This window comes from Nitrobacter winogradskyi (genome assembly GCF_006539545.1).
GTDB lineage: Bacteria > Pseudomonadota > Alphaproteobacteria > Rhizobiales > Xanthobacteraceae > Nitrobacter > Nitrobacter winogradskyi_A.
The window spans coordinates 1-40,639 of record NZ_BJNF01000087.1 but is presented as its reverse complement, the minus strand read 5'-3'; the positions used below and the strand labels follow the sequence as shown (position 1 = coordinate 40,639).

Here is a 40,639-nt window from a genome sequence, read left to right as displayed (position 1 = left end):
GGGAGCGTCGACGACGAGCTTTCCGGCGCGGGTGGCGCAGCAGCAGGCGTGGATTGATCCAGAGGCGCGGCCGCGGCCGCATCAGATGAAGGCGACCCCTCCCCGGACGACGCATCAGACGCCCCCTCGGGAGACGTCGACGCCGGCGGTTGCGATGCCGCAGCCCCAGCCGACCCGTCAGTGGCCGACGGAGTAGAGACCGACGGAGCAGAGGCAGACGGAGCAGAACTCGCCGGCACCGACGAGGCAGCCGCAGCCGACGCGCTCCCGGAAGGCGCAGCCGATCCCGCAGAAGACGGCGACGGTGACGCCGCCTGGTGCTGGGCGAGAACCGTTGTCGATGGAACGAGGACAGCCAATAACGCTGCAAACGTAAGATGGATCGTCGCCTTCGCAAGTCTCACAATCATGCTCTTTGTTCCGGATATCTGTTGGCTTGCCAGCGCTATCATTTTGCCCCTTAAACTGCTGCCCAAAGGTAAGCAGAAACCGCACGGCATTCCATGGCAGCGCAGCCGGGAGCTTTTTCAATAGCCGCTCAAGGACGAAGGCTTTCGAAGAAGAGTCACTCCATACGCCGCAAGATGAAAGCCTCGAAAGTGGCTTGTCAGAGTAAAACGATAGTCCCCGCTCAGATCGGCCGAAACAGCCTGCTCATAATCATGGCCGGCCGCACTCCATTGTTCCTGATCGTTCATAGCGGCAATCATCCGATCCAAGCCACGCTCGACACTGATGATCCTCGAACCACCAAACGGTTGCTTTCGATGAGAAGCAGGAGTCGAGAACAACAAGCCGAGAGCAACAAAAGGATAAGGCCGTGACGAATCTGTCGATCGTCCTCAGGAGGCAGAAATGATAAGGACACCTCTTACTGCTTTAGTCCCTCTCCAATATCGAATGCGGCGGCATTTCGCTACGTTGAGCAGTTAAGAATCCTTCTAGATTATTGCGTACCCTGGCCGACACGATCGTTATAGCGATCGGAACCAAGCGATTATCTCCAGATGATCCATCGGGGCGTGAAACGTCCGCTTGGAGGACTCGCTGAAAACGAAAGCCGAAATTTTGAACCGGCACCCTACGTACGCAGTCCCGCTTGCCGGATCGACGCCGGCGAAATCGCACTGATATCCCGGCAGCCGGTGAGCACCATGGTCGCTTCCAGCTCGGCATGCAGGATGCGCAGCACATGGGCAACGCCGACCGCGCCCGCCGCGGCCAGCCCGTGAACGAAGGCGCGGCCGATCAGCACCGCGCTGGCGCCGAGCGCCAGCGCCTTGAAGACATCGCTGCCGCGCCGGATGCCGCCGTCGAGCAGGATCGGCACGCGGCCGGATACGGCGCCCGCAATCTCCGACAGCACCTCGATGGTCGCGGGCTGACCGTCGAGCACCCGCCCGCCGTGGTTGGAGACGATGAGACCGTCGGCGCCGGCCACGAGAGCCCGCTCGGCGTCCTCCGCCGTCATGATGCCCTTGAGCACCAGCGGCAGCTTGGTCGCTTCGCGCAGATTCTCGATGTCGCGCCAGGTCGCGGCCCTGGTTATCAGCGGACTGTCGAACAGCGCCTCGCCGGTGGCTCGCGGCAACGGCATCAGGCCGCGCAGATTGACCGGCTCTACGCCACCCGGGAAAGCGAAGCCCATGCGCTGTTCGCGATTACGCAGGCCGCTAATCGGCGCATCGACGCTCACCACCAGCGCGCGAATGCCTGCGGCTTCCGCGCGGCGCACGAGACGAAGCGTGAAATCGCGGTCGTGCTGGATATAGAGCTGAAACCACAGCGGCGTCTGCGCCTCCTGTGCGATGTCCTCCAGAGCGACGCTCGCCTGCGTGCTGACCACCATCGCCATCCGCATCGCCGAAGCGCCGAGCACGGTGGCGAGTTCGCCATCCGGATATGCGAGCTTCTGGTAGGCGACAGGCGCAAGCAGGATCGGCGCGCGCAGCCGCGTGCCAAACAACTCGCAGGTCGTGTTTCCGTTTGTGAGATCGCGCAGCACCCGTGTGCGCAAGTGCAGACGAGCGAACGCCGCGCGATTCTCCCGCGCGGTCAACTCGTCGGCCGCGCCGCCGTCGAGATAGGCCCAAGCTCCGGGCGAAACGCGTTCACGCGCCAGCACCTCGTAGTCGGCAACCGCCGCGACCGTCGGCGGAATCTGCGTGAGCTTCGCAAGCGGCGTGGTCATCGTCGTGTTATAGCGTTTTCGAGCGAAGTGGATACCGGTTCGCGTGAACAAAACGCGTTAAATCAAAATCATAGAGCCCGCTTCTGACTTGACCGGAAGCGGAGAGGCTTTAGGTCTGGCTCCATTCGCGCAACAGGTTGTGATAGAGCCCCGTCAGGCGGGCGACCGCCGGCTGCTCGGGGCTGTCCTGCGCCAGCGCCTGAATGGTATTGTCGAGTTCGAACAGCAGCGCGCGGCGCGAGTGTTCGCGCACCAGGCTCTGCGTCCAGAAAAATGCCGCGAGCCGCGCGCCACGGGTGACCGGCGTTACCTGATGAAAGGTGCTGGCAGGATAGAGGATCATCTGTCCCGCCGGCAGCTTGAACTGGTGCCGGGCGAACTCGCCCTGGATAATCAGTTCACCGCCGTCATAATCGTCGGGGTCGCTGAGGAATAGCGTGGAGGAAAGGTCACCGCGGATTCGCGCACCCGCGCCAGGCACGGAGAAGATCGCGTTGTCGATGTGATCGCCGTAGCTGCCGCCGCCGGTGTAGCGGTTGAAACGTGGCGGCAACACCTTCAACGGCAGCGCCGCAGCGATAAAATGACTGATCTTGCCGAGGCGCTCCAACAGAAACTCGGACAACTGCTGCCCCAGCGGATCGTCGTGCGACAACTGCTCATTGGCCTTGGCGCGGACCGCGACATGGCCCGCGGTGGCGCGGCCGTCCTGCCATTGCGCCTGCCCGAGCAACTCGCGGAAACGCTTCAGCTCGTCCGGAGTCAGCACGTCCGAAATGACCTGGATCATCGTCTGTATCCTTTCCCGGCAGCCTCGCCCCCGCCTTACCCTTCTGGCTGAACCTTAAAAGCACTCGAGCGAGATGAGGAAAAAGTGTGTAGCGGCTTTCCGTCCGCATCCCGCTATAGTCCCGCGTTGCGGCCTCACCATAGCCCCAGCCAGGACCATGTAAGCTTAGAGCCTCTCGCAATCGGGTAGCACGATCTTTCGTCCGGCAAAGAAAAAACACCCCGGCGACGGCGCCGGGGCGTTCAAAGGATTTCTCAGAATCAGGTTCGAGGCATCAGAACCTGAAGCTGGTGCTCACGCGGTAGTTACGCGACGGGCCAAGCAGAGCACGGGGAGCGGCCCAGTTGGAAGACATCGCGTATCGGTTGTCAGCCACGTTATCGATGTTGAACCGGACGATGACATCCTTGTGAATCTCATAAGACGCCATCAAATCGACCACGGTATAAGCCGGCAACTGGCCATACTTGCCGTTAGGGATGATACGGATCGCGGTGTCCGGCCGGCCCAGATAGGATGTACCCACATACCGAATGCCGCCGCCAATCGTGAGGTTGGTCATCGGAACATGATAGGTGGTCCACAGATTGGCGGTGGCGCGCGGCGTGAACGCCAATGCGTCGCCGTTGGTCGAGGTCCACGGGCCGCCTACACCCGGACCCGCGGCGAAATCTGCAGGATTCGCGGTGCGGCGAACGAGGTCGAGATAAGCGCTGTGCTCGCGCCTGCTATCCATGAAAGCGGCGCCGCCGAACACGTTCCAGTTTTCGGTGAGAGCTCCGGTGATGCTCAGTTCGACACCCTGTACGATCTGCTTTCCGAAGCCCTTCAGGCTGTCGACGTCTCCGGGGATCGATGGGTCAATACCTGTGATGGGCGCGTTGACCTTCTCGGTGCGGAACAGGGCGGCGGCGACCATCAACCGCTTGTTGAAGAAATCCACCTTGCTGCCCAGTTCATAGTTATGGAAGCGCACCGGAGGGGCTCCTGGCACGAGACCGGGAAAGGCGTTACCGCCTTCGCGTGAAATATCCTCGTTGGAGAGATAGGAACCCGGCGGAAGATGCGAAACGCCGAACGAGCCATAGATGCTGGCGTTTCGCACCGGCTTATAGACCAGGCCGATCTTGCCGTTCAGCGTGGTACGGGTGTCGTTGAAATTTCCGAGGCCGGGCGCTGGCGCACCGGCGACGGTGCGACTGTCGATATCGACCTTGTAATGCTCAGCGCGCAACCCGCCCGTGAGCTGCCACTGCTCGGAGAGCTTGATGGTGTCGTAGAAGTAAGCGGCGGCGGTGGATACACTGGCGCGATTGGTTTGCGTGGGGTTAAACGGCAAAGCACCGGCCCGATCTGGATTCGGATCGAACACGTTGGTTGGCCCGGGGTTTGCGGTAGCAAACCGGTTAGCGTCGGACGTTTCGTGGTTGAACTCGATGCCTGTCGCGATCTTATGATTGAACGGACCGGTGTCGACGTCGATGGTCATGTTGGTGATGTTGCTGACCGTCTGGTTGCGCCGCCCGTAGAACCACGTGGCGGTCGGCACGGTAGCCGGCGCGGTGAAGCCGGTCGGCAAGGTGTAGCGCGTGGTGCGATCGACCTGCGCCCATACCGTCTGGTTGCTGATCGTGATGCGCCGGGTGATGTCGTATTCGAAACGGCCGAGCACGCGGTCGGCGTCCACGTTGTCGAAGTCCGAACGCAGGCCGTAGAATGCGTTGCGCCGAACGCCTATCGTTGCAGGATTAAAAGTCACGAGACCAGGAACGGTCGCCCCCGGCACGCCCCAATCCGGACGATCCCGCCTCGACAGGTGCTCGAGAGCGATGAACGCGCGGAAATCGGTGCCGAGACCCAGGGCGACCGACGGCGCAACGCCCCAGGCCTTGTTTTCAGCCAGGTCACGGCCGGGAATTCCGCTCTGTTCCAGCATGGCGTTGAAACGCACGGCCGTGTTGGGCGCGACGATGTAGTTGAGATCGACGGTGCCACGCTTTTGCGGCTGGTTTCCGTATTCGGAGAAACCGGAGAAGGTATCGAACTGAGTGAAGTTCTGCAGCGACGGCAGCTTGGTGACCATATTGATATAGCCGCCGGCATTACCGCGGCCGTTATCCGCCGCGGCACCCTTGAACACCTCGACGCGGTCCACATTGAATATGTCCCGCGTATAGCTGCCGTTCGAGCGCACATTGTCGATGAAGAGGCTGCCGCTGGCATCGAAGCCGCGCATCTGGAAGGTATTGCCCGAGGTGCCGAAACCGTTTTCGCCGCCTTCGAATGAGATGCCCGGCGTGGTGCGCAACACCTCAGTGAGATTGCGTGCGCCGGTCTGGCGGATAACCGCCTGCGGTACGACCGTCACGGATTGCGGTGTATCGAGCAAAGGTGCGGTCTGCCGCGGTGAAGAGGCCGTCGGAACATAGTATGCGCCTTCACCACCGGTCGGGGCCCCGCCTTCCCCTTCGACGTTGATGGTATCGAGGGCAATAGCGCTTGTTTGAGATGATTGCGCCGACGCGGGCTGAGCGATCGCGGTCAGCGACATCGCAAGCCCGGCTGTTAAAGCCAGATGAGAAATCGACGAATAAAGCTGCACCTCAAGCTTCTTGGTCATAACCCTAGAGCCCCCAAATCAATGTAGTCCCAATGTGTATGGGTGCTGTTTCTAGTGGAAACGAAAACCATGTATTGTAGAACGTATCTAAGATCAGGCGCGAACCTCAGCATTGATGCTGTTTTCTACATCGCCTCGCCACGGGAAAGCCTCAAAAAGTTCTATTTTTTCAACGCGACAGTTTCAAAACGATTTCCCTCCTGCTACCCATCGTCGCACATGCTGCTCTGCAGCGGATTCGCTTTGCAGATCGGGGACGCTTTTCGCCTCTCCATTGGAGCTTTCGAACGAATCCGATACCGATTCGCGCGAAGAAATCGCATTAAATCAATATCATAGAGCCTTGCTTCTAATTCTGTCAGAAGCGGAATAGCTCAAGCTATCCCATCGTCGTTGACCTGAAGGGGCGTCGTCCATCATCGGTGTCAAGTCCGCTCCGGCTCACGCAACCCTGCCCCGGCAACCCTTCGCATGAGAGGCTGACCCGCCTTTAGTCGCGCCGATTCCACCACATTGTCGCAGAAATCGAATTCATCCGACGCCAGCACAATGATCGTCGATCCGTGCTCGAACCAACCGAGTTCGTCGCCCTTGCGAACTCTCGCATCGCAGGAAAAAACCGTGGGCCCCCTGGTTTGAGCGTTGAGGGTGGCATCGATGAAGTGCAGCCGGATGCTCGCGACCAGGATCGCCGCCACCGGCACCAGGGTCAGCGCCTCGCCGGTTATCAGCCGCGCCTGAAGCACCGCCCGTTCGTTCTTGCAGAACAGCCGCTCGACCCGCTTCAATGCGATCGGGTTCACGTTCCATACGTCGCCGTGAATGAACGTGACCCGATCGATCCGGCAGTCGTGCGGCGCATGAAAGCGATGGTACATGCTCGACGTCAGCCGCAGGGTGATGAAGCGGCCATTCCGGTGAGCCTCGACCAGCGCCGGATCGCCAAGCAGGTCCAGGAGCGAATAAGGCGCGCCCTTGATCTGAAAAAGCTCCGTATCCGCCACCTTCCCGAACGCCCCGATGATGGCGTCGCAGGGGCTGACCACAATAGCGGGATCAGGGTCCGGCAGGCGCGATCCCGGAAGCAACTCCCGCGTAAAACAATCATGCAGGCTCTTGAAGCTGGCTTTGCGTGCTTCGCTCAGGTCGAGATCGGAGAACAGACGCCAGCACGCGATCGAGAGATCCCGGATCAGGGGCTGCTCGATCTTGCCAAACCATCCCATGAACCGGGTCAGCATGGCTCGCGGAATCCGGTTGGTCAGCAGGAAATTCAGATCCTCCTGCTCGGTCAGGGCCGCAATCAGCTTTCTCATTGTCATGAACCTGTCAGAGGGGTTGGATAGCGCTGGCGGCATGGACCTGCCTTTTCCGATTCTGGCCCTGTCCGCCGCCGCGATTGGCGGCGCAGCAGCGGCCCTTCCCAAACTGAACGCCCGGCTGGCGCTTTCGCGGGCCAAGCACCGCTCGCTGTCCGGTCATTCCAGATTGTCCAGAACGGTTGCCCGGCTGCTGCCGTTCTACGAATTCGATCACGACGACTTCTTCGGCTCCGACGGCGCGCCGCCGGAAATCGTCAAGCAACGAAGCGACGCTTTCTTCCGACTCGCCCGCCTGTATGAGGAACGCTACGCCAAGGGCCGACGGATGACCGCGGAGGTTTCGAGCCGGATCTCCGACCTGCAGTTCACCGAGACCTATCGGGTGCCCTTTCAGTACAGCCGGATGGTACGCGAGCATCTTTCGACCGGCGCCTTCATGCAGTCCTCGTGCGGCGTCACCGTCACCGACGTCGACGGCAATGTCTTCTACGACGTGGCCGGCTCCTACGGCGTCAACATCTTCGGCAACGATTTCTACAAGGACTGCATCGCGGCGGCGGAAAAGCGCGCGCATGATCTGGGTCCCGTGCTTGGACCCTATCACCCCGTGATTGCGGACAATGTTCGCCGGCTCTGCGAAATCTCCGGTCTTGACGAAGTCTCGTTTCACATGTCCGGCACCGAAGCCGTGATGCAGGCGGTTCGGCTCGCCCGCTATCATACGCGCCGATCGCATCTGGTCCGCTTCGCCGGGGCCTATCACGGCTGGTGGGGCGACGTGCAACCCGGCGTGGGCAACCCGATGCCACCGCACGAGACCTATACTCTTGCCGACATGTCGGAGCGGACGCTCCATGTCCTGAAGACGCGGCGCGACATCGCCTGCGTTCTGGTGAACCCCTTGCAGGCGCTTCATCCCAACGCCGGCGCGCCGGCTGATTCCGCGCTGGTCGACAGTTCCCGCAAAAGCCGGTTCGACCGCGCCGCCTACAGCGAATGGCTGAGACGGCTGCGCGAGATCTGCACCGAGCGGGGCATCGTGCTGATTTTCGACGAGGTTTTCGTCGGCTTCCGACTCGCCGCCGGCGGCGCACAGGAATATTTCGGCGTCCGCGCCGACATGGTGACCTATGGCAAGAGCCTCGCCGGCGGCCTTCCCGTCGGTGCGGTCTGCGGCCGCAAGGATCTGATGCGACGATTCCGCGACGATCGGCCCGCCGACGTCTGCTTCGCCCGTGGCACCTTCAATTCGCATCCTTACGTCATGGCGGCGATGGACGAATTCCTGAGCCGGCTCGCCGCTCCGGGCTTCCACGCAATCTATGACGGTCTCGATGAGACCTGGAACGGACGCGCGAAACAGCTGAACGACCTGCTGAGCGCACGCGACCTTCCGGTGCAGGTAGGCAACCTGTCGTCGATCTGGACGGTGCACTACACCGAGCCGTCCCGCTACAACTGGATGCTTCAATATTATCTGCGAGCCGAAGGGCTCGCCCTGAGTTGGGTCGGCACCGGCCGTCTGATCTTCAGCCTGAATTACAGCGACGCCGACTTTGCCGCGGTCGCTGAACGCTTCGTGACAGCGGCCGACAATATGAAAAGGGATGGCTGGTGGTGGCGCGATCCCTCGCTCACCAACAAAAGCGTGCGCCGGCAAATCCTGAAGGAGATGATCACGCGAAGACGGCCGCGGTGAGCCGGCGGCCGTCTTGCGGAGCATTTTCAGTTCGAGCGCGCTTTGCGCGTCTGAACCTGTCCAAGGCCCGGATCGATCAACTCGCCCTTCATCAGATACAGCGGCGCCTTGTAGTATAGTTTGAGATCGTGGAAAGGGTCGGTCAGGATCTTGGTCATCCAAACGAGGCCGGTCTCAACATCGCGAATGAAGAACAGATGAACCGTTCGGAACAGCACGCCGCCGATTCCGATCGCCAGCCACACCTTGGCGACCTGACGCATGAAATCAGCGGGAGAGGCCCATGGCGTAAAGACACCGAACAGTGTCGGATCGAGGAAGAGAACCAGCGGTGACAGCGCCCAGATGGCCATGAGCACAATCTTCCGATTCAGATTATAGCCGACCTTGATTTCTTCCTTGTGATCATGGGTCGCATGATTGCCATGGTCATAGCCTTTCGGCTCGAAGAAAAAATGACCAGCCTGCCTTGTGGTCATGGAGAACAACCAGCCGATCAGTGCGGCGGCAACCGGATCGACAAACAATAACGCATACGCAACGAGAAAGCTGAAGGCGCTGACAAAATGCAGGCTCTGGTTAATCCGGCTGTGATGATAGTAACGATGATCATCCCACCGTTGAGTGCGCAATTGCTCTCGAAAGCTCATCATTCATTCCCTGCCCAGAATAAGGTCCATTCGGTTTAAAAGGATTCGATGTACGCAAGATGACATTATGCAAATGTCACAAGGCGCGCCGCGACGGAGCGCTCGCGCGGACCTCGACCGCCTTGTCATGTTTTCGAGCGAAGCATGTCCTCGGGCTTGACCCGAGGATGGAATCCGGCTCGCGTCAGGAAAACGCGTCAGATCAAAGGTTCGAGCCTTTCATCACATCCGTGAGACGGGAAAGACTCGAAGTCAGGCGGCAGCCGCGATCGCGGCTTTCCGAATCCGGAGCAGAGAGAAGTGGCCGAGCGGCGGTATCGGCCGGTTCTCCACCAATTCCATTTCGCCTGTCGTTGCCAGCCATTGCGCATAACGCGACCAGGTAAACTCGGCTGTCCGAAAACCAAGCGGACGCACCACCGGCTGCAACCGGCGCTCGACAAAACGGCGCAGCCCGGCATCGGCGCTGATCCGGGTCAGGATGATCAGTTCACCGCCCGGCCGCAGGACGCGACTGAACTCGTCAAGGGCCGCTTCCGGATTCGGCACCGCTGTCACGACATACTGCGCCATCACCACATCGAACGAATTGTCCGGAAATTCGAGCTTCTCCGCGTCCATGACGGCGAGATCCTCGACGTTCTTCAGGCCGAGAGCCTTGACCCTGCGTTTCGCCTTCCGCAACATCGCTTCCGAAATGTCGGTACCGAAGATGCGAAGATGCGGTGCATATTGCGGCAACGAGATTCCCGTGCCGACGCCGACCTCGAGTACGCGCCCGCCAACCCTGCTGGTCGCCTGAATAGCCGCCTTGCGGCCCTTGCTGAACACGCCGCCAAACACGAAGTCGTAAACCGGAGCCCAGCGGTCATAGGCCTGCTCGACCGTCGCGCGGTCGAAGTCCAACTGCTCGCCATCATCCAGCTTGAGGATTTCCGTCATGGTAACTTCACTCTTCCTTTTTCGCGCCGGGTTAACCTTGCGCAACGCCTTGCGTCATCAGGCCACCGCGAAGCTGTAATGAACGGCTCGGCTGCAACGCGCTGAGGTTGCCGATGAACTGCCTTGCGCAATTCTCCCATGAGTATTGCAAGGCGAAACTCCTGCAGGCTTCACGTGATATGCTGAGTGCGCGGATGCAGGCGCTTCTCAGGTTCATATCCAGTGCACCGACCGGATGATCGGCGATCACATCGAGAGGACCGGTCACCGGGAACGCGGCGACGGGCGTGCCGCACGCCAACGCTTCGAGTTGCACGATACCGAACGTGTCCGTCAGGCTTGGAAAAACAAAAACGTCCGCCGCCGCCAGATGCGCGCTGAGTTCGCGGCCAGTCTTCTCGCCCAAAAAACTGGCTTTCGGATACCGGCTTTCCAGCTCCGCCTTTTGCGGTCCGTCGCCAATCACCACCTTGGACCCCGGCAGATTCAGCGAAAGGAACGCCTCCAGGTTCTTCTCGACCGCGACACGACCTACGGTCATGAAAACCGGTCTAGGCAGATCAAGCTCGAACGCATGATCGGGCGTGAACAGTTCGGTATCGACCCCTCGCGTCCAGGACCCGAGCCTTTTGAAGCCTCTCGCGCCGAGCTCCCGCCTGAGCGAGGATGTGGCGACCATCGTCATGGCGCTGGCCGCATGAAATCGCCGAAGCACCGCATAGCTCACCGACATCGGGATGATCGACCGTGTCGACATCGGGATGATCGAACGCGTCGACATCGGGATGATCGAACGCGCGGCAATGTATTCAGGGAAGCGTGTTGTATAGGATGTCGTAAAGGGCAGCTTTCGACGACGGCAATACCCTCGCACCATCCACCCGATCGGCCCCTCGGTCGCGATGTGAATGGCATCCGGTGACGCCGCTTCGATCCTGCGGGCGATCTCGCCGCGGTTTGGGAAGGCTATTCTCAATCCCGGATAGGTCGGGAGAGCCATCGACGGAAATCCTTCCGGAGTCAGAAACTCGATCTCGGCACCCAACGCCGCCGCGCTGCGGGCCAGGGACGTCAATGTGCGGACCACGCCGTTGACCTGCGGATGCCAGGCATCGGTCGCAACCAGAACTCGCATCAGGCTCCTCGCATTCTCTGATTCTCAATTCCACGACGTTGGTCCACCGATATTTCAGGCGTATGACGTGGCGATGAATGGGCGGCCTCGTTCCAGGCCGGCCCTGCCAAAGCGAAGCTCTGGAGTCTGGTTCAATCGCGCTGAATCAGGGCGGCCCAGGCGAGTGATGGCCGCCAGCAACACTTTCCGCGTAACCTTCTCCTGATTGACGCCCCTCAGAGAGTGAGGAGGTAAGCCACAAGCGCATCCTTGTCCTGTTGGTTCAGTTTGGTGCCCAGGACGAGGTTGAAAAACTCCACGGTATCGGCAAGCGTCAGAAGGCGCCCGTCATGTAGATAGGGCGGAGAATCCTTGATGCCGCGCAACGTGAAGGTCTTGATCGGGCCATCCGGGATGGCGACCATGTCATTGATGGTCTGGCGAACCTTGTAGAAGCGTTCGAGCTTCAGGTCGTGCATGTTGTTGTCCGTGAAGGAGGTCGCCGGGATGTGGCATTCAGCGCAGCGGCCTTTGCCCATAAACACCTGCTCGCCGCGCAACTCCTGTTCGGTGGCTTTCTTCGGATCGAGCCGCCCCGACGGATCGAGTTTCGGGGCGGGCGGAAAATCGATGATGTTCTGCATCTGCGCCATCATCGCGACCTGATTGGCGCGATCCGGCAGATGCATGCCTTTTCGCGCCGCGCTGACGTGATCGCCGTTGAAGTATGCGGTGTGCTGTTCAAACTGGGTGAAATCCTCAATCGAACGGAGCGACCGCTTCGAGCCGTGGATCTGCTGGTTGTACATGCCGCGCAGGCTGGTGGTATCAAGCCGGAAGCGCTCCGCCTGCGGGCGGATGTCCGGCGTCAGGTGAAACGCAGCGTTGGTGTGGAAGTTCGCGTGACAGTCCAGGCAGGTGACGCCGAGGCTCGGCTGCGCGACTTTCCGGTCTTCCGTCTGGTTGAACTCTTCCTGCGGAAACGGCGTGAGCAGCAGGCGGAGGCCTTCCATCTGAACCGGCGTAATGATGCCGTTCAGGTACTCGTAGAAATTCCTGATCGTCAAAACATCGCCGCGTGATACGTCGCCGAGCTCCGGATGCGTCGTGAGGAAGATCGGCGGCGGGAACTCCGGCGTCAGGTGGCCGGGCAGGTCGAAATCGATGTCAAAGCGCCGGAGGTCGCGCTGTTCGTCATGGGCAATTTTTCGGATCTGATCGTCCGGGAAGACCTGCCCCCCGGTGGCCTGCTTGACGTGCGGCAGCGGCATAAATCCCTTCGGCAGCAGATCCTTGTCTCGAACTTCGTTCGGTTCCTTTCCGGCAAGGCTGTCCCATGTAACGCCTTGGGGAAGCTTGACCCGCACGCCCTGCTGAACCGCCTTTCGACCACCCGACATCATGACGCCCGCGACAGGACGATCCGCCAGATCGTATCGCTGCTCCAGCAGCGCCCGCTGCCGCTCCATGACGGACGGCTTCTGCGCTTCGTCATTCTCCTTCACCGTCGAGAACGGCTGGGTCGGCAAGGGACGATAGGTCGAATCGGGCGGCAATGGATCGGAGTTGGCGGCGAATGCCGAAACCAAAGCGGCGGCGATCACTGTGGCGAGTCCGATTGCGGTTTTCATGGGCATGGCCGTTTCCCGGGAAGTTTGAAACCTCACAACTCGCGATGCAGCACTTGGTTGCAACGGGAAGCCGTCCGGTTGCGAAGTTGACGGCTGGAGGCGGAAGCATGCCGGTGTGCTCGACAGTCTCGGGAATGCCCGGCATCCGCGATTGCCAGTCTCGTCAACACTTACGGAAAGACGTGGCACACATGGCAGATCGACAAGAACTCGGCCCTGCAGGTCGGCATTCCCCAACTGATAATGGGCTTCCTAGCCGATGGTCAGTTGAAGCCCGAGATGATCCAGAGTCGGGACAAGGAACTGGGGATCAGGACGGCCGATGTGAAGAAAGCCCGCGCCGATCTCGCCGGATCAGCGCCGCAACTATGGGTGAAACACGGTTTCCTCCTCCCTGCCTTACACTTTTCATCTTGCCGCCTTGCTGATGCCAAACGGGCAGCGTCTTTCTCGATATCTGCAGACCAGCCGGAATCCGGCCGTCCAACACGCAACCTGGAACTCCGATGTTATTCAGATCGCAACCCGCGGGTTCTCAGGCCGATCCGCACGAGGCTATCGTCGCGCAGCTTCGCGACCTGGCGCCACGGATCAAGCATGAGCCGTCTCAGCTTGAAGGGATGTCTCCATCGCTGGAATCCTTTCCGCCGATAGGCGAGCCGTCGTTCCAGGCCGCGCCGTCGAACGACAACGCCGCCGCGCTCCACGATGCCCCCCGCGCCCGGTCCCGTCGCGGCGTCGTAACCGTTCTGTTGGCTATCTGTATCGGCATTGGCGGAGCTGCGGCGTGGCATTCCTATGGTGAACAGGCCAAACAGGGTCTTGCGCAACTCGTCCCGCAGCTTCTGATGGAGACTCCTGTCCCTCCACAGAATGAAAACGCGGGTGAAGCGCAGGATACGGCGGCAACTCAAGCAGCCACACCTCAACCTCAACCCACCGCCGAAGCGAATCCCCCGCAGGAGACCGCGACGATCGCACCCGAGCCGCCGTCACCGTCCACCGATTCCATCACGACGGCGACGCAGGCTCCGCCAGTTCAAGCCGCGCTTCCGGCCGAACTTGCTCAATCGCTTGAGACGATGGCGAACGATATCGCCGCGCTAAAAAGTACGGTCGAAGATTTGAAGGCCGGCCAGCAGCAACTGCGCCGAGAACTCGCAGCAGCCGTAGAGCGTGAAGCTCACCCCAAACCCGTGCAACAACGAGCAAAGCCTGCTTCGCCACAGCGACCACGCACCTCGCCTCAAGCGGCGGTTCCGCCCTCTCCTTCTCGTCCGTCCCCTTCGCCGCCGGAGGCGACCGAAAGGCAACTACCGCCCCCGCAACGTGACGCCTATATTGCCTCGCAAGCGCCCGTACCCGCCCGGCTTCCGCCACGGCCGGGCGACGACAGCGCTCCCCGACCGCCGATGCCGTTGCGTTAAATACGCAAGCCAGAGAGCCGGGAGCGGCATGACGCCCCCTGGCGAATGCACCGAATAGCTCCTCTCTCTGACCGTGCGCATACCAGTAGGGCTGCGGAACCCACCTCTCAGCAGAACGTTACAGACAGCTAGCCTGTCGATGACGCTTGGCGTCTGACCCTTGGTATCTGACACTTGGTATCTGACCCTTGGCGTTGGCGCGGACCTCTGGAAAGGCATAATCCTGAAAAGCAGAACCTTGAAAGGAGAATGAGATGAAGTGGCATCCACCGAGGTTTGCGGAAATCAGCTGCGGCATGGAAATCAATAGCTACGCTCCGGCTGACGGGCGCGCGCCGGTTCGGCTCTAAGGCCCCAAGACGCCGCGGAAGGCGGCGCGGGAGATCGACAGCCCATGCGTTTTGTCGTGCTTGGCGCCGCTGCTGGCGGAGGCCTGCCGCAGTGGAACTGTGGCTGCCAGAACTGCGCGATGGCGCGCTCCTTAGGCTTGCGCCCTCAGACACAATCATCGCTGGCAGTCAGCCTGGATGGATTGAACTGGGCGATTCTGAACGCCTCTCCCGATATCCGTCAGCAGATCAACGACAATGCGCAGCTTCATCCGCGTGGCCCGCGCGTTACGCCGATCATGAGCGTGGTCCTCACCAATGGCGACCTCGACCATATCGTCGGCCTGTTGACGCTGCGTGAAAGGCAGCCATTTCAGATATTCCTGACCGGGGCGATTGCCGGCATCCTCGATTCCAATCCCGTCTTCCGTGTGCTCGATCTGGACACCGTGCAGCGCAAGCTGGTTGTTCTGAATAAGAGCTTTCCGCTGCTGCCGGGGCTGGATGCGTCGTTGTTCGCGGTGCCCGGCAAGGTGGCGCTTTTCATGGAGGACGAGGATGCGACAATCGGGGGTGAAAGTGAGCATGTGACAGGTGTTGCGCTGTCCGCCGGCGGCCTGAGAGCTTTCTACATTCCGGGATGCGCTCACCTCACGGAATCGCTGGCAACCAGGATTCGCGGTGCGGACATCGTCTTTTTCGACGGCACGCTCTTCACCGACGACGAAATGATCCGCACCCGAACGGGGACGAAGACCGGGCGGCGCATGGGACACATGCCCATCAGCGGCGAAGGCGGCAGCCTCAAGGTTCTGGCGGGACTCGATATCGGGCGGATCGTCTACATTCACATCAACAACACCAATCCCATCTGGCGGGACGGACCGGAGCGCGATCTGGTTCTGCGGCATGGTTTCGAAGTCGGCTGCGACGGCGCCGGGATTTCCCTTGCACCCCGCTCCTGACAGAAACGCGTTCGAAGCCCGCCTCAGGGCGATCGGCGCCGAGCGCTATCACGACAAGCACGTGTTCCACCGGATGCTGCATGGCGGGCAATGCACCCTGACCCAGGTGCGCGCCTGGGTGATCAACCGATACTATTATCAGAGCCGGATCCCGATGAAGGATGCAGCTTTCATGTCGCGGGTAGATGATCCCGGACTGCGCCGCGCCTGGCGCAGGCGCATCGAGGAACATGACGGCGGCCTTCAGGAAGGCGGAGGACTGAGGCGTTGGCTGAAACTGGCGGAAGCCACAGGACTCGATCCCGATTACGTCGCTTCGACCCGAGGCGTTCTTCCCGGGACGCGCTTCGCGGTCGATGCCTATGTGTCTTTCGTCCGGGAGAAGCCGATGCTTGAGGCTGTCGCCTCATCGCTGACGGAGATGTTCGCGCGGGCCATCCATGAGGATCGCATCGCCGGTCTTCTGGAGCATTACGCCTTTGCCAACGACAATGCCCTGTCCTATTTCCGTCAACGTCTGAAAGAAGCGCCGCGCGAGGTTGAATTCGGTCTGTCCTATGTTCTCGACAATGCCGACACGATGGAGAAGCAGGATGCCGCGGCAGCGGCGTTGATCTTCAAGACCGACGTGCTGTGGTCCCAGCTCGACGCGCTACATTTCGCCTATGTCGCGCCGGGGTTCATCCCTCCGGGCGCGTGGAACGGCCGCGACGGCGTCAGCGCGGATGAAGGCGAGATCGCCCAGGCCGAAAGGACTTCAGGTCATGATACCGAACACTGCGATGCCGGAGATTGACGGCGGCACCGTCGTGCATCTGGCGCGGGGCGTCCGGCTGCGGGAAGACATGGTTCGAAACCAGACCGTGCTTCTGGCGCCGGAGCGCGCGATCGCGCTCGATGAGATCGCAGTCGCGATCATAAAGGAGATCGATGGCCATCGGAATCTGGATCGGATCGCCGATGATCTCTCCCGCCGGTTCGAGGCGCCGAAAGAACAGATTCTCCAGGACATCATTCCCTTCATCCGCGAATTCATCAACCGGCGGACGATGGAGATCGTCGGATGACCCTCCCCGCAAAAGAGACAGGACAAGTCGCGACCCCGCCTCCGATCGCGATGCTTGCCGAACTCACCCATCGCTGTCCGCTCGCTTGTCCCTACTGTTCCAATCCTCTGGAACTGGCACGGGCGAACGAGGAATTGTCGACGAGCGAGTGGATCGAAACCTTTCGGCAGGCCGCCGCTCTTGGCGTTCTTCATCTGCATCTGTCCGGTGGAGAGCCGGCCTCGCGGCGCGACCTGATCGATCTGACGAAGGCTGCCGTATCCCTGGGCCTCTACACCAACCTGATAACGTCCGGCATCGGTTTGACGGAAGCGCGCGTCGACAAGCTCTCGGCCGCGGGACTGGATCACGTGCAACTGTCTATTCAGGGGACGAGAGCGCCCAGCGCCGATCATGTTTCCGGCTGCGACGGTGGCCATGCACGCAAATTGTCCGTCGCCGGCTGGCTGCGCGACGCCGGCATTCCGCTGACCCTCAATGCGGTCTGCCATCGCCGGAACATGGGAGAGATCGAGGATATCATATCTCTCGCAATCGAACTCGGCGCGCGCCGGGTCGAAATCGCGACGGTCCAATTCCACGGATGGGCTATGCTCAATCAGAAGGCTTTGATGCCGACGATGGATCAGGTCGCCAAGGCTACGAGCATCGTGGAGACGATGCGCGCGCGCCTCGAAGGCGTGCTTGTGATCGACTACGTTCCTGCCGATTACTACGCGACATATCCGAAGGCTTGCATGGGCGGCTGGGGCCGCGCCGGATTCAATGTCACGCCTTCGGGTCGGGTCTTACCATGCCACGCCGCCGAAACCATCAAGCATCTCGCCTTTGATAACGTCCGGGCGCGCCCCCTCGGCGAGATCTGGTACAATGGCGGCGCCTTCAACGCCTTTCGTGGCGACGGCTGGATGCCGGAGCCTTGCAGAAGCTGCGAGCGCAAGGACATCGACTTCGGCGGATGCAGGTGTCAGGCCATGGCGCTTGCCGGCGATGCTTCCGCGACCGATCCGGTTTGTCGCAAGTCGCCGCACCGGAAGGCTGTCGACCGACGCATCATCGATGACACCGAGGTCAATGACACCGAGGTCCGTGACATCGAAGTCAGCGACATCGAGACGCCGCGCCCGCCGTTCCGCTATCGCGGAAACGGGACTCTTCGATCTTGATCTGGTCACGCGTCAGCCCCGCCGTGCCTTCTCGATCGCGGCGACGTCGATTTTCTTCATGGTCATCATCGCACTGAACGCGCGTTTTGCTTCGTCGCCACCGGCAGCCATCGCTTCAGTGAGCGCGCGCGGCGTGATCTGCCAGGAGATGCCCCATTTGTCCTTGCACCAGCCGCACGCGCTTTCCTGACCGCCATTGCCGACGATGGCGTTCCAGTAGCGGTCGGTCTCTTCCTGATCGTCGGTGGCGATCTGGAATGAGAAGGCCTCATTGTGCTTGAACGCGGGACCGCCATTGAGACCGAGACAGGGTATGCCGGCAACGGTGAATTCGACCGTCAGCACGTCGCCCGCCTTGCCAGACGGATAGTCGGTGGGGGCATGATAAACTGCGCTCACCGAACTGTCAGGAAAAGTCTCGGCGTAGAAGCGGGCCGCAGCCTCGGCATCCCTGTCATACCACAGGCAGATCGTATTCTTGGCAGTAGCCATCACTCGTCCTTTAGCTGTTCGTCGGCCAGTTCCGCTCGTGAAACCAGGTCCGGTATTTCGACAACATCTTCTCGCGCTGCGCTTGCGGCGCGTGCCGCTTGCATGTGGCTGCCTCATCGCCGCCTTCCGGCGCGCCCCACCTTACCTCGGCGCAGTCGTTCGGGTTATAGGCCATCTCGAAGTGCGGCGCCCGTTCGACAACTTCCTTGAGCGAAAGCGTCCATTGCGAGCCGTCACTGCGCGTATAGGATATTTTCCGCGAGGCAAGCTCGGAGGCAAGAACGCCTTGCAGTTCGCTTTTCACGTCCGCGATGCTCTTGCCGCCCGGCATCGCGTAACGCGACGCCCGCCGAATTACCCGATCGGGGAATCCCCGCACGACATCGATCGCGATCAGCAAACGGAAATCGCGCGCCGGAGTGGAGTAATCCTCCCAGGCTCCGGTCGTGCCGAAGATCGCGGAGCCGTTGGGCATAGCTACCTCTCCAGCATGCTTGTTCTGATACTGTCGTCCGTTCTCGACCGCGGTCACCCGCGTCTTCACCTGCTCGTTCAGGCTTTCGATAGCGTCTGTCATCGCTTTCACGGGATCGAGCGGTTCCGGCGACATCACGTCGTCCATGCGATCGTAAAAATCCTCGGCGCTCATCTTTGATTGATCGAGCGAAAAATCAGCATACTGGGGATTGCTGGTGATTTCGGCGTTGACCAGCCGCCGCAACGCGCCGCTCTTGCCACGCACGATCGGCCGAAAGCGTTTGAAGCCCGGGCTGCCCAGCGCGGGGTCGTGCACGAACAGGAAATTGCCGCGCCAGAAACGCTTTCGTGTGATCGAGCCGTCCGGCTCCGCATCGACGGCGAGGAACACGCCCGGCTTGCCGTTCTTTTCCGGCACGCGATGCACGAGCATCAGCACATGCCCGTAGGGGTCGGCGTACACCGTGCCCGGGCGAAGCGCTTCCTGGGTCAGCGCGACAGTGTAGAAATCGGTGTTATCGTCGCTCGCGGCGGCGCGAACGGCGCCCGTATGCACGACGTCCCCGACATCCCGCAGATACTCGTTGAACGTCGTCGGCCGTTTTGGCCGTGCCTTGGGCGGAGCCGCGGACATCTCGGCCGGAGCCGGTTGCAGCGAGGCAAAGGGCTGCAGCAGCGCAGGCGCTTGTCCGGGCGGCGTGGCGCTGGAGGTCGCAGCCGACGCGGCTTCCTGTTCTGGCGGCGGCTGCGGACGCGTCATCTCGGGGTGCTCCATGTCAAACCATTGGTAGCACTTGGGCGCCTTGCCGCGGGCGCCACGCGAGCAATTGGCGTAGCCGAAGGGTAGCCCCATCTTGTAGGCAAAATAGGCGCGCAGGAAGTACACGAAATCAGCACAGTCGGGGCGAAGGCCCGTCCGCTTGTTATCTTCCCCGCGACCTAGATAGTTGAACAGGAAATTGCGTGATCGGTTCTGCAGGACCTCATGCCAGGCTTTCCAGGACAGATCCTGATCGGGGGGCGCGTCAAACAGTTTCTCGATCCACGCGGAAAACAAGGATTCGGTCACGTGATCCCAGCTATTGCGCACCTGCCAGAACGCACCCGACGGAATGGGCGGTGGGTTTGGCTTGCGCGCGCTCACGGAGATATCGCGTGTGATCGTGCGGCAATCCGCCGTTGCATTGTCGAGCGTCAAGGTGGCGCGCCACACACCGGCGGCAGGCTGAGCAACCTCGGCGAACCAGGAGTACGGCGCGCTGCCGTGCCGGTCAGACGATCTGGCCGCGACGCTTCCATCCGGCGCGACCAGCGAGATCACGCCCTGGAGCGGCTTCTCGGTCATAATCATGACGCGCAGCGGCGTCCCCTTCCAAGGCGCAAACGGCGAGGGCAGGACCGAGAACCCGACTGCCTGCTCACACGGGCTTGTCGTCGCTTCGGCCGGTGGGCTTATCGCCGCGAAAATGAACGCAGCCACTACTCCTGCAGCAAACCGGCTGGTGGGGCGCATCCTGGCAACCTTTCTATAGCGTTCTCGAGCGAAGCATGTTCCCTGGACCCGACTCGAGGACGGCACCGTTTCGCGTGAAGAAAACATGCCAGAACAACAGTCTCAAGCTTCACGTCTCATTCAAGCAGAAGCGGAGCTTGAGAGGAACCGGGAACTGGACGCGGTCCCGCCCGATCCCCGGCCGTGAATGGCGACGTTCATGGCTCGTCATATCAAGCCTCCACGCTTCATCGCGATCCCTTTGAGATCAGCGCCCCCAGCCGGCAAAGCATCAAAGCCGCGGCCGACATGCTGGACAACTAAGGACCAGAATTGTCAGGCAAACCGCCGTAGACCTGCAAAAAAGGCGCGGCAGCCTTCTCAGGGCTAGAGCGGGATGAGGAAAAGTGTGTAGCGGTTCTCCACCCGCATCCCGCGTCTCAAAATATGGACTCGATCACGTTTATGATTTTGGATCGATTCGATCCAAAAACCACCGTGATCAGTTGCCGCATGATTACCGAAGGCGCTCAGCATGTCGAAGATGGCTGGCGATGCAGCGACGTGCAACCAAATCTCTGTTGTGATTCGCTGCTAAGAGGGAAATCTATCTGAAAAACGGGGGAGGAAACTGAAAGCAGGGAGTGCCGTAAACGTTGAGGGGACGCGGCAAATGGACAAGCCAGATGCCGCAGGCCGTTTCCGCTAATGCAACCACTCGTTTCCGCTCGGTCCTAATTAATCCGAGGCACCAACTGTTGGGAGGAGAACACCGGCAATTCGGGATATACCGCTGCCTTGTTCAACCGCAAGGTATTCACCTCGCCAATAGGCGAGTGATGAGTCCCCTTCCGAGGCCGCCAAATGAACAACGCGGCCAAGCGCGATAACGTGAGAATGACGCTCGATGGTTTCTTCCAGTTCGCAGGCGATGGCAACCAGCGCATCCTTGAGCAGCGGCACGCCAAGCGCATCCGTTGTCCACGAACTGCCGACGAAGCGCGCCGCTCCCTTATGCCCGTCCTTGCCGGTAAATCGTTCAGCAATACCGGCCTGGCCGCCGGTCAGAATATTGACGCCAAAGGCGCCATATCGCAGGAGCAACGGCAATGTTGACGCTTTTCGGTTGATGGCGACGGTCAAGGTTGCAGGCTCGATTGCCAGCGAGGTGACCGACGTAACCGTCATACCCGAAATGTCGTCACCACGTCCGGCCGTAATGACGCTGACGCCACCTGCCAGATGACGCATGGCGTTACGGAACTCGCCTGACCCGACCTCGCGTCCCCGCGAAATGTCTCGAACAGCTAGATTCATGATGGCCTCGAATGAAAAATGATCCGCCCCGTTCCATCAAGCATCGGCCGACCGATCCTCTTTCAACAGTTCCTGCAGGATCGACCCCTCGAGCGCGGCGAGATCGGCGGAGCCGCGACGGCGTGGCCGCGCAATATTGATCTCGACATCGTGGGCGATCCACCCCTGCTCGATCACAAGCACCCGATCAGCCAGCGCTACCGCCTCAGAGACATCGTGCGTGACGAGAATAGCGGTGAATGCCTGATCGCTCCAGACTCGCTCAAGCAGGCGCTGCATCGAGATGCGCGTCAAGGCATCGAGCGCACCGAGCGGCTCGTCGAGCGCAAGCACGCGCGGACGGCTGACCAGAGCGCGGGCCAGCGCGACACGCTGCTTCTGCCCGCCCGACAGGATCCTGGGCCATTGCGCGCGTTTGTCGTGCAGCCCGACCTCGGTCAACGCCTGCTCGGCGCGCACCTTCGCGTCATGTCGTACGCGCTGGCGGCCCAAGCCGACCTCGACGTTTGCCGCTACCGTCGCCCACGGCAGCAAACGCGGTTCCTGGAACATCACGCGGACATCTTCCGCGCGGACGTTCTCGCCGAAGCTGATGGAGCCTGCGGTTGCCGGCTCGAGACCGGCGATCAGCCGCAGCAAGGTGCTCTTGCCGCAACCGCTGCGCCCGACGATAGCAACAAACTGGCCCGCCGGAATATGGAGATCGATCCCGCGCAGCACATGGTTCTCACCAAACGATTTTCGCAGATCCCGAATGGTGAGGGCAAGTCCGCCAGGCCTGGGTTCGAGTTTCGGATCGGCCGCGCGGCGCGCTTTCCGCGCCTGCTCGATGAGTTTGGCCGGGGGCACGAAGTCAACGTCCGGGGGAAACACACGAAGGGATAATTGCATGGTCGCTCTCAATGTTTTTGAAATGCGGGATGCCACGACAGAGTGATCCGCTCGAGAAAACGCGAGACGCTGTCAGCCGCCTTGCCAAGCAGCGCATAGATCAGGATGCTGAGCACGACGACGTCGATCAGCATGAACTCGCGCGCCTGCATCGCCATGTAGCCAAGTCCCGACGACGCCGCGATGGTCTCCGCCACGATCAGGGTCAGCCACATGATGCCAAGCGCGAACCGCACACCGACAAAGATCGATGGCAGCGCACCCGGAAAGATGACGCGGCGAAACAGCTCACCGCTGTTCATGCCGTAGATGCGCCCCATCTCGATCAGTTGCGGATCGACAGTACGGATGCCGTGCAGCGTATTCAGGTAAACCGGAAAGAATACGCCGAGCGCCACCAGAAACAGTTTCGCCGATTCCTCGATGCCGAACCACAGGATGACGAGCGGGATCAGCGCCAGATGCGGCACGTTGCGGATCATCTGCAACGTGGTGTCGGTGAGCTTGTCGCTGAACGGCGACAGCCCGTTTGCAAGGCCGAATGCAAAGCCGATGCCGCCGCCGATCAGAAAACCCACGACCGCTCGCCAGAAGCTGACCCAGATGTTGTAAACCAGCTCACCCGATTGCAGCGACTTCCAGCCCGCCAGCACCACGTCGGTCGGAGCCGGCAGCACACGCGCCGGCACATAGCCCCTGCTGCAGACGACCTGCCAGACAAGCAGGATAGCAGCCGGCAGAAGCCACTGAACGATGCCGTCAAGGCGCGGCAACCGCGATTTGCGATCACCTAAAAGCGCCTCCGCCATGCTCATGGACGCGCGGCCTCCCGCTGCAGCGGCCGCGCCTCGGTGGGGCGGCTTTCATTGGCGATGGTCTCGCCGAAAGGTCCGGTATTGAGTCGGATGGAGTTGACCTTGTCCCGCGCCGGCGGCGACAGCAGCGGGAACACCAGCTCGGCAAACCGGTAGGCTTCTTCCAGATGCGGATAGCCGGACAGAATGAACGTATCGATGCCGATGTCCTGATATTCCCTGATCCTGGCCGCAACCGTATCGGGATCTCCGACCAGCGCCGTTCCCGCGCCGCCGCGGACCAGCCCGACCCCGCCCCACAGATTCGGGCTGATTTCGAGTTTGTCGCGGCGCCCGCCGTGCAACTGCGCCATGCGCTGCTGTCCGACGGAGTCCATTCGCGAGAAGATCTTCTGCGCAGCCGCGATGGTGTCGTCAGTAACATACGAAATCAGTTCATCCGCCGCTCGCCATGCCTCGGCATTGGTCTCGCGCACAATGACGTGCAACCGGATCCCGAAACTGAGTTGTCGCCCGCGCGCGGCGGCCAGCGCGCGAACGCGGCTGACCTTGTCCGCGACCTGCGCCGGAGGCTCTCCCCAGGTCAGGTACTTGTCGACGGTATCGACCGCGACATCGATGCCTGCATCCGATGAGCCGCCGAAATAAAGCGGCGGGTGCGGCTGCTGTAACGGCTGAAACAGCAGGCGTCCGTCCTCGATGCGGATATGCTTGCCCTCGACATTCACGCTCTCGCCCGCCAGCAATCTCCGATACACGTTCAGAAACTCCCGGGTCACGACATAGCGCTCGTCGTGATCGAGATAGACGCCATCGCCCTTGTTTTCGACCGGGTCCCCGCCGCTTACAACGTTGATGAGCAGCCGGCCATTGGACACCCGATCAAGCGTCGCGGTCATCCGCGCCGCGACGGTCGGCGATTGCAGGCCAGGCCGCACCGCCACCAGATAACGCAGACGCTCTGTCCACGGCGCGACAGCCGAAGCAGTCACCCACGAATCCTCGCAGCTACGACCCGTCGGCAGCAGCACCCCGTAGTAGCCGAGCTGATCGGCGGCCTGTGCGATCTGGCGCAGGTAACTGAAACTCACCTCGCGGCCGCCGGTGGTTGTGCCAAGATAGCGGCCATCACCGTGCGTCGGCAGAAACCAGAGCAGCTTCACTTTTGCAGCCGGAGCGACACTCATAATCCGGCCTTTCTGACGATCGAAGAGACGACCAGCGGCTTCGGCAGAAGTCCCAATGCATGGAAGGTGTCAGCGATGCTCTGCTGGCTGGCGACCACCTTGTCGTCGAGTGGCCGGATTCCATAGGTCTGGCGCTTGAGAGCGATCTCCAGCACAGGAGCAGGAATGCCGATGCCGGCACTGAGTTCCTCGGCAACCGCCGCCTCCTTGCCATCGGCCCAACGATCAATATCGCCGAGCGCATCGATCACCGCATCGACAATCTGCGGGTGGGCTGAGGTAAATTTCTGGCTGGCGAGATAGAACTGGTGATTGAGCGCAAGCCCCGTCCCGTCGGCAAGAGTGCGGGCGCCCGTCGCGACTTCCGCAGAAGCCTGATACGGATCCCAGATCACCCAGGCATCAACGGAGCCGCGCTCGAATGCGGCGCGGGCATCAGCCGGCGCGAGAAACACCGGTTCGATGTCAGCGTATTTCAGGCCTGCCTTCTCCAAGGCCTTCACCAGCAGGTAGTGAACGTTCGATCCCTTGTTGAAGGCGACCTTCCTGCCTTTGAGGTCCGCAACTTGCGTGATCGATGACGTCTTTGGCACCAGGATCGCTTCCCCCTTCGGCGCTGGCGGCTCATGCGCAACATAAAGAAACTGCGCGCCCGCCGCCTGACCGAAGATCGGTGGCGACTCACCGGCGTGCCCGAAGTCGATCGCATCAACGTTCAGCGCTTCGAGCAGCGGCGGGCCTGATGGAAATTCCTTCCATTCGACCTTGAAACCCAGAGGGGCGAGCTTCCGCTCAAGGGTCCCCTTACCCTTGAGCAGAATGAGGTTCCCGTACTTCTGGTAGCCAACGCGAACGACCTTGTCATGAGCATGGGATACGCCCATGGACGCCGCCACGACGCTTATCGACAAGATTGCAACCATCATCAATCGTTCGAGCGAACGCATGTTAAAATCTCCAATCAGAGTGTAATGGCTGAGGGTGTTAGGCTCGCCCGGCCGTCAACGCCGTCGCGACGACAATGCCCAGAAAATCAGGCTTGGCTATCAAGCCTATCGACGACACCTCGTCCGGCTACGACGGCTGCCAGCGGCCAGCTTCTTGCTCAACGCCGATTCTCGTGCCGCAACAATGATGGCCTTTGCGATTATCAAGGTCGCTGCGTTTCAATTAAATCTCCCATCTGGTTCTTTATCGCGGGATCCAGATTCCGGATCAGATCGAACTCTGACGATGGGATGATGCGCAGCAGAACGGCGAATGTCGATACGTAAGAGAAAATAACAACGCTACCGCTGTTATTTACGAAAGCTCGCCACGTTTGTTTTGAATGGAAGAAAGTCACGCATCGTTTTATCTCCCATAGTTTATGGCCATTCGTTCGGTAGGTGCGCATACTCCATTTGCAACTCGCAAAAGCAATTTATTGCGCGCATCGCCTGTCGGATCAGCCGTACAAAACGACTGCAATAGCGATTGGAGCGAGAATGCAGCCGACTAACGTCGAACTCGTTGAAGGCGCCACGGCGCTGGCACTAACCTGGCCTGATTGCGGCGTCCGGCGTCTTAAAGCGGAACGGCTCCGCCGCGCCAGCCGCGCGGCCACGGAAATTCGTCGTCAGGCCGATGGCGTCGAGCTTTATCTTCCGCCCGATCTACATGTGATCTTGATCGAAGCGATCGGGAGTTACGCATTGCGCCTTTCGTTCTCGGATGGACATGATCGTGGCATCTATCCGTGGTCCTATCTGCGCGAACTCGCCGACCAGACTGCGAATTGAGAGCGACTGCGATGGACGAGATCAGGGAGGGTTCAACTGAAGTATCGTGCGACGTGCTCGTGATCGGCGGCGGAACAGCCGGGCCGATGGCCGCCTATCGAGCGAAGCGCCGTAATCCCAACATGCGCGTGATACTTCTCGAGAAAGCGAACGTGAAGCGTTCGGGAGCGATTGCCATGGGCATGGATGGCCTTAACAACGCGGTCATCCCCGGTTATGCGACGCCGGAGCAATACACCAAGGAGATCACCATCGCGAATGATGGCATATGCGATCAGGCTCCGGTTTATAAGTATGCGTCACGATGCTTCGAGATGATTCAGGAGCTCGACAGGTTCGGCATCAAGTTTCAGAAGACTGAGAATGGTGATTTCGACGTCAAGAAAGTTCATCATCTGGGTTCATATGTCTTGCCGATGCCCAATGGCGATACCGTCAAGAAGGCGCTCTATCGACAGTTGCGTCGCGAAAAAGTTCTTATTTCCAACCGCTACATGGCGACCCGATTATTGACCGGCCGCAACGGTCAGGTTGCCGGCGCCATCGCCGTCAACACGCGTGACGCGGAATTCCTGGTGATACGCGCCAAGACCGTCATCCTTTGCGCCGGCGCTGCAGGCCGGCTTGGCCTGCCGCAATCCGGATATCTCTGGGGGACATACGAGAACGCCGCCAATTCCGGTGACGGCTACGCGATGGCGTATCACGCCGGCGCGGGGCTCGCGAACTTAGAGTGTTACCAGATCAATCCACTGATCAAGGATTACAATGGTCCTGCCTGCGCCTATGTAGCCGGTCCTTTCGGTGGTTACACGACCAATAACGACGGCAACCGCTTCATCGAATGTGATTATTGGTCCGGGCAGATGATACAGGAGTTCTATAACGAGCTGCAATCTGGAAAGGGGCCTGTCTTTCTGAAGCTCGATCACCTCCACAGCGACACGATCGGCGAGATCGAGGCGGTACTGCACAATGTCGAGCGGCCCTCGCGGGGGCGCTTTCATCAGAACCGCGGCACGGATTATCGCGAGCGGATGATCGAGATGCACATTTCCGAGATCGGATTCTGCTCCGGTCACAGCGCGTCAGGCGTGTTTGTCGATGAATTCGCGCGGACCACGGTGACGGGACTTTACGCCGCAGGCGATATGGCCAGCGTCCCGCATAACTACATGCTCGGGGCGTTCACGAACGGCGCGGTCGCCGGTGAACATGCAGCCGGTTTTGCCGAGGAGATCGATCTTCCCGACTATGACATCGGCGAAGTTGAGCGCGAGAAGACCCGCGTCCTGGCGCCCACAAAACGCGACGACGGCGTTCCTCCGAACCAGATTGAGTACAAGACGCGCCGCCTTGTGAACGATTATCTTCAGCCGCCCAAGGTGACGGCCAAGATGAATCTTGGCCGGATGCGGCTGGCGGAAGTGCGCGATGATCTCGAAAACCGCATGGTGGCACGCGACGCCCACGAGCTGATGCGTTCATTGGAAGCGGCCTCGATTATCGACTGCGCGGACATGGCGGCGACGGCGTCGCTGTTTCGCACGGAGAGCCGCTGGGGGTTCTATCATCATCGCGTCGACTTCCCGGAGAAGAACAATGACGAGTGGTTCTGCCACAGCATCCTTCGCAAGCAGGATGGGCGGATGACCGTGGAGAAGCGGCCGGTCGCCGACTATATCGTTCCGATCGAGGAATCGGAGCGATCCGCCTATGACCGCCAACGCATCCGTAAGTCTGCTTGACGAGGATATCCATGCCTATTGCTCATATGCCAACAACGGTGCCGGTTGTCGTGGACGAGGCCAAGTGCATCGCCGACAAGGGATGCACGGTATGCGTGGATGTCTGTCCGCTCGATGTGTTGCGGATCAGTGATCTCACGGGCAAGGCCTATATGAAGTACGACGAGTGCTGGTATTGCATGCCGTGCGAAACCGATTGCCCGACCGGCGCCGTGACCGTCAACATTCCATACCTGTTGCGCTAAGATGTGGCATCTTGAACCGTTCGAGGATTTCGGCGACGTGGACGAGATCGCCCGGGGGCTGTCGAGTGCGGATGCTTCCGTTCGGCGTCTCGCGGTCATTGAGCTTGCCGAAACGTCGAACAGCGCGGCGGTTTCATACTTGTCGCAGGCGACCGCCGATCCGTCGTCGGATGTCCGATTGCAGGCGGCGCGCGCGCTCGGCGAATTCGATGGCTCGGAAGTGGCCGAAGCCTTGGTGCAGGTCGTGACCGACCCGGTTCCGGATGTAGCTCGGGCCGCCGCGGACAGCCTGGCGGAGCTTCGTGATCCCGAAGTAAGTGAGGTTCTGCTTCCTTTCGTGTCACACAGTTCGTCTTTCGTGCGGGCAGCGATTTTTCGCGCGCTGAAGGCGCTGCAGGTGAATGCGTCTCTGAGTCCCGCTGTTGCGGCGCTGGCGGACAGCGATGCCGCGGTGCGGGCTCAGGCCGTCGGTGTGATCGGATATCTCAAACGTCTCGATACGCTCCCATCGCTTATTCGCGCGTCGACAGATGCCAGCGCCAGCGTGCGATTAGCCGCTATCAGTGCACTATCCTTTGCGCGAAACGAATCTGCCGCCCAGGCCTCGGCCGACGCGCTTGCGGACGATGACTGGCAGGTGCGGGCCGCAGCGGCGGAAACAATCGGACGCGTGGGTTCGCCATCGACGTCAGGAACGCTCATACGCTCGCTCGACGATAGCTACTGGCTGGTGCGGCAGAAGGTTTTGCAGAGTCTGGGCAAGCTCGGCCCGCCCGACGCCGTTTCAGCGATCGTGCGATTTCTTTCCGATGAAGTCCCGTCCGTTCGCAAGGAAGCGGCTGCGGCGCTCGGCGAGATTTCCGAACCAAGCGCGCGCGAGGCGCTGGAAAAATGCGCCCTTGATCCGGATCCGGATGTCCGCAAAACGGTGCTTTGGGCTCTCAACCGGCTTGGCGTGGATTGACTATTCCCGAAACAGAATTTTCTTGAGAAGATCGAGGCGCTTGATCCGAATAATGTTGCCATCGATGGCGATGATCTGCTCATTCTGAAATCGCTTCAGCATCATGGTGACCCACTGACGGGTCGATCCGACCATCGCCGCGATCTGGTCATGGGTGACCTTGCGATTGATGATCACCGAGTCGCCGCCGTCAATTCCATATAGCTCGGACAAGTTCACCAGATACTGCGCAAGCCTTTCGATGACAGACCGCGTTCCCAGCATCTGCGCCATCGACGAATAACACTCCCCTTTCGCGATCAATCCGTCGATCATCGCCAGCGCGAAGTCCGGCATCTGAAGCAGAAGTTTCCGCAGCACTGCGCTTGGCAGCATCGTAATCGCGCAATCTTCAGCGGCTACACCAGACCACATATACACGCCGCCGCCGGATACTCCCGGACCTCCGATGAAATGCCCGGGGGTCCAATAGGCAAGGGTGATCTCGCGGCCGGACGGCGCGGAGTAATAGACCCGTACCTGACCGCGGTCGATGATGAAAATACCATCATGATGTTCGCCCTGGCTGAAGACGGGATCTCCTTGCCGTACGATGAGACAGCGGCCGGCTGCACGCACTTGCGCACGCTGCTCGACGGACAGGCGATCGAGAAACCGCGCGCCGACATTCAGGCCCTCAATGGTTTCGCTCATGAACAGCGCGGAGTGAGCGGCGGCATTCGCAAGCTCGTTCGAACCCGTCGAAGTCCTCTCCTCATCTGGATGATGCAGGCGAGCGATGGCGCGCGGCTGTCCCAAGAATCTGGAAGGCGCGATCGCAGTAACGTGCTTGACGGTCGTCATATGCCGCTTGCCTGTTGGTTTCGAGAGCAACCTAAAATCGATACTGCGGCAAAGTCTACCTGCTTGATCGATTCAAACCGAAATTAAGTAAGGTTCACGCGCAGATCGACACCGGTCGAACTGATTTATCCTCCAATCCGCCGATCGTGGGAAAATCTTTGACCTGTCGCTTGATGCGGCGTAACGGCGCCGCCGATCCGGTCGACCGGGAGCGCAAGTAATTGCTTCAGCTCCACCTTGTTCGAATCGATGGTTCGCGAGTCGACGTTAACATCGAGAGACGGCTCCATGATCTCTTTCAGAGTTACGAGGATGATTTCTGGCATCGCGGTTGCGATGATCGGCCTGCTAGGTGCGACGAACGCCGTCCACGCCGAAGCTATTACGATAGGTATCGGTCATCAGAGCATGTGCACCGACACCTATGCCGCTGGGATCATCGTCAAGGAATTGAAGATTCTCGAAAAGCATCTGCCACGCAGCGGAAAATATGCCGACGTCACCTACAACATCAAATGGGATGACTATGCGTCTGGCGGTCCCATTACCAACCAGATGCTGGCTGGAAAGCTCGACATCGGCGTGATGGGAGATTACCCCGTCATCGTGAACGGCGCCAAGTTCCAGGCCACGAAGAGCTTGAACACAATTTTGGTATCGAGCACAGGATACAATCTTCGAGGTGCGGGTAACGCCATCGTCGTTCCCGCGTCATCCAATGTCTATTCTCTCGCCCAGCTGAAGGGCCGTTCCATTTCAACCCCGTACGGCAGTGCCGCCTGGGGGATGCTCATCAAGGCACTGGAAGATGCGCATCTTTCCTTGAACGACGTCGATTTGAAGAATCAGGCCCCATCAGTCGGCGCCGCGAATATCGCCACGGGGAAAATCGATGCGCATGCGGATTTCTGCCCGTGGTCGGAAGTCATGGAGTACCGCGGCACCGGACGAAAAATCTATGACGGAAGCCAAGCAGGCGTCCCTTATCTGCATGGTGTCGTTGTTCGAAAGGATTTCGTCGACAAGTATCCTGAGATCATCGTGGCTTTCATCAAGGCGATTCACGATGCCGGTGAATGGCTGAAAAAGGATCCGGCACTGGCGGCTGCGCAGATGGAAAAATGGACCGGCGTCGAAAAGGAGGTGCTGTATCTCTATTATTCGCGCGGCGGGCATCTCACGGTCGATCCCACGCTGAAGCCGCAGTGGATCGACACGCTCAAGTTCGATCATGGCGTGCTTGCGCGCGCCGATCTTTCGCCGACGCTCGATTTCAAGGAATGGGTCGACGACCGATACGTCAAGAAAGCCTATGCGGATCTTGGGCTTGATTATGCCGCTCAGAGCAAGCAGATCGTTGATCCGCTCATCGCCAATCGGGACTTGCCGAACGAGATCTGGCACGCGAAGGACGGCATTCTTTCTTACCCGACGACGGCGGCTTTCCTGAAGGCTGCGGCAGATTTTCACGCAACGGGCGTGAAGATCAATGCCGCCTACGTTTATGATCACGACACGGGACTTAAGCTGTTCGGAAAGACAGCCTTCTATGTCCGCAACAAGGATGGAAGCTATACCGCTTTCCTTCGCAAAGATCCGGCCGAGACCTATGCGGCGAAGACAGGCGGAGAGATTTCAACGTTCACGGAAGCGATCGCGAGGCAGGCGATCTAGACCATGTCCAACGAAATCGTGTCCGTGAGTGATGGCATGTTGACGGATGCGCCGGCTGAGCCACGGCGTATCGTCAGCCTTCCGAACGGATTCAGGTCGGCGGCTTCGAGCGTGTTGATCGCCGCGGCCTCGCTATCCGCGGGACTTCTCTTCTGGCACTGGGCGACGCTAACGAGCCTCAACTTCTACGTCCGTTTCAACAATGTTCCGACGCCGGTTCAGGTTGCAGCCGCCTTTTGGCACGAACTCGGGGACAAGAGGTTCTATTTCCATGTTCTGTACAGCCTGCGGCGTATCGCGATCGCTTATGCGCTCGCGTCTGCGCTCGGCATCGGGCTCGGATTGGCGGTTGGCCGCTCGCGCTTGGCGCGCGCGATCATACTGCCTTATGTCGAAATTATCCGGCCGATCCCCGCCGTGGCGTGGATTCCACTCGCCATCCTGATGTGGCCGACTGAAGAGTCCTCCATCATCTACATCACCGCGCTCGGCGCAATGTTTCCGATCTTGCTGAACACTATTCACGGCGTCGAGCAGACACCGGAGATCCTGGTGCGGGCAGCGCAATCCCTCGGCGCTTCGCGCCTGGCTATTTTCCAACACGTCGTATTGCCTTCCGCTTTGCCGCATATCGTCACCGGTCTGGCCATCGGCATGGGCGTGTCCTGGTTCTCGTTGCTCGCCGGCGAGATCATCAGCGGACAGTACGGCATCGGCTATTTCACCTGGAATGCCTATTCGCTGATCCTTTATCCGGAGATCGTTGTCGGCATGATCGTCATCGGTCTGCTGGGGGCGGTCTCGACCCATGCTGTTCGTTGGCTGACGAGTCCTCTGCTCGCCTGGCAAAGGAACCCGCGATGACCGGATTTAGGGTGATTGCGCAGACCGTCCGCGCGCATTGGGGCATCCTGACTCTGACAAGCGCGGGACTTATCGTAGCTTACTATGTGGCGCAGATTGCGGTTCTCTATTTTCGTCTCGGCCATCTACCGAACTACGTCACGGCGTACGACTATCCGGCCAATGTCGCGCAGATCATCCGCTCGACCCCGGCCATGTCGGATATGATCCCCATCATTCTCAATGAATGGATTCTCGAGATCGGCTATATGGACTATAATTACGGTCACGGCATTGCCCAATGGACCATGGGAATTTTGCCGTCAAAGCTCCTTATGATCGCGATCGTCTCCGCGCTCATTAGCTTAAATGCCCTGCTCTGGAGGACGACGCGTCACTCCTGCTCTCATCTGGAGAGGCGGAGTCTTGTCGGAGCAGCCGGTCTCGGAGCCGTGATGGCCGGCCTGGTCAACATCTCCCTGAGCTGGGTCGTATGCTGCGGAACGCCGGCCTGGATCGTTGGACTTGCTCTCCTTGGACTTGACATCGGCCTGGCGTTCACACTTGAGCCGTTTGGAGTTTGGATCGCATCCGTGGGCTTCGCTTTTCTAGCCATGTCAACCTTACGGCTGGCAAGCCATAACCTCACCGTTCAATCCACCGCACGACGGACCAGCTTGCTTCCGGAGATCGCGTGAACAGAACTCTCGCTCAGCCGGCGAAAGCCGGGATCAGCCGGTCGGCGCAAACCGGCCATATCGTTCTCGATCGCGTGACGGTTCGCTTCGGCGAGGATGTCAGGGGACGCCGCGCCATTTTTGACACGTCGCTGGAGATCAGACCGCGTGAATTCGTTTGCCTGCTTGGCCCTTCCGGCTGCGGTAAGTCCACCTTGCTCAATTGCATCGCAGGTTACATCCGGCCGTCGTCCGGCAAGGTCAGGGTCGATGGCCGCATCGTCGAGCGGCCAGGTCCCGAGCGTGGTATGGTCTTTCAGCAATACTCCCTCTTTCCCTGGAAGACTGTTCGCGACAACATCGCTTTCGGTCCGCTACGCGCCGGAAGGAAGCGTGCGGATGCATTGGCGATCGCCGATCATTTCCTAGAGATGATCGGGTTGTCCGGGTTTTCAAAACGCTATCCCGCCGAGCTTTCCGGCGGCATGCAACAGCGGGTCGGCATTGCCCGGGCGCTCGCCAACTATCCAAGCGTCTTGCTGATGGATGAGCCTTTTGGAGCGCTCGATGCGCAGACGCGCGCGATGATGCAGGAAAGCCTGTTGCGCATCTGGAGTGAGGTCGAGACCACCGTTGTGTTTGTCACTCATGACGTCGATGAGGCGATCTTCCTTGCCGACCGGATCGTGGTCATGAGCGCCGGGCCGGGCCGGATCATCGCGGATCAAGACGTACCCCTGCTGCGGCCGCGCAGTCCCGATATCCTAACCGACGGTACGTTCATTCGTATCAAGAAGTCCTGCCTAGCCAAGATTCGTGCCGAAAGCCTTAAGGCCTTCCAGCAGCAGAACCGTTAATGTTACGCCTCCTTATCGTGAGCACGGGTAACCTGGCTGCCTTTGCGCTTCTCGCCTTCGCTCCGTCTACGCTTGCCGACGCTATCGTCGATGCGCCGGACCGACCCTGGGAGGCTTGCGGCAATTGCCACGGTATCGACGGTATAAGTGCGACCGCGCATTTTCCCAAGCTTGCGGGTCAAAAGCGCGCTTACATCGAAAAGCAGCTGCGTGATTTTCGTTCCGGGCTGCGAACCAACGATCATGGACAAATGAGCGGGACCGATGATTTCCCGGATCATGCGCTGGAACTCGCAGCCGCCTATTTTAGCCAGCTTCCGGCGCCTTCGCCGGCAAATCATGTGGACAACGACATCTCGCGTGCGAGGACGATCGTTGACTTCGGCCTGCCGGAAGCAGGAGTTCCGGCGTGCCGATCATGCCACAATGCCGATGCCAACATCGAACCGTGGCTCGAGGCTCAACATGCGGGGTATCTGGCGAAGCAGTTGAAGGACTTCAAATCCGGCGTTCGCGGAAACGACAAGACCATGGCTGACATTGCGCGGCGCTTATCCGACGATGATATCGAGAAGGTTTCCGGCTTTCTTGCGTCAACGCCGAGGCCTCCCGGCAAGCGCTAACCGAGAATATTCCACTCGCTCAGACGGCGACTATCTCGCCCACATATGTTGGACGGCGTCCAGCCAGATCAATTGGCGAACTCAGAACAAGAATGAACTATCAGTGTAAAGCCGAGCTGACACCCAGGTAGCGGCGCTGAAGTGCCTCGTCGGCGCTCAATTTAGCCGATGGAAGCGTAGCTGCAATTCTGCCGCCAAGCATGACAGCGACCGTATCGGAAACGGAAGTGGCCACCCGCAGGTTCTGCTCGATCAACAGAAGACCGATCTTGTCGAGTGTCAGCCGCTTCAGAATATCGATCAATTGATCGACAATCACGGGCGCCAACCCTTCCGACGGTTCGTCCATGATGATCAATCTTGGATTGCGTAGCAGCGCGCGGGCTATGGCAAGCATCTGCTGCTCTCCGCCCGACAACTGCGCGCCGCCGTTCGATCTCCTCTCGGCGAGCCGGGGAAACGTGTCGTAGATCCGCTCCGGGGTCCAGGCCGCCTTTTTGCTCCGGCTTGCGAGCTTGATGTGTTCATCAACAGAAAGCGAAGGAAAGACCCGCCTTCCCTGCGGAACGATCGCAATTCCACGCCGCGCGACCTGCATCGCAGACTTGCGATCAAGAGGCTCGCTATCGAGCGCGATGGAACCGCTGCGAACCGGTATCATTCCCATAATGGCATAGCAGAACGTGGTCTTTCCCATGCCGTTGCGTCCGACAACGGACATAGGCTTATCGCCGACGTCGAGCGAGACCCCATGAAGGATCTCAGCGCGGCCATAGTTGACGTGCAAATTTTCGACCGACAACATTACGCAGCCTCGCCCAGATAAATCGCCTGCACAGTAGGATCGCGCTCGACCTTGTCAGGTGTCCGCTCGACCACGATCGCACCGTCCTTCATCACCGTGACGATATCGGCAATCGGCAAGGCGATATCCATATCGTGCTCCACCACCACGAGTGTCAGAGAACGCGGTAACTCATGCAGCGTTCTTAGCAGTTCCGGTCGATCCCCAGGCGAAAGACCGGCGGCAGGCTCGTCCAGCATGAGAAGCTTCGGTTCGGCGGCGAGCGCCATGCCTAGTTCCAACTGGCGACGCTGCCCGTGCGAGAGATCACGCACGTCTGTATCCAGTTGATGGCGGATGCGTACACGGTCCGCGATCTCTCGCGCTCGCGCGAGATCGGAATCATTGGCCCTGGGACGCAAAAGCGAGAACCGGCCTCTTTTGATTCCCCGTATGGCGAGAAAGATATTGTCGAGAACGGTAAGTCCATCGAACAGAAGCGAGTTCTGGTAAGTTCGTGCGATGCCGATACGGGCCCGCATATGCTGTTTGAGATCCGTGATGTCACGTCCAAGAAATCGAATGGATCCAGCTCTCGGCGAATAGTCACCGCAGACGACATTGAAAAGCGTCGTTTTACCAGCGCCGTTCGGCCCCAGAATGACGCGACGCTCACCCTGCGCCACGATGAGATTGACACCTGAGAGGATCGGAGCTCCACCGAAACTGAATCCGATCCCTGACAGTTCAAGCGTCGGCGGGCGAGATTGTGTTGCGGCACATATCCGCAAGACTCCCCGAGAATTCGGCTGTCTCCGGTTGCTGCCATAGTCTGTCATATCTTCACATTTCCGGTGTTGTTGCGGGACGGCGCGCCAAGCGCGACGTACTTGTCTTCAGGGAATCCGAGGGTCTGGTTTACGTTTGGAATTTTCTTGAACACCACCGACTGCAGCCGCTTGTCCTGCACCTCGACCTTGGTGAGGAAATTGTCGGAAATCGCCTGCCTGTTGTGATCGAGCTTCACATGCGCGTCGATATAATTCTTGAATTCAAGCTTTCGCAGCGCTTCACGGAAAGCCTCCTGGTTTCCGGAGAGATCTCCGTCAACGGCATTGAGCGCGAGCAGCGCCGCCTGCAAGTTGGTGGAATAGGAGAACGCAAGCGTGCCCGGCGTCTGCTGCCCGACATCCTTGCTCCAGCGCTTGACATAGCGCGCCTGAAAATCCTTCCAGACCGGGTTGTCGTAGTAATCCCCGATCGGGCCGGCGGATATGGTGCCTTCGAGCACCTTCCGATGGGGACCGCGAGCTGAGAACAGCGTCTGATCCGCAAGCAGAGTCCCCCCGAGAAGCGGCAACGAGCCGCCAGCCTGCGCATACTGCGTAAGGAAGGCCAATCCATCAGATCCGCCATAGACGACGTAGAGCGCTCCGGATGATTTCGGTATCTGCGCAATCAGCGACGTGTAGTCGGACGTCCCGAACGGCGTCCAGAGATAGTTGAGCTTTCCGCCTGCTCGCGTGAATTCAAGGCTGAACCCGAACACCTGCGAATAAGGAAAGGCGTAGTCCGAAGCAACAACCGTAACCTCGTCGAGGTTAAGGGCATTCCTGGTGTACTCACCGAGCCCCGCGGTCCATTGCGTACCGTCCGTGCTGAACCGGAAATAGTTCGGCGACGAGTTGCGCAGCGTATTATCCTGCGAGGCGGACGAACCGTTGATGAAGGTCTTGTTCGGCACCGTGCGCGAGTAATCGCGAACGGCGATACCTTCGGCTCCCGATAATGGCCCGATCACGATGTCCGCACGATCCTGCTCGATCAGCTTTCGAGTTCGTGCAAGCGCGACGTCCGGCTTGGCGTTCGAGGATTCCCGAATCCATTCGATCTTGCGACCGCCCGCTTTGTAGCCAGCTTCCTCAAGGAGAAGTTCAATTACACGGTAGGCATCCTGCCCATTGACGGCGAGCGGCCCTTCCAGTGAGGCCAGCGTGCCGAGCCTGATAGGAGCTGGGTCCGCATGGACGGCCGGAGCGAAGACGGCGGAGCCCGCAATGGCTGCTGCGCCTTGAAGGACTTGCCTCCTGGTCGGATTAATAGCCATGGTCATGATCCTCGAATCGATTTGGTTAGGGAGCGATAGTGGGTCGCGAGCGCGATACGGAGCTTCGATCGCGCGCTAACAAGGTCTTGCCTCGCTTCATCAGGCCTATGATCCCGTCAGGAGAGGCAACGACAATGGTCAGAAAGACCGCGCCGATGAGTGTATTGAATCGATCGCGGTCATAGATATCGGCCGCGAAAGTGTCGAAGACCGTGAAAATGAATGCACCGATGAACGCGCCGATGGGATGACCCAGGCCGCCGATGACCGCGATGATCAGAATGCTGATCGTGGCATGGGTGGACACGGTACCAGGCGAGATTCCGATGTTGTAGAAGGTGAGCAACACGCCGCCGATCCCCGCGACGAAACCGGCGAGGCCAAACGCCACGATACGATGCAGGGCGGCATTGAATCCAAGCGCTGAAACACGCCGCGGATTATCGCGAATGCCTTGCAGGACTAGCCCGAGAGGAGCACGGCTGACGTAAATCACAAGCGCGTAGAGAGCCACGGACACGGCAAGGACCGCATAGTAGAAGATCGCTGGCGTGCGCAAGGGAGCGCCAAGAATATCCGGGCCCATCACATTGCGAATCCCCTCATAGCCATTGAGGAATTCGACGTTGGCCTGCACGAAGAAGTAGAAACTCACCGCGATCGCGAGCGTGATCATCAGCAGATAGATCTCACGTGTCCGAACCGCGACAGCGCCAATGGTAAGTCCCGCAAGAGTCGAGAATGCCAGCGCGAGAGTGACCGACAGTGCGTAAGGAAGCTGAAAGCTATTGGCCGGTATGGCGTCCGGCACGGTCACGGCGATCGTGTATCCGGCAACCCCGGCAGGGACCATTTGAACGAGCGAGATAAACCCGCCATAATGCGCCAGGAACGTGAGCGAGAGCGCCACGATTCCGAAGATCATGGCCCGGACAAATATGTTGACCGTCCAGAACTCAGGCAGAACAGCCGGAAGCGCGACGAGCGTTATCAGAAGAGCGGCAGTCACCAGAGACGGCAAAGCGAAGGAACGTCCGCTGAACTTCTGAGACGAAGACTCTACAGCGCTCATGAGATCTTCCTTCCAAGAAGACCGTGAGGCCTGAACGCGAGTACGGCCACCATGATAAGCAATGTGAGCATCACCGAATAAGTCGGGAACAACGATTGTCCGAACTGTTCCGCCATTCCGACCAGAAGCGCGCCGAGCGCCGTCCCGGGCAGGGATCCCATGCCACCCACGATCACGACGACAAGTGATGTCAGCAGGAACTCGATATCCTTCTCCTGGCCGAAAGGTTGCGCCGTGCCACCTATGACCCCGGCCAAACCGGCGAGAGCGGCGCCGATCGCAAAAATGATGACTGAAATGAGCGGAACGTTGACGCCTTGCGCCGCCAGCATCGCCCGATCATCGACGCCGGCGCGCACCACGATGCCGAGCTTTGTCCGCTGCAGGATCAGCCAAAGACCGAAGCCGACACCGATCGCCACTACCACCTGAAATAGACGGAAAGTTGAATACTGACCGCCTTGAACGAGCGGCACCGGCACGGAGCCAAATAGAATGTCAGGCGCATAGAATTGTTGACTCAGTCCGCCAAAGATAGCCAACAACTGATCCGCGACGATAATGGAGATTCCGATCGTCACGAGCGTCTGGCGCAGTTCCTGACCCTGCATCCAACCGAGAAAGACCACCTGCAGAACGACGCCAAGAATAGCCGATGCGGAAATTCCTGCCGCCAACGCGACAATCCAGGCATAGGCGTTGCCGTCGTCGTAAAGCGGATAGAAAACGGCGACGCCGGCATACGCTCCGACAAGGAATAGCGTTCCGTGCGCCATGTTCACGGAGCGCATCAGACCAAAGATCAGCGAAAATCCGATCGCCACGATAAAGTAGAGAGCGGAGACGGTAAGACCGTTGAGCGCCACCGTCAGAAACAATTCGAGACTCAAGCTCCGCGCTCCACCATTCTGATGTCACCGCGCTCTTTCAACGCGTGAAGATTATATACCAAATGCGAGGCAGATTTATTTTACGTATTTTTTGTACTGCAAGCGATCTTATGCGCCCGAATGATCGGTGCCCGCACATAATCTTCCTTTGAGAACGTCCGCTGTATCCATCAATCGCGAGAGCTCCTTGGATAGATATCGTCCGTCATCTCTTCAGATAGTCCGCGATGGAACATCTCGCCGGAGTGCGCTCGATTCTCTCCGGAGAACCGCACGCAACTAAAGGTGCATACTGGTATTTCCGGTACTCGTAGCACGCGTTCCATATTGAACGGTCCACTGACATCGCATAACCGCGGGCGATGATCCGATTCCCGACCAGGATTCTAGATTCTGTTTCAGTGCTCTTTCGTCTCACTCGGCTCGCAACGATCTGAACGAACCCACACCGCGGTACGATATTCTTCGGAGAAGACTTCATACATTCAGGATCTTCTTCCTTCGACGCACATGTCGGGAGCTAAGATCTACACTCTGTTGGCGCGCACGATTCATCAGCGTCGATAACTCTATCGATATCGCGCCACATCTGACGACAGAGATAGAAGTCATGACAGCCTGCATCAAGTTTGTCCTTTGATTGAGCCTTCTGGCGCACGCGCAAGGTGGCACATAATTCTGTTGATCAGACTCCGCGCACTCAAGATCTTCCTTCTTAGTAGCGCTTCGAGTCATGAGCATACTTATGTTTTGTTTGATGCTGTCTTCATGTTGACACCATTCGATGTGTGTCGATAGCTATATCGACAGGCCGCTGGCCTTACGCATCACAAGTCGTCCAGATTTAGACTGTTGTCGTTCTTTGAGTGACTGCACGAACTCTTCATTGATGAGGAGTGCGCAGCATTCGCGGACGGCTGCGCCAGTCATGGATTGCGTGAAACGTT

General features: G+C 59.7%; 40 protein-coding genes. 19 read left to right on the top strand and 21 right to left on the bottom strand.

The window, feature by feature from the left end; translation table 11 throughout:
• The coding region (locus tag NWI01_RS19390) for a hypothetical protein (protein ID WP_210242978.1) at positions 1-196 on the top strand (196 nt) is incomplete at its 5' end.
• On the top strand, positions 181-534 hold the full coding sequence (locus NWI01_RS19045; RefSeq protein WP_181410515.1) for a hypothetical protein: 354 nt from the start codon (positions 181-183) through the stop codon (positions 532-534). The genes NWI01_RS19390 and NWI01_RS19045, both read left to right, overlap by 16 nt.
• Positions 535-1,081: 547 nt before the next feature.
• Here NWI01_RS19045 and NWI01_RS15235 read toward each other — a convergent pair.
• The 4 genes from NWI01_RS15235 to asd form a co-directional block, all read right to left on the bottom strand.
• On the bottom strand, positions 1,082-2,191 hold the full coding sequence (locus NWI01_RS15235; RefSeq protein ID WP_141384831.1) for an alpha-hydroxy acid oxidase: 1,110 nt from the start codon (positions 2,189-2,191) through the stop codon (positions 1,082-1,084).
• A gap of 109 nt (positions 2,192-2,300) precedes the next feature.
• On the bottom strand, positions 2,301-2,981 hold the full coding sequence (locus tag NWI01_RS15230; RefSeq protein ID WP_141384830.1) for a Fe2+-dependent dioxygenase: 681 nt from the start codon (positions 2,979-2,981) through the stop codon (positions 2,301-2,303).
• 274 nt (positions 2,982-3,255) lie between these two features.
• Positions 3,256-5,601 (bottom strand): TonB-dependent receptor, encoded by a 2,346-nt coding sequence (locus tag NWI01_RS15225; protein ID WP_141384829.1) that lies wholly within the window; start codon positions 5,599-5,601, stop codon positions 3,256-3,258.
• 425 nt (positions 5,602-6,026) lie between these two features.
• The gene (gene asd / locus NWI01_RS15220) at positions 6,027-6,923 is read right to left on the bottom strand and encodes an archaetidylserine decarboxylase (protein WP_141384828.1); all 897 of its coding nucleotides are present in this window, start codon (positions 6,921-6,923) and stop codon (positions 6,027-6,029) included.
• Between the two features lie 34 nt (positions 6,924-6,957).
• Between asd and NWI01_RS15215 the strand changes: the two genes are divergently transcribed.
• Entirely contained in the window at positions 6,958-8,622 is a 1,665-nt protein-coding gene (locus tag NWI01_RS15215; RefSeq protein WP_141384827.1) for an aminotransferase class III-fold pyridoxal phosphate-dependent enzyme, read from the top strand.
• 26 nt (positions 8,623-8,648) lie between these two features.
• Here NWI01_RS15215 and NWI01_RS15210 read toward each other — a convergent pair whose 3' ends face one another.
• The 4 genes from NWI01_RS15210 to NWI01_RS15195 form a co-directional block, all read right to left on the bottom strand.
• Complete coding sequence (locus tag NWI01_RS15210) at positions 8,649-9,275, bottom strand: membrane protein (protein ID WP_011314019.1); 627 nt, start codon at positions 9,273-9,275, stop codon at positions 8,649-8,651.
• A 249-nt stretch (positions 9,276-9,524) separates the two neighbouring features.
• Complete coding sequence (locus NWI01_RS15205) at positions 9,525-10,214, bottom strand: class I SAM-dependent methyltransferase (protein ID WP_141384826.1); 690 nt, start codon at positions 10,212-10,214, stop codon at positions 9,525-9,527.
• A 31-nt stretch (positions 10,215-10,245) separates the two neighbouring features.
• Positions 10,246-11,349 (bottom strand): glycosyltransferase family 4 protein, encoded by a 1,104-nt coding sequence (locus NWI01_RS15200; protein WP_141384825.1) that lies wholly within the window; start codon positions 11,347-11,349, stop codon positions 10,246-10,248.
• Between the two features lie 215 nt (positions 11,350-11,564).
• Positions 11,565-12,965, bottom strand: coding sequence for a cytochrome B6 (locus NWI01_RS15195; RefSeq protein WP_141384824.1), 1,401 nt, complete (start codon positions 12,963-12,965; stop codon positions 11,565-11,567).
• 87 nt (positions 12,966-13,052) lie between these two features.
• On the opposite strand from NWI01_RS15195, the gene NWI01_RS20340 reads away from it, so the two are divergent.
• The 7 genes from NWI01_RS20340 (at position 13,053) to pqqE (ending at position 17,913) form a co-directional block, all read left to right on the top strand.
• Entirely contained in the window at positions 13,053-13,613 is a 561-nt protein-coding gene (locus NWI01_RS20340) for a DUF1264 domain-containing protein (protein ID WP_141384835.1), read from the top strand.
• Entirely contained in the window at positions 13,517-14,386 is an 870-nt protein-coding gene (locus NWI01_RS19380; RefSeq protein WP_367399572.1) for a hypothetical protein, read from the top strand. Before NWI01_RS20340 ends, NWI01_RS19380 begins: the two co-directional genes overlap by 97 nt.
• Before the next feature lie 254 nt (positions 14,387-14,640).
• Positions 14,641-14,736, top strand: a complete 96-nt coding sequence (pqqA, locus tag NWI01_RS15185) for a pyrroloquinoline quinone precursor peptide PqqA (protein ID WP_141384823.1) — start codon at positions 14,641-14,643, stop codon at positions 14,734-14,736.
• A 44-nt stretch (positions 14,737-14,780) separates the two neighbouring features.
• Positions 14,781-15,680: a pyrroloquinoline quinone biosynthesis protein PqqB gene (pqqB, locus tag NWI01_RS15180; RefSeq protein WP_141384822.1), complete on the top strand. Its 900-nt coding sequence runs from the start codon at positions 14,781-14,783 to the stop codon at positions 15,678-15,680.
• The gene (pqqC, locus tag NWI01_RS15175) at positions 15,664-16,476 is read left to right on the top strand and encodes a pyrroloquinoline-quinone synthase PqqC (RefSeq protein WP_141384834.1); all 813 of its coding nucleotides are present in this window, start codon (positions 15,664-15,666) and stop codon (positions 16,474-16,476) included. Before pqqB ends, pqqC begins: the two co-directional genes overlap by 17 nt.
• Positions 16,463-16,747, top strand: coding sequence for a pyrroloquinoline quinone biosynthesis peptide chaperone PqqD (gene pqqD / locus NWI01_RS15170; protein ID WP_244613800.1), 285 nt, complete (start codon positions 16,463-16,465; stop codon positions 16,745-16,747). The genes pqqC and pqqD overlap by 14 nt, the downstream gene beginning before the upstream one ends.
• Complete coding sequence (gene pqqE / locus NWI01_RS15165) at positions 16,744-17,913, top strand: pyrroloquinoline quinone biosynthesis protein PqqE (RefSeq protein WP_141384820.1); 1,170 nt, start codon at positions 16,744-16,746, stop codon at positions 17,911-17,913. The genes pqqD and pqqE overlap by 4 nt, the downstream gene beginning before the upstream one ends.
• Positions 17,914-17,925: 12 nt before the next feature.
• Here the strand turns inward: pqqE and NWI01_RS15160 are convergent, their stop codons facing one another.
• From NWI01_RS15160 to NWI01_RS15130, 7 genes are all read right to left on the bottom strand, one after another.
• Complete coding sequence (locus NWI01_RS15160) at positions 17,926-18,405, bottom strand: VOC family protein (protein ID WP_141384819.1); 480 nt, start codon at positions 18,403-18,405, stop codon at positions 17,926-17,928.
• 10 nt (positions 18,406-18,415) lie between these two features.
• On the bottom strand, positions 18,416-20,395 hold the full coding sequence (locus NWI01_RS15155) for a hypothetical protein (protein ID WP_141384818.1): 1,980 nt from the start codon (positions 20,393-20,395) through the stop codon (positions 18,416-18,418).
• A gap of 717 nt (positions 20,396-21,112) precedes the next feature.
• Positions 21,113-21,691, bottom strand: a complete 579-nt coding sequence (locus NWI01_RS15150) for a flavin reductase family protein (RefSeq protein WP_141384817.1) — start codon at positions 21,689-21,691, stop codon at positions 21,113-21,115.
• 36 nt (positions 21,692-21,727) lie between these two features.
• Positions 21,728-22,582, bottom strand: coding sequence for an ATP-binding cassette domain-containing protein (locus NWI01_RS15145; RefSeq protein WP_141384816.1), 855 nt, complete (start codon positions 22,580-22,582; stop codon positions 21,728-21,730).
• An 8-nt stretch (positions 22,583-22,590) separates the two neighbouring features.
• Positions 22,591-23,397 carry an ABC transporter permease subunit gene (locus tag NWI01_RS15140; RefSeq protein ID WP_141384815.1) on the bottom strand — a complete coding sequence of 269 codons (807 nt, stop codon included), beginning with the start codon at positions 23,395-23,397 and terminating at the stop codon, positions 22,591-22,593.
• Positions 23,394-24,584: an FMNH2-dependent alkanesulfonate monooxygenase gene (gene ssuD / locus NWI01_RS15135; protein ID WP_141384814.1), complete on the bottom strand. Its 1,191-nt coding sequence runs from the start codon at positions 24,582-24,584 to the stop codon at positions 23,394-23,396. Before ssuD ends, NWI01_RS15140 begins: the two co-directional genes overlap by 4 nt.
• Positions 24,581-25,531 (bottom strand): sulfonate ABC transporter substrate-binding protein, encoded by a 951-nt coding sequence (locus tag NWI01_RS15130; protein ID WP_141384813.1) that lies wholly within the window; start codon positions 25,529-25,531, stop codon positions 24,581-24,583. Before NWI01_RS15130 ends, ssuD begins: the two co-directional genes overlap by 4 nt.
• A 540-nt stretch (positions 25,532-26,071) precedes the next feature.
• Here NWI01_RS15130 and NWI01_RS15125 point away from each other — a divergent pair.
• Genes NWI01_RS15125 through NWI01_RS15110 form a run of 4 tightly spaced genes read left to right on the top strand, consistent with a single transcriptional unit; the run spans position 26,072 to position 29,322 of the window.
• Positions 26,072-26,365: a gamma-butyrobetaine hydroxylase-like domain-containing protein gene (locus NWI01_RS15125; protein WP_141384812.1), complete on the top strand. Its 294-nt coding sequence runs from the start codon at positions 26,072-26,074 to the stop codon at positions 26,363-26,365.
• An 11-nt stretch (positions 26,366-26,376) separates the two neighbouring features.
• Positions 26,377-28,113 carry a fumarate reductase/succinate dehydrogenase flavoprotein subunit gene (locus NWI01_RS15120; RefSeq protein ID WP_141384811.1) on the top strand — a complete coding sequence of 579 codons (1,737 nt, stop codon included), beginning with the start codon at positions 26,377-26,379 and terminating at the stop codon, positions 28,111-28,113.
• Positions 28,114-28,124: 11 nt separating this feature from the next.
• Entirely contained in the window at positions 28,125-28,358 is a 234-nt protein-coding gene (locus NWI01_RS15115; RefSeq protein WP_141384810.1) for a 4Fe-4S dicluster domain-containing protein, read from the top strand.
• 1 nt (position 28,359) lies between these two features.
• A complete protein-coding gene (locus NWI01_RS15110; RefSeq protein ID WP_141384809.1) occupies positions 28,360-29,322 on the top strand; it encodes a HEAT repeat domain-containing protein in 963 nt (320 codons plus the stop codon).
• Here the strand turns inward: NWI01_RS15110 and NWI01_RS15105 are convergent, their stop codons facing one another.
• Entirely contained in the window at positions 29,323-30,015 is a 693-nt protein-coding gene (locus NWI01_RS15105) for a Crp/Fnr family transcriptional regulator (protein WP_141384833.1), read from the bottom strand.
• Between the two features lie 462 nt (positions 30,016-30,477).
• Here NWI01_RS15105 and NWI01_RS15100 point away from each other — a divergent pair, with 462 nt between their 5' ends.
• The 5 genes from NWI01_RS15100 to NWI01_RS19375 are packed head-to-tail and all read left to right on the top strand — an operon-like array spanning position 30,478 to position 34,839.
• A complete protein-coding gene (locus NWI01_RS15100) occupies positions 30,478-31,839 on the top strand; it encodes an ABC transporter substrate-binding protein (RefSeq protein WP_244613799.1) in 1,362 nt (453 codons plus the stop codon).
• A gap of 3 nt (positions 31,840-31,842) precedes the next feature.
• Positions 31,843-32,703: an ABC transporter permease gene (locus NWI01_RS15095; RefSeq protein WP_244613798.1), complete on the top strand. Its 861-nt coding sequence runs from the start codon at positions 31,843-31,845 to the stop codon at positions 32,701-32,703.
• The gene (locus NWI01_RS15090; protein WP_141384807.1) at positions 32,700-33,380 is read left to right on the top strand and encodes a hypothetical protein; all 681 of its coding nucleotides are present in this window, start codon (positions 32,700-32,702) and stop codon (positions 33,378-33,380) included. Before NWI01_RS15095 ends, NWI01_RS15090 begins: the two co-directional genes overlap by 4 nt.
• The gene (locus NWI01_RS15085; protein WP_141384806.1) at positions 33,377-34,216 is read left to right on the top strand and encodes an ABC transporter ATP-binding protein; all 840 of its coding nucleotides are present in this window, start codon (positions 33,377-33,379) and stop codon (positions 34,214-34,216) included. Before NWI01_RS15090 ends, NWI01_RS15085 begins: the two co-directional genes overlap by 4 nt.
• Complete coding sequence (locus NWI01_RS19375; protein WP_141384805.1) at positions 34,216-34,839, top strand: c-type cytochrome; 624 nt, start codon at positions 34,216-34,218, stop codon at positions 34,837-34,839. The genes NWI01_RS15085 and NWI01_RS19375 overlap by 1 nt, the downstream gene beginning before the upstream one ends.
• 100 nt (positions 34,840-34,939) lie before the next feature.
• Here the strand turns inward: NWI01_RS19375 and NWI01_RS15075 are convergent, their stop codons facing one another.
• Genes NWI01_RS15075 through NWI01_RS15055 form a run of 5 tightly spaced genes read right to left on the bottom strand, consistent with a single transcriptional unit; the run spans position 34,940 to position 39,692 of the window.
• On the bottom strand, positions 34,940-35,644 hold the full coding sequence (locus NWI01_RS15075) for an ABC transporter ATP-binding protein (RefSeq protein WP_141384804.1): 705 nt from the start codon (positions 35,642-35,644) through the stop codon (positions 34,940-34,942).
• The gene (locus NWI01_RS15070) at positions 35,644-36,462 is read right to left on the bottom strand and encodes an ABC transporter ATP-binding protein (protein WP_141384803.1); all 819 of its coding nucleotides are present in this window, start codon (positions 36,460-36,462) and stop codon (positions 35,644-35,646) included. Before NWI01_RS15070 ends, NWI01_RS15075 begins: the two co-directional genes overlap by 1 nt.
• Positions 36,459-37,730: an ABC transporter substrate-binding protein gene (locus NWI01_RS15065; RefSeq protein ID WP_141384802.1), complete on the bottom strand. Its 1,272-nt coding sequence runs from the start codon at positions 37,728-37,730 to the stop codon at positions 36,459-36,461. Before NWI01_RS15065 ends, NWI01_RS15070 begins: the two co-directional genes overlap by 4 nt.
• A gap of 25 nt (positions 37,731-37,755) precedes the next feature.
• Complete coding sequence (locus NWI01_RS15060) at positions 37,756-38,802, bottom strand: branched-chain amino acid ABC transporter permease (RefSeq protein WP_141384801.1); 1,047 nt, start codon at positions 38,800-38,802, stop codon at positions 37,756-37,758.
• A complete protein-coding gene (locus tag NWI01_RS15055; RefSeq protein ID WP_141384800.1) occupies positions 38,799-39,692 on the bottom strand; it encodes a branched-chain amino acid ABC transporter permease in 894 nt (297 codons plus the stop codon). The genes NWI01_RS15060 and NWI01_RS15055 overlap by 4 nt, the downstream gene beginning before the upstream one ends.
• Positions 39,693-40,639 lie beyond the last annotated feature (947 nt).

What these genes read in the sequence shown, in the direction of transcription:
- NWI01_RS15235 (WP_141384831.1), bottom strand. Translation starts at nt 2,191, where the DNA reads ATGACCACGCCGCTTGCGAAGCTCACGCAGATTCCGCCGACGGTCGCG.
- NWI01_RS15230 (WP_141384830.1), bottom strand. Translation starts at nt 2,981, where the DNA reads ATGATCCAGGTCATTTCGGACGTGCTGACTCCGGACGAGCTGAAGCGT.
- NWI01_RS15225 (WP_141384829.1), bottom strand. Translation starts at nt 5,601, where the DNA reads ATGACCAAGAAGCTTGAGGTGCAGCTTTATTCGTCGATTTCTCATCTG.
- asd (WP_141384828.1), bottom strand. Translation starts at nt 6,923, where the DNA reads ATGACAATGAGAAAGCTGATTGCGGCCCTGACCGAGCAGGAGGATCTG.
- NWI01_RS15215 (WP_141384827.1), top strand. Translation starts at nt 6,958, where the DNA reads ATGGACCTGCCTTTTCCGATTCTGGCCCTGTCCGCCGCCGCGATTGGC.
- NWI01_RS15210 (WP_011314019.1), bottom strand. Translation starts at nt 9,275, where the DNA reads ATGATGAGCTTTCGAGAGCAATTGCGCACTCAACGGTGGGATGATCAT.
- NWI01_RS15205 (WP_141384826.1), bottom strand. Translation starts at nt 10,214, where the DNA reads ATGACGGAAATCCTCAAGCTGGATGATGGCGAGCAGTTGGACTTCGAC.
- NWI01_RS15200 (WP_141384825.1), bottom strand. Translation starts at nt 11,349, where the DNA reads ATGCGAGTTCTGGTTGCGACCGATGCCTGGCATCCGCAGGTCAACGGC.
- NWI01_RS15195 (WP_141384824.1), bottom strand. Translation starts at nt 12,965, where the DNA reads ATGCCCATGAAAACCGCAATCGGACTCGCCACAGTGATCGCCGCCGCT.
- pqqA (WP_141384823.1), top strand. Translation starts at nt 14,641, where the DNA reads ATGAAGTGGCATCCACCGAGGTTTGCGGAAATCAGCTGCGGCATGGAA.
- pqqB (WP_141384822.1), top strand. Translation starts at nt 14,781, where the DNA reads ATGCGTTTTGTCGTGCTTGGCGCCGCTGCTGGCGGAGGCCTGCCGCAG.
- pqqD (WP_244613800.1), top strand. Translation starts at nt 16,463, where the DNA reads ATGCCGGAGATTGACGGCGGCACCGTCGTGCATCTGGCGCGGGGCGTC.
- pqqE (WP_141384820.1), top strand. Translation starts at nt 16,744, where the DNA reads ATGACCCTCCCCGCAAAAGAGACAGGACAAGTCGCGACCCCGCCTCCG.
- NWI01_RS15160 (WP_141384819.1), bottom strand. Translation starts at nt 18,405, where the DNA reads ATGGCTACTGCCAAGAATACGATCTGCCTGTGGTATGACAGGGATGCC.
- NWI01_RS15155 (WP_141384818.1), bottom strand. Translation starts at nt 20,395, where the DNA reads ATGCGCCCCACCAGCCGGTTTGCTGCAGGAGTAGTGGCTGCGTTCATT.
- NWI01_RS15150 (WP_141384817.1), bottom strand. Translation starts at nt 21,691, where the DNA reads ATGAATCTAGCTGTTCGAGACATTTCGCGGGGACGCGAGGTCGGGTCA.
- NWI01_RS15145 (WP_141384816.1), bottom strand. Translation starts at nt 22,582, where the DNA reads ATGCAATTATCCCTTCGTGTGTTTCCCCCGGACGTTGACTTCGTGCCC.
- NWI01_RS15140 (WP_141384815.1), bottom strand. Translation starts at nt 23,397, where the DNA reads ATGAGCATGGCGGAGGCGCTTTTAGGTGATCGCAAATCGCGGTTGCCG.
- ssuD (WP_141384814.1), bottom strand. Translation starts at nt 24,584, where the DNA reads ATGAGTGTCGCTCCGGCTGCAAAAGTGAAGCTGCTCTGGTTTCTGCCG.
- NWI01_RS15130 (WP_141384813.1), bottom strand. Translation starts at nt 25,531, where the DNA reads ATGCGTTCGCTCGAACGATTGATGATGGTTGCAATCTTGTCGATAAGC.
- NWI01_RS15125 (WP_141384812.1), top strand. Translation starts at nt 26,072, where the DNA reads ATGCAGCCGACTAACGTCGAACTCGTTGAAGGCGCCACGGCGCTGGCA.
- NWI01_RS15120 (WP_141384811.1), top strand. Translation starts at nt 26,377, where the DNA reads ATGGACGAGATCAGGGAGGGTTCAACTGAAGTATCGTGCGACGTGCTC.
- NWI01_RS15115 (WP_141384810.1), top strand. Translation starts at nt 28,125, where the DNA reads ATGCCTATTGCTCATATGCCAACAACGGTGCCGGTTGTCGTGGACGAG.
- NWI01_RS15110 (WP_141384809.1), top strand. Translation starts at nt 28,360, where the DNA reads ATGTGGCATCTTGAACCGTTCGAGGATTTCGGCGACGTGGACGAGATC.
- NWI01_RS15105 (WP_141384833.1), bottom strand. Translation starts at nt 30,015, where the DNA reads ATGAGCGAAACCATTGAGGGCCTGAATGTCGGCGCGCGGTTTCTCGAT.
- NWI01_RS15100 (WP_244613799.1), top strand. Translation starts at nt 30,478, where the DNA reads ATGATTTCTGGCATCGCGGTTGCGATGATCGGCCTGCTAGGTGCGACG.
- NWI01_RS15095 (WP_244613798.1), top strand. Translation starts at nt 31,843, where the DNA reads ATGTCCAACGAAATCGTGTCCGTGAGTGATGGCATGTTGACGGATGCG.
- NWI01_RS15090 (WP_141384807.1), top strand. Translation starts at nt 32,700, where the DNA reads ATGACCGGATTTAGGGTGATTGCGCAGACCGTCCGCGCGCATTGGGGC.
- NWI01_RS19375 (WP_141384805.1), top strand. Translation starts at nt 34,216, where the DNA reads ATGTTACGCCTCCTTATCGTGAGCACGGGTAACCTGGCTGCCTTTGCG.
- NWI01_RS15075 (WP_141384804.1), bottom strand. Translation starts at nt 35,644, where the DNA reads ATGTTGTCGGTCGAAAATTTGCACGTCAACTATGGCCGCGCTGAGATC.
- NWI01_RS15070 (WP_141384803.1), bottom strand. Translation starts at nt 36,462, where the DNA reads ATGACAGACTATGGCAGCAACCGGAGACAGCCGAATTCTCGGGGAGTC.
- NWI01_RS15065 (WP_141384802.1), bottom strand. Translation starts at nt 37,730, where the DNA reads ATGGCTATTAATCCGACCAGGAGGCAAGTCCTTCAAGGCGCAGCAGCC.
- NWI01_RS15060 (WP_141384801.1), bottom strand. Translation starts at nt 38,802, where the DNA reads ATGAGCGCTGTAGAGTCTTCGTCTCAGAAGTTCAGCGGACGTTCCTTC.